The organism is Chromobacterium rhizoryzae (assembly GCF_020544465.1).
Taxonomy (GTDB): Bacteria; Pseudomonadota; Gammaproteobacteria; order Burkholderiales; family Chromobacteriaceae; genus Chromobacterium.
In genome coordinates this window covers 114,946-172,616 of sequence record NZ_CP066126.1, presented here as the reverse complement: position 1 = coordinate 172,616, position 57,671 = coordinate 114,946, and the positions used below count along the sequence as shown (strand labels likewise).

The window sequence follows — 57,671 nt, the reverse complement described above, 5'->3', positions numbered from 1 at the left end:
TGTGCGCCCGCGCGAAGAACAGGAAGAACAGCGGAAACGGCAGCAGCGAGGCGATGGCCATGCGCCAATCCATCGCAAACAGATACGCAATGGACGCCAGCACCGCGCCCGCGCTGCGCCCCAGCGTGGTGTAGAAATGGGCGGTCAGGCTGTGCAGGGTGCCGATATCGTCGTGCATCGCCTGCTTGACCTCGCCCGAGGCGCGGCTGGTGAACCAGCCCAGCGGCACCTTGGCCAGCCGGCGGGTGATGGCCAGACGCAGCAGGCCGGTGATGCGGTTGTCCGCCAGATGGGCCACCACGTCGCCGGCCAGGATCAGCGTCATGCCGGCGAACAGGCAAAGCAGGCTCAGGCCTACCACCCGCCACAAGACATCGCCGCCCAAGGCGGCCGCGCCCTGGCCCAGCGCCAGCTGCGCGATATGGGCGACGCCGGCCAGCGGCGCCAGGCTCAGCATGGACCCCAAACCCGCCAGCAAGCCGGCGGCGATCAGCCGGCCGCGTATCGGCGCCAGCACGCGGGCGATAGGCCCGGCCGCGGCCGCCTCTCCCAAAACCTCTTCCTCAACACTCATGACAACTCCTCTACGACACGAATTAATGAATGCGGCTTGCACGCACCCTGCCCCAGGCCAACCTCCACGCTGCGGCGGCAAGCCTGCAGGCCGAGCGCGACGTATTTCTCCACCGACGACACCGACACCTGCAGCTCCGCGGCGATATCGCCGTAGCTCATGCCGTTGAGCCGGGACAAGAGCAGGGCCTGGCGCACCTTGAACGATTTGCCCATCAGCGCCAGGTCCACGCCCTTGATCTCCTCCTTCACCAGCGCGCGCGCCTCTTCCGACTGCGCGCGCGGCTCCGGCTGCAAGGCCTGGCTTTCCAGATAACGGGCCTCCAGCCGGCGGCGGCGCAGCAGATCAATCACCTTGCCTTTGGCGATCTGCGCCAAATGGCAGCGCGATTCGTCCGCCGGCGGAAGCCGGCCTTTCTGGATGAGGTGCAGGTAAATGTCGTGAGCCAGCTCCGTCGCATCGTTCGGATTGCCCAACTTGCGCTGCAACAAGCCGCACAGCCAGCCGTGGTGATCCAGGTACAAGCTCCGCAATTGCGACTGAAAAGTGATCGGGCCATTGTCCACGCCCCTCTCCTTTTCACTTGTATTTGCAAATGATAATCATTTTTATTATTATCACCGACATTGTCAATACGTCATACAAGACGTAATCAACCAATGTCCTTTGCATGAATTATGCCGAAAAGCCAGTTTACGGCCGCCGGGCATGACGCATAAGCGCCCCCTCAGCCCGATGGGGCCATGACTGACACGGCCGGAATCCCGCGCCTGCCATGCCGTAGACATCTCATCGCAAGAACCCGCCGCACCCATTCCCAGGGCCGTCATCCCCCGACGACGCGTCCTGTTGACTGGCGACCGTCAAAGGCCTCCCGTCGCCGCCCGCAACGATTATTGGCTGTTGAATTTCAGAAGGAGACCACTCTTGTCGCACCCCCACCCCGACATCCCGTCGCAGCGCCTGCCCCTGAGCCTTCACGAAGAACAATGCTGGCTATTGCAGCAGCAACACCCGGAACGCCTGAACCGCCTTGTCGACGCCTGGCGGCTGGACGAGCAAACGGACCTCGCCCTGCTGACCCTGGCGCTGCAACAGCTGATCCAGGCCCGGCCGGAGCTGAACGCCCGTTACCAGTTCAGCGACGACGGCGATCTGCGCAAATCCCATGTGGACGGCTGGCACCCTTGCATCGCCTTCCCGCGCATGAGCGAAGCCCAGCTGGCCGAGCGCCTGCTCGCGCTGCGCGCGGCGCCCTGGGACGCGGAGACGCAGCCGCCGTTCCAGGCCCTGATCGTCCACACCGAACACAGCGCCGTGCTGGCGCTGAGCCTGCACCCCATCCTGGAGTCGGCCCAGCCCTTCAAGGCCTTGGCGGACGCGCTGGCCCGGGGCTATCGGCAACTGGACGCCGCCCGCCGCCCGCTGACGCTGACGCCGCTGCCCTTGCAGGCCGGCGAGACCGGCTACCGCCCGCCGGCGGCCGCCCAGCCCGCCGCCGACGGCCAGGACGCGATCGCCGCCGTCATCCTGAGCGAACTGCGCGCCGTGCTGGCCGAGCCCGGCATGACGCCGGACGACAACTTCTTCGATTTCGGCGGCCATTCGCTGCTGGCCACCCGCATCATCGGCACGCTGCAAAGCAAGCACGGCATCCAGATCCGCTTCAACGACTTCTTTGAAGCGCCCACCGCCGCCGCGCTGGCCGCGCGCGCCACCGTCAGCGAACAACGCCGTCAGGCCGCGCCGTCCGCCGAAGTGCGGCAAGCGCCGCTGGCGCTGGCGCAAGCCTCGCTGTGGCGCGCCTACGCCGCCTACGACTTCGGCACCATCTTCAACCTGCCCTTCGCGCTGGACTTCCTCGATCCGGTGGACGAAAACCTGTTCCGCCTGGCCTTCACGGACTTGCTGGAACGCCACGCCAGCCTGCGCGCCACCTTCCATCAAGAAGACGGTGCCGCGCTGCAGCGCATCGTGCCGCTGACGGAAATCGGCGGCTACAAGTGGTTCTGGAGCAGCGCGGAGAGCGAGGGGCTGACGCTGGCGGACGAAGCCGCCCACCGCTTCGACCTAAGCCGGGAACTGCCGCTGCGGATACGCTTCTTGCGCCACCCGGCCACCGGCCGCCAGACCCTGTCCTTCCTGGTGCATCACATGGCGATCGACGAATGGTCGCTCAATGTGATGATGGACGAGCTGGCGCTGGCCTACCGCGCCCGCGCCGCCGGCAAGGCGCCGCAATGGGCCGCCCCGGCGCCCTCCTTCCACGCCTTCGCGCTGGAGCAGCAGCGCCAGGGCGTCAACCCGCGCCACATGGACTACTGGACCGCCATGCTGCGCGGCGCCACGCCGGGCCTGCGCCTGCCGGACCCGGGCGCGCCGGCCGCCGCGCCCGACCAGGCCGCCGGCTTCAAGGCCAAATGGCTGGAGTTCAAGCCCGAGCCGGGCACGCAGGAAGCGATCACCGCCTTCGCCAAGCGTCATGACTCCTCGCTGTTCAGCGTGGTCTACACCGCCATCGCGCTGGCCCTGCATAAGCTGGGCGATCTGCCGGAAATCGTGATCGGCACCTCGTCCTCCGGCCGCACCGACGCGGCGTATTTCGACACCGTCGGCTACTTCACCACCATGGTGGCGCATCGGGTGCGCTTCGACCGCGGGCAATCGCTGGGCAGCCTGCTCAAGGACGTGACCCTGACCATCAACGACTCCATGGCCTATGCCGACATTCCGCTGGAACTGGTGCAAAACGCGCTGGGCATGACGCCGGCGGACGGCCTGCTGTTCGACGTCTACGTCCAGGTCCACGCCAACAACGCGCTCAACGGCGCGCTGCCGGCCCCGGACGGTGGCGAGATCCGCTACCGCCAGATCGACCCGGACAAGAGCGAATCCATGTTCGGCCTGCAGTTCGAGATCATGGAGGACGCGCACGACGGCTCGCTGCGCCTGGTCATCACCTACCGCGCGGAACGCTACTCCGCCGCCCAGCTAGAGGCCATCTGCGCCACGCTGCACCGCTTGTTCGCGCTCTTGAGCGCGGGCGATGCCAGCGAGCGGAGGCTGGAAGAGCTGCTGGGCTAAGGCCTATTCCATGCCCGCTGCGCGTCGGTGATACGGCGCGCAAAACCTTGACGCCCCCGCCCTCAAACGAGAGCGGGGGCGTCAATTCCATTAGGCTTCAGAGCCTATTCGCAATCTATTTCACCTTAGCTTGGCCCCAGGAAACCCCGCGTCCGATGCGCCCCGGCCCCGGTCCGCGTGGGTATCGCTACGCTCCACCCACCCTACAGCGACAAGCAGCCTTCGTAGGGTGGGTGGAGCCGCAGGCGATACCCACCAACAGCGCAGCCTGTTCACAATCTTTGTTCAGTGTTTTGAAATTCCGCTAGCACACAGGCAACCCCGCACCCGATGCGCCCCGGCCCCGATCCGCGTGGGTGGAGCCACAGGCGATACCCACCAACAGCTCAGTCTGTTCACAATTTTTGTTCAGTGTTTTGAAATTCCGCTAACCCACAGGCAACCGCGTACCCGACGCGCCCCAGGCCCAGTCCGCGTGGGTATCGCTGCGCTCCACCCACCCTACCGCGACAAGCAGCCTTCGTAGGGTGGGTGGAGCCGCAGGCGATACCCACCAACAGCGCAGCCTGTTCACAATCTTTGTTCCGTGTTTTGAAACGACTCTAGCGCTCAGGCAACCCCGTACCCGACGCGCCCCGGCCCCGATCCGCGTGGGTATCGCTGCGCCCCCCCCTACCGCGACAAGCAGCCTTCGTAGGGTGGGTGGAGCCGCAGGCGATACCCACCGGCCGGTTTAGAACCTAGCCCTGCGGCAGCCCATAATGCTGGAACGCCGAACGCTGCGGCAGGCGATAACGCGGCTGACCCAGCAACTGATTGATGATGGCCGCGTTGCGGATCGGGCCTATGCCCAGGTCCGGCGAGCCCACCCCGTGCTGGAAAATCTCCGCGTTCTGCACAAACACCCGGCCCGGCCCCTGATCGCGGCGGCGGGCGGTGAAATCCTCCTCCACGATGCAATCGCCCTGCGCGTCCACCTCCAGCACCGTCTCCTTCAAGCGCTCAAACCACTGCGGCCAGGCGTGGGCGTAACCGGTGGCCGCGACGATGGCGTCCGTCTCCAGCTGGCAACGCTGGCCCAGCTGCCGGTGATGGCAAGTCATGCGCAGCGCGCCGTCCGCGCCCTGCTCCTCCAGCGCCTCCACATCACAATTGGAATACAGCTTCAGGCCCGGCTCGCGGCCGCCTATCGAACGCTCGTAGAGCAGATCGAAGATATCGCCGATGGTGGAGAAGCTGATGCCCTTGTACAGCAAGCCCTGGCCGGCCACCACCTCGCGGCGCTTCTCGCGCGGGATGCTGTGGAAGTACTGCATATAAGCCGGGGTGAAACACTCCTGCCCCAGCTTGGAAAACTCCATCGGGTGGAAGCCCGGCGCGCGCGTGATCCACTGGATGGACGCCCCGGCCGCCACCTGCTCCGGGCTCAGCTCGCGGAACAGCGCCAGCACGCACTCCGCTGCGCTCTGGCCGGAGCCGATCACGGTGACGCGCCGGCATTGCGACAGCGCTTGTTGATTGGGGATGAACTGGGCGGAATGGATGACCCGCGGGTGACGGCTGGCGCGCGCCCACGCCGGCAGCCACGGCGAAGTGCCCACCCCCACCACCAGATCGCGGCCGGCGTAGCGGCGCATCCCGCCCGACGCGGACTCGCTGTCCACCACGAAACGCCCCGCGTCCGCGTCGTAAGCCACGTCCCGCACCTCCTCGCCAAAGCGGCAGGCCGGCAGCTGCTGCGCGGCCCAGCGGCAGTAATCGTCGTATTCGATGCGCGGCACCAGGGTGTTGTCGTAGTAGTAGAACTGGTAAAGGCGGTCATGCTGGTGCAGATAGTTCAGATAGCTGAGCGGATGCGTGGGGTCCGCCAGCGTGACCAGATCGGCCAGGAACGGCACTTGCAGCGTGGTGCCCGGCAACAGCAAACCCTCATGCCAGCGAAACGCCGGCTTGCGCTCCAGAAACACCCCTTTGATATCCGAGTGACGCGACAACAAAGCCGCCAAGCCCAGATTGAACGGCCCGATGCCGACGCCGGCAACATCTACGTTCGCCATTTCCATATGCGAAAAACTCCCAAGGTTCTATCAAAGGTTCTATCGATTGTCCCCAGGGCGGGATCGCCGCCCCGGGGTAAAAGTGTTTAGAACTTGTCCACGATCTTTTGCACTACCAAGTCCAACGGGACTCAGCTTGCTCGGCGCGAAGAAAACCACGTGCCCGACGCGCCCCAACTCCCTTCAAGCCTGCCGTCGGGTGGCAGGCCCGAGGTTTTAAGCGGCTGCTTGTTCGAGCACCGCGACGTTAGCGCGGTGCGAGTTCAGCCGCGCCTCGGGCCTGACGGGATCCGGCGGGAAGCCGCAGGCCAGGCTTGCAGGGCGGCCTTTGGGGTGAAGGGGAATTTGGCCGAGCAAATTCCCCTTCCTGCCCGCCGGGCAGCCCCGGCAATGCAAACCATCATCCGCGCAGCGGATTCAATGCCTTGGCATTGCCTGCCCTTAAAAAATCGTGAACAAGCCCTTAAGGCTGACCAGCCGCCAGCAAACGCTCCACATCCGCCACATTGCGGCAACGCAGCAGCTGCCCGGGCGACAGCTCGACGGCGAAGGTTTCCCGCATGCGCGCCGCGATGGCTTTCAGATGCTGGGGCAGCAAGCCCATGCTGCTGAAGTCCAGCAGCTCGTCGGCCAGCTCCTGATAGGAACGCCCCAGCACGCCCAGATAAATATCCAGCACCGGGCGCCGGTGCCGCGTCGCCGCGGCCGGCGCCTCGACAACGGCGGGCACCGCCACGCGCTCCGGGGCCGGGGCATGGGCCGGCGCCTGCAACAAGGCGCGCGCGCCGCGGCGGTCCGGCTTGCCGTTTTGCGACAAGGGCAGTTGCGCCACTTGTAAGAAACGCGTGGGCACATGGGATTGCGGCAGGACGCGGCGCGCATGCTCGCGCAGATCCGCCGCGCTCGCCTCCGCGCCGGGCTTGGCCACGTAGAGCGCGCCGATGCCCAACTCCCCCTGCCGCTCGTCTCCCACATCCACCACCAGCACATGGGCCAGCGCCGGATGCTTGATCAGCTCCATCTCGATGTCCGGCAGCGACACCCGCACCCCGCGCACCTTGACGTAGCCGTTGACGCGGCTGTCGAACATCATCACCCCGTCCGGCCGGTAACGGCCGCAGTCGCTGGTGCGGAAGGCGCGCGCCAGCTGGCCGGCCTCGTCGCGCACCGTGACGAAGTCGTGCTGGGTCAGCTCGCCGTTTTCCAGATAGCCCAGCGCCAGATTGACGCCGGCGGTGTGAATGCGTCCGGCCACGCCGGCCGGGCAATGCTCGCCGCGCTCGTTCAGCAGCCAATAGCGGTTGCCGGGCAGCGGCCGGCCATAGGGCACCTTGGCGCTGTCCTCCGCGACGATGTCGTGCCAGATGCTCCAGATCGTGGTTTCCGTCGGCCCGCCCAAGGACAGCAGCCGCGCCGCCGGCAGAACAGCGCGCAAATCCGCGATGATGGACGGCTTGATGTAATCCCCGCCCTGGGCCACCAGCCGCAGGCTTCGCAGCCCGCCGTCGCGCCGGCAAGACAGCAGCATCTCCAGCATCGCCGGCACCGTGCACCACAGCGTGACGCCGTGCTCGTCCACCAGCTGGTTCCAGCGCACCGCGTCCTTCTCCTCGCCCGCCTCCGGCAACACCAGGGTGGCACCGGCGCTCAGGCTGCCCAGCACGTCGAACACCGACATATCGTGGTGCAGCGGCGTCACCGACAGGCACACATCGCGCTGGCTCACCTGCCAATGCTCCAGCGTGGCCCCAATGACATTGGCCGTGGCCCGGTTGCACAGCACCACGCACTTGGGCTTGCCGGTGGTGCCCGAGGTGTACAGGTAATACGCCGGCGTCTCGCTCAGCGACAGCGCCTGCCAGCCGCCGCGCGCAGCCAGCGGCGCGGCCTCGGCCAGCAGTTGCTCCGGCGTGGCCCGCGCATGCTCCGTCGGCAGCGGCTGGGCCGCCACCACCAGGTCCGGCCGGCAGTTGTCCAGCAAATAACGCAGCCGCTCCTCCGGGGACGCCGCGTCTATCGGCACCCACACCACGCCGCTGAAGGCGCAAGCCAGGGTGACGATGGTGTGTTCCGGGCTGCGCGGCAGGCACACCGCCACCACCTGGCCGGCGCTGACGCCGCGTGCCTTCAGCGCCGCCATCGCCCGGGACACCGCCTCGCCCAACTCGCCGTAGCGTATCCGCCGCTGACCGCTGATCAGCGCCACCCGGGCGTTGTCCGGGTCGAAGATATGGGCGGCGATGCGGCCGAGGAAATTCTCGCGCCGCGCCTCGGCTTCCACGCTGTTCAGCCGGTAATGGCCGTAATCCAGCACCCGCCCGGCCGGGGCCTCGAACACGCCGCTGTCCGTCACCTGCTCGATGGCCCGCTCCAACGCGCTCAGCACCGCGCCCACCAGGGCCGGCTCCAGCGCGTCGCGGGCGTAATCGATGTCAAACACCAGCGCGCCGTCCGCCTGCGCGGAAAAACGCAGATCCATCGCCACCTGCGGCGTCTGGGTCAGCCCGCCGATCTGGCGCATTACGCCGTCCGCCGCCGTCGGCCACGACAAGCCATTGGTCACCACCACCGGCAGCGCCGGGCCGGGGCCATGGCTTTCAAACAACATCCGCGCCAAGTCCACGCCGGAGAAGGCCAGATGCTGCAAGCCCTCCATCACATCCGCCTGCAAGCGGCGGCCGCGCTCCGCCAGGCTGTCCAGCCCCGCCGGCCACGTGACCGCGATGAAACTGGAACGGTTGGAGAAACCGCCGGACGGCAGCGGTGCCACCGGCACCGCCACGCACAAGCCGCCCTCGTCCAGCCAGTGCGACAACACCTCCAACACCAGCGCCATCACCGTAGTGTTCTTGAAAAAGCGTTGGCCGTTGCCCAGCTTGCCCAGCCGCTCGAAACGCTCCGCGCTCACCGTCAGGCTTTGCCGCTCATAGCGCGCCACGCCCAATTGATCCAAGGGCTTGCGCCAAGGCAGCCGCGGCGCGGCGCCGCAATCGGCCAGCTTGTTTTTCCAATACAGCGCGTCCGCCTTGCGGGTTTCAGCGGACGCCTCGGCCGCCGCGGCGGCGGCCGGTCTGCTTGGCTCCGCCACGCCCTGGAACAGCTCCAGCATCAGCGCGGCGATGGAGCGGCCGTCAACAATCAAGGCATCGAAACGCGCAAACACCGTCAAGCTGTCGTCCGGCAGCAGGAACAGCGTCAGCTCCCAAGGCGCGTGCTCCAGATCAAACAGCGCGTGGGCGTAATCCTCGCGCGCCGCCGCCACCCGCTCCTGGGCCGCCGCCGGCGACAAGGCGCGCAAATCCACCTCCCGCAGATTCACCCGCGGCTGCGCACGGACCCGCTGCCGCAAGCGCGCAACGTCTATCACCGTGCGCAGGCAATCGTGACGCCGCACCATCTCGCCCAGCCGGGCGCGCAGCAGCGCCGGGTCCATCGTCCCGTGGTATTCGCGGAACTCCTGCATTGCCACCCCGCCCAGCGGCAGCTGCGCGGTGCGGCCCAACAGGTAAGCCTGCTGCAACACCGACAGCGGCGTTTCCGCCTCCGGCTGCGCCAGCGGGCGCTCCAGCGCAGCCGGGTCCGCCGCCACGGCGGTGGCCAGGGCCACGAAATCGTTGAACAGCTGCATGATCCAGTCTTGCGGCAAGGCGTCCAGGCGGATGTCCCAATTGATCAACACCCCGCCGTCCGCGCTGACAATCTGCGCGTCCAAGGCCACCTGCGGCCCCTGCGAAATCACCCAGTTCATCGCGCCGAAGGCGCGCCGCACCCGCTCCGAGAACAGCTCCCCGCCCGGCATGTCCAGCGCCGCGGTGAACACCACCGGGGCGATCTGCGGCGAACGGTGATGGCGGGACAGATCCCGCATCAGGTTCACGCCCGGATAAGCGCAATGGCCGGCGCGCTCCAGCAACTGCGCGGCCAAGTTTCGGCACAGCGCGCCCAAAGTCGGCGCCGCGTCCAAATCCACATCCAGCAACACCAGATTGGCGAACTCCCCGATGATGCGCTCCGCGCCCTCCAACAGCGGCGGCCGCCAGAACACCGGCACATTCAGCCGGAAGCGCCGGTCCCCGGTGGCCGCGCCCAAAGCCTGGGCGAACACGCCCAGCATCAGGCCGGACAGCGTCAGCCGTTGCGCCTTGGCCAGCCGCCGCAAAGCCTGGCGCTGCTCCGGCGCCAGCCAGGCGCACAAGCGCTGGCTGGATGCCGCGCCCGCCGGCCCCTCCCGGCGCGGCAAGGACGGCGCCGGCGCGATATCGGCCAACTGCGCGCGCCACCAATCGCGGTCCCGCTCCCGGGCCGCCTTGAGCCAGGGCTCGTCCCGCGCCCGGTCGCACCACTCAAAGAAGGAAGGCGTGGGCGGCGTCTCCGCGTCCGGGGATTCGTAGAACAGCGCCAAATCCTCCATCAGCACGCGGAAGCTGGACGGGTCCACGGCGATCATGTCCGCGTCCACATGCAGCCGGCTATCGCCCGCGCCAAACAGGCTGATGGAAAAACGAACGGCTTGACCGGTTGCCAGGTCAAGCCGCTGATGAGTCCACTGCTGGCGCTTGGCTTCCAGGCGCTGCGCCAGCGCCTCGCCCTCCAAGGCGGTGAAATCCTCCACCTCCAGATGGGGCGCTTTGTCCGCCGCCGCCAGCGCCTGCATGCCGTCCGCCGTTACGCAGGCGCGCAGCATGGCGTGCTCGCGGCCCAACCGGGCCAGCGCGGCCACCAAACGCGGCAGCTCAATGGCCTGGCCGTCGAACTCCGCATACAAATGCGCAGAGACGCCACCCAGATCGGAATGATCGCCCCGGCCCATCCAGCAGGCCGCCTGCATTGAAGTCAGCTCTCTCATTGCGCACCCATGAAAATTGACAAATGGATTTCTTGCATTTCTTCCATCTCCATATGGCATCTCTAAATGCGAATGATTATAATTTACATTTTTAGCGTGATGCAATGATCCAGGTGAAATCGTCATGACGAATGAAAAAGCAATCAGCACCACCCCGCCGCAAGCCGGCGGCGCGCCTCAAGCAACAGCCGCCAACCCGCGCCAATGGCTGCATGGCCGGCTGCGGCAGTTGCTGGCGGAAGACGGGGAACTGAACCCCACGGAAAACCTGATGTATTACGGCCTGGATTCCCTGCGCCTGATGACGCTGGCCGCGGAGCTCAACGCCCGCGGCATCCCCGTGCGCACGGAAGAATTGAGCCGCTCCCCCACCCTGGCGGGCTGGGAAGCGCTGCTGGACGCCCGGCAAGCGGACGCTTGAAGAATGGCCGAGGCCGGCGCGCAGAACCGGCCCTTGGAACCTGTTTACGACCTGCCGCGCGTCGTGAGACGCCCCACGGTGAGTACGGCTTCGAAATGCTCATGCGCCACAAGTGCATGCCGCTTCCTCAGCCGCAACGCCTTGTCTCGCGCTTGCTCGCCAGAGCGTAAACACGCACTAAAAACCACTAACAAAACCCTAAAACAGACAAAACCGGGCGCCAACCCACGCCCAGCCAACAAGGAAGAACACCAGCAATACCCACCCACCAAGAACCCATTCACGATCTTGCAAGCCGACAAGACAAGGCGAGAACAGCCGAGAAAGCGGAATGCGCGCAGAGTGCATGAGCATTTCGAAAGCGTTCTCAACGCCCTGTCTAAGCTATCCCGTCGCCGCGCGGCGGATCGTGAACAGGTTCTGAGAAACCACGGAGTCACCCATGTCGCTGTCCCAACTTGACCAAAACCGTATCGAATCTTTTTGGCAGTACTGCTTGCAACACCAATATTTCAATCTCGCTTATCCAGAGTCAGCCGACTTCGACTACGCCCCCTTGCACCGCTTCCTGCGCTTCTCCATCAACAACTGCGGCGACTGGAACGAAAGCAGCAACTACCTGCTGAATTCCTTCGACTTCGAACGCGAAGTCATGCACTTCTTCGCCGAACTGTTCCACATCCCCTTTGACCAAAGCTGGGGCTACGTGACCAACGGCGGCACCGAAGGCAATATGTTCGGCTGCTACCTCGCCCGCGAACTGTTCCCGGACGCCACGCTGTACTACTCCAAGGACAGCCACTACTCCGTGGCCAAGATCATCAAGCTGCTGCGCATCAAATCCCGCGCGGTGGATTCCCTGCCCAGCGGCGAAATCGACTACGACGACCTGGTGGCCAAAATCCAGCAAGACCAGGAACGCCACCCCATCGTCTTCGTCAACGTCGGCACCACCATGAAAGGCGCCGTGGACGACATCGGCGTCATCCAGGACAAGCTGGCTAAGGCCGGCATCCCGCGGCGGGATTACTACCTGCACGCGGACGCCGCACTCAGCGGCATGATCCTGCCCTTTGTCGACAGCCCGCAGCCTTACTCCTTCGCCGACGGCATCGACTCCATCAGCGTGTCCGGCCACAAGATGATAGGCTCGCCCATGCCGTGCGGCATCGTGCTGGCCAAACGCAGCAATGTGTCGCGCATCTCCGTGGAAATCGACTACATCTCCGCCAACGACCAAACCATCAGCGGCTCCCGCAACGGTCACACCCCCATGATGTTGTGGGCGGCCATCAAGAGCCGGCCGCTGGCGGAATGGCGCCGCAAAGTGCGCCATTGCCTGGACATGGCCCAATACGCGATAGACCGTTTCCAGTCCGCCGGCATCCAGGCTTGGCGCTGCAAGAACTCCATCACCGTGGTCTTTCCCAGCCCGTCTGAACCGGTATGCAACAAACACGGCCTGGCCAGATCCGGCGGCGCGGCCCACCTGATCACCACGCCCCACCACCACGACAGCCAGCGGCTGGACCGCCTGATTGACGACATCATCCAAGACCTGGGCGCCGTGACGGCCCCGGCCGGCGCCGCCATGAACGCGGCTTAGAGCCTATTGACGATCTGCTGCGCGTCGTGAGACGTGACACGGTGGCACCGCTCCGAAATGCTCATGTACCGGAGCTACATTCCGCTTTTTTAGCCGCAGCGCCCTGTCTCGCTCTAGCTCGCAAGATCGTAAACGCCTTCTTAGAACCAGCGTATGACCGCAGCGCCGCGGCGCTGCAACGCCAAAAGCCGCCCGTAAAGGGCGGCTTTCTGCTGTAATCCCCACCCCGGCCCGCCGCCGCCTTGACGCTGGGCCTTGCCCCCCTTACTCTGCCCATGCGCTGCGCCAAATAACGCAGCCATGGGCTGGGAGGCCCTTTCACACATTCGGACGAACCGCTTGGCCGTGGTTCGCCGTGTCCATGCGTTAGCCACAACCGGGCGGGCGCATGGCATTGAGCCCTCCGGGGCTGCCGCTAATGTGTCGGTCCTCCCACTTTGTCATGTGCCTGCCCACGCCTCCCATGCGTGCCGCGCAGGCTTCCTTAAGCAAATGTTTGTGGAGGCCATAGTGAACATATTGAATATCTCCCAACCAAACCCCGACCCCGACGCCTTGATGGAAACCCTCGCCGCCAGCGCCACCCCTGTCCTGCAACAGCTGCAAGACCTGCTGACAGCGCTGCGCGTCAACGCCCAGGGTTGCTCGGAACTGGAAACATTGAGCCAACAGCTGGACCGCCGCTATCTGGACGTGGACGAAAGCATCACCCGCGGCACCATGCACCTCCACTACGCCAGCCAAAACCTGCACGCGCTGCTGACCCTGCTGCAAAGCTGCCCGGAAGACAAAACGCTGAACTGTGACCAAATCGTGACCTTGCTGGAACCGGTGCGGCAGGAACTACAAACCAGCCACAGACTGATTGGCTCGGTGATGTAGATGTGAAAACGCCGCAGCGGGCGCTGCGGCGTTGCCGACTATGCTGTTACAGCCAAAACCATCAATCAAACAACGATTCTTGCCGCTGCGCCAGTTCCGGGCATGCCTGATCCAACAACTGGTCCAGAGTCAGTCCGGAAGGCTCGGCCAGCTTCTTCCTGGAAATCGTTTTACCTTTGACCGCGCTGAGCTCAACGCCGGCATGCTCGGCCAGCAATTGCCGATCCGCCAGATTGCCCGTCACGATGTAGTAATACCGAGCGGCAAACGACCACCACTCCTGCTCAATAATCTCCGGCTCCAGCCGGTATACCAAGCCGCTTGGCGACGCGACAATCGCCGCCAAACGGTCCGCGCTGACCGCCACCAAGGCCGTGATCTTGCTGCCGTCGGACTCGCCCTCCACCTCCCCGGCAACGCCATCCTGCAAGGGCAAACCCGCGCTCCGCATTCTCGCCAGCAAGCGAGCCGGGTCCGCAACAAGCTCTTTTGTCTCCCAGGTGACATCCTGATTATTCAAATCCACTCGTGCATTCATTTACTGTCTTTCGCATTTTTCGTATTAATACTGCGCCTACAAGCTAAGCCTAATGATCACCGCTACTCGCGCTGCCGATACCAGACAGTGTGCTGCCATAACTTGATCTAGGGAAGCCCGGCCTCGCCGCTCAAGCACCGGCCGGCGCGTGAGAGGGTGGGCTGAGCACCGGCGTCGCATCGTCAAAACGCGCATACCAGCTCACGGTTTCGGACTTATCGAACCCATTCTGTTGAGGCGGGTGGTAATGCAGGGAGCCTGGTTCCGTGGTGCGAATTGGTTTCACTACATGATTCACTGCCACATAGGAAATGGGGGCGCCGTCTTCCGGTGCGCCAAGGTCAGGGTACTCTCCGGCTTGGATAATCAAGCCACCAGGGTAGGTGCTCATAACGATATTCGGCCAGCTTGCTAGCTGAGCGCGGAGTGATGTTTCTCCTCCCAATTTCTGAACGAACTGACTCCCCAAAATGGTGAGCCAGTTGGCGCCTTTGATATGGTTTTGCAACTCGTGCGCACCGGCAGAAAACGACATGCTGTCCACATCCAGCCCAATGAAACGCTGCGCCAGTTCGTACTCATTGGGCAAGTAGCGGTCAAAGTCATAAGGTAGGACTGGCGATAGGCCGCCATAGCCATGAATGGGGGAGAGAGCATTACAAACAAACTGAACTAAATTCTGATAAATAGAGGTGCCGTTTTTCTCAAACAATAAGGTATGCGACAGAGTGAACTTCAAATAGGATTTATGCCCCCACGTTTCGTGTAGTTCCCGTCGTGTCAGACACTGCATCGCATAGGCGGGCGCCCACTCCGGAGTGGGCTCTGAACTTATCGTCCACTCTAGCGCATCGTGCGGATCGGTATTGGCAAGAGCGGTACTTCTATTGGCGGCATAGCCATCCTTGGCCATCTTGGTGTACTTGCCAGAGCCAATCTGTTTCCCTCTTAGATGAGAGCCGAACTTGTCGTAGAAAGCATCAAAGCACGCCACTATTTTTTTGCGTACCGCAATTGAACTGCCGCCTTCAAAGAAAAAAGTGGCAATCAGACCTGGGCGCACAACAATGGCATCATCCGTGCCCAGGGTCCAAACCAGCTCATCTTGGTATTGCTGTAGTCGCTGTAATTGTCGTGGAGTTTCTACTTGCTCCATTGCTCCATCCCTAACCCATCTGCATGCCTGCGGATGCTTAAGCGTTCCTCTTCAATGGCTCATCTGCTGCCGGAGACCGGTTCTCGATACCAGATCGTGCTGCCATACGTTGAGTGCGAGAAATCAGGCATAAGCTCACCTTGGGTGAAATATTGCCGAGAGTTCTCCATGGCGGGCGTCCACCAATGTCCGCTCTCAGGACAAGGCTTGCCGGCCTCGCACCTAGCTCCATGCTCCGATTGTGCTGGTAGCGACTCCCCCTTCGGCAACGGGGTAGCGTCGAAGCGCGCATACCAGCTTACGGTTTCGGACTTGTCGAACCCATTTTGTTGAGGCAGGTGGTAATGCAGGGAGCCTGGCTCGGTGGTACGTATCGATCTCACCAAGTGACTGACCACCACATAGGGCTCCGGAGGGCGGGCATTAGGCGCGCCCAAGTCAGGGTATGGGCCCGCCTGAATCATCAGTCCGCTTGTATATCGGCGTATGGAAATATCGTGCCAGGGCGCTAGCTTAGCGCGAATCACTTCTTCGCCATCCAACTGCTCTACGAACTCATTTCCCAGAATCGTGTACCAGTCTGCGCCCTTGATATGACTCTTCAACTCGAAGCCTCCGGCGCTGAAGGAGCGGGTATCGATATTCAAGCCGATAAACCGCTGCGCAAGCTCATACTCATTGGGCAAGTACCGATGATAGTCATATGGCAGGATGGGAGACAGGCCACCATAACCATGAACCGGTTGTAAGGCGTCACAGATGAAGGCTAGCAGCTGTTGGTACTGACCAAGGCTTGCTTCATCGAACACAGTGGCCGCGGGCAGCACGATTTTGAAAAATGACTTGTCGCCCCAGCCTTCGTGAATGCTTTGCTGCGTCAAGCAGGAAACCGAGTATTCCGGAGCCAAGTCCGGCACGGCTTCGCTACTGACAAACCACTCAATCCGCTCATGCGGATCAGTGATGGCCAAGATTTTGTCTTTGGACTTCTGATAATCGGATGCGCCCATTTTCCTGGTTTTGGCATCCATGTATTTCTGCCCTTTTAGCTTCGCGCCAAAGAGGGAGTAGAAGCTGTCGAAGCACTCGATGAGCTTTGCCCTGACCTCGACCGTGCTGCCCTTCTCAAAGAAAAAAGTGGCAATCAAGCCAGGACGGATGACGATGCCCTCATCGGGCTCCAAGCTCCAAGTCAGCTCGTCTTGGTATGTTTCAAGCCGTTGCAATTGCTGCGGTATTTCTACCTGTTCCATTTCTCAATTCCTAACTCATGCCATCAGAGGTCTGTCGTTACTTGAAACCGTGGCGCCTCCCAGTATGGCGACGCAGGCAATAAAGGCCGCGACCAACTCGGCAGGCAATGCCATCACCATCAAGGCAACGGCCGCCACCACCAACACGATGCCCACCACAACCTTGCCGACATTAAGCAGAATCTGCCCCCACTGAATCTGGCTAATCTCATTCCAGGCAATGTCGCAATAACGCTCAATTTTGGCCCACGCGGCTTTCAACTGCTCCTCGGTCCAGCGGACCAGCGCTTTCCCCTGCGCATTGACCCAAGTCCAAGTTTTTTCGGACTTATCCCGGACCCAGCGGCCTGACTCTAACAGCCAAGCAGCCTCTTTTTCCAGCCAGGCTTGAGTATCTTCAGCCAAGCCCTGCATGCCTTTCTTCGTATCCGACCATACTTCGGCAACTCCTCGCTGCAACTGCGTGCCCCAATCCTGGAGGTAACCTGGAGTCTTTACCGGAACCGGGCTGTAGATCGGTGCGGGTACTCGTTGGGTTTGCGATTTGGGCTTGGTTTTTGGCTGCGGACTGAAGACTGGTACTTTTTTAGGCTCGGGAACCCTCTTCTTCCTTTTGTCGATAACATCCAAGACGGTAAACCGGTCATCTCCACCGGCAATGCGCTTGTAGGCGTCCTCCTGACCTCGACTAAGCTCATCCCCCGGAAATTTTACCTCCACTACCCGAGCCAAATTATCCCCATGCGGTGCGCCGTCATGATCGGGGGCTGCGCGCCCCGGCCAACGAGTTTCCTTGTCCTTCACAATCACCAGGTCCGGCCGTCGTAAATAGCCCTTCGACAAACCTTTGGGGAAGGGGGTAATAGTGTGTCGCCGGTTTGGTCCGTCTTCTCGGCGACTTGGACTCAGAAAGGGCGTTGGGGGGTTGCGGGTCATATCGAAGTTGACTTCCGCCTTATAGAACCACTTGTAATCGTGGCTGTTTTCATCCAGACGAATCAGGATCGACATGGTGATTTGCCGCATATTGAGCTGGTAGGTGCGGCCGGTCTTTTTACTGGTCGCCCCTACGGACTTGGGCGACAGAATCGCCACGTCAGCCTTCTCGGTCAGGTAGGGCTTATTGCCCGGGTGAGGCAGCATTGCATACTCGGGGCGCTCTTCCACGATGGTCATCGTGCCGCCGGCGGGTTGATAGTTGGCCATCAAGCATTCTCTCCATTGTCGTCTTTCAATTGCAGCCCGCGTTCCGCCTGACCGGTGCCGTAGCCATACAAGGTGTACTCCTGCTCGACGGGAGGCTTGGGTGCCTCAAGCTTGACCGGCTGGGAACTTGGAGTGAAGGCAGTGCTGGTTCTGCCCTCCCAGTCGGTGTAACCCGGAATCACACGGCCATTCGGCAGCTTGAGCCGGTAAGCCTTGTCCACCAGCGGCTCGCCCGTCTTTTCATCCTGCAGGATATAGCTGCGTTGGTAGCCTTTTGGCATGGACGGCATGGGCATGGAGACGCTGGCCGGCCCGCTCAATACATGACTGCTGCCCTTGATGCTGACCGTGCCCGGGCAGTGCACTTCGATGTCCCCGCCTTTGAGGCGGATATAGCCGCCGCCGCTGGTCAGCAGAATCTCGTCCTTGGCCGCAATGGTGATGCGTTCCTTGCAGGAGGTGATGGTGACGTCCTTGTCCGCCGTCAGCTCAATGCTGTCGCTTTGCGCCTGTAGCTGAATCTTGCCCTTGGCGGCTATCCACTTCATCGCCACCTGATCCGCCACGCCGGCCACGAACAGGCTGATATGCTTGCCGACGTTATGAATCCAGCGCCGGCCGCTGCTCTGATTGGCGTCGCGCTGCGCCACCAGATTGAGATGGGTTTCCGCGGTCAGGGTCTGGCTTTGCCCGGACAGGCTGGCAATGCCGGCCGGCGCGGACAGCACCAGCAAGGCTTGCTGGCCAGCCTGTTCTTTGGCGGTTTTGCTGTCTGGATCGGTATTGCTGCCGGCCTCCCAGGCCTCCAGCGCCTGCAACTGGTGCAGCACATGGCCTTGTTCCCGTTTGCCGCTGCTGGCGTTGTCGTCGCCAATGCCGTCCGGCCCGGTTTCCATGGTGTCGGCCTGCTGCGTGGCGGCGGTTTCGGCCAGCGCCTGACTCAAGGCCACCGCCGCTTGTAGCTGGCTGTTGGCCTGCTCCCGCGCCAGTTGCTTGCCGGCGCCGCCGCCTTGCGCCTCCGTGGACAGCAGCAGGCCGTGGGCGGCGCGGATGGCGCCGTGCTGGTCCGTCCGCAGCTCAAAACCGTCGCCGCGCGGCTGGGCCTGGCCATTGCTGCGCGGGTGGGTGAGGAAGCCTTGGTTGAGCTGGGTCTTGCCCGCCTCGCTGGACAGCTTGGCGCGTACTTCGCCGGGGGTGTCGTCAAACAGCAGCTCGTTATAACCGCCGCCCTGATGCTCTTTGGATTTGATGCCGGACAGCGTCTTATTGGCCGGCAGGCTGCCGGCGCCGCTGAAGTCCGGCGCGGGATGGCTGCCGTTGTAGACCACGGCCTTGACCACCGGGCGATCGATATCGCCTTCGATAAAGTCCACCAGCACTTCCTGGCCGATGCGCGGCAGGAACTGATGACCCCAGCCAGCGCCGGCGGACGGCATCGCCACCCGCACCCAGCAGGAGGACTTGTCGTCCATGCCCGCGCCAATGCCGGGATGCTCTTCCGGACGCTGCCAATGGAACTGAATCTTGATGCGGCCGTGCTCGTCGGTATGCACTTCTCCGGGGCTCTCCGCCCCGGCATCGCCGCTGGCCGGCCCCACCACGGTGGCGGTTTGCACGCCCAGGCTGGTGGGCTTGGCGTGAGCGGTGCCGGCATAAGCCGGCGTCAGAGGAATGCCACGGCGCTGGGCCTGGATGGCGGCGCTGAACGGCGCGGCGTCAGCCTCCGCGCCCAGGTACTGCGCCAGATCCCGCGGCAGATTGTTGCGCGCCTGAAAGCGCTGGCCGGTAACAACAAACTGGCGTTTCTCCTCCGCGTCGTCCTCATGCGCGGGGTGATCGTCCAGACGGAACCACTCACCCGGCAGCAAGCCGCGCACCGCGCCGCTGCCGCTGAAGGTCTTGGCCTGCAAATCGTTAGCCTGCTGCCGCAGCACGGCATAGCGGCCCAGCTGCTGCTCGTCCCCGGCGTAATACAGGCCCGGCACATCGTAATGGCCCAGGCTGCTTTGCAAGGCCTGACCAAACTGGCCCTGCTCCACCCGGCTGGTTTCCCGGCCTTGCTGGGTGAGCACCGGCTTGTAATCGTAACTGGCCAGCGCGCTGGCGCCAGGGACAATCTGGCGCGCGGCCTCCCAGCCCGTCAGGCCATCCTCTTCCTCGGTGGCGTCGCTGCGGTGGAAGCGCACCCGCTGCAGCGGGGAGGCCGGCAAGGCGTGGGCATCGTCAAAGATGGAAAGCTCCACCCGCGGCCCGTCCGCCTCCAAGTGGCGGAAACGCCAGGCGTAACCCTCTTCATGCAAGAGGCGGACGATGAAATCGTAATCGCTCTCGCGGTATTGCAGCGCATAGCTGCGCGGCGTGGCCGGCTTGAGCTGCAAGGCCAGCGTTTGCACGCGGGCGAAGATGGGGTTGGCTTGCTGATGTTCACTGAGGATTTGTTTGACGATGTCCGGCACGGACAGGTCTTGGAATACCCGGGAAGTCCTGCTATGGCGCAGCAAGGCGAACGGCGCTTCCACGACCAGTTGATAGCGGGCAAAGCCGCCATCCGACCCCGCCAAACTGGCCTGGCTGACCACGCCGCAACGGATCGCCTCGCCCCCCTCCGCGCCCTGGATGCCTATGCGGGCCGGCTGGCCCAGCAAGGTCTTCAGCGGGATATTGCCGTCCGGGGACAAGCAGGTCAGCGTATAGCGATAAGGCTGGGAAATCCCCTCCTCGCCCTCTAGGCTGAGCGGCAGCAGCTGTTCTGCGGCGAACTGCCCCTCCCCAAGCTGCAAGGTCAACATCCGGTTGTCCTGGCCAAAGGCGGAAGCAAAGCTGGCCAACAGTGCATTCAGGTCCATCGGCATTCCAAACGAAAACACCGCCAAGCGGCGGTATGACATTGAAAATAAGCCTGAAATTTTATGAAGTTAGGAAGACAGTCACAAGCTGGCGTGGTCTGGGAATGCGTTCTCTTGGACTAAAGGACAGGTATAGGTGTTGGGGGAGTGCGAGGTGGCTTGGAGGGCTGGGGGTGGTTCGTAGTGGGGTGGCAAATAATGTGACGGGGAATACGCACTGGTCATGGGATGACTTGCGGGGTGATGTGAATGTATAAACGCCGCAGCGAGAGTTGCGGCGTTCCTTACAGACAGACAAAAAAGCTTAGTCCGTCTCTACCTGGACATTCTTTTTGAGGCCGCTCCATGCAACGAACAAGTCTGGTGTGCCGCTAAACTTGGATGAATACCTAATTCACTGCTCACCCACTAGGCGTGGGACGGGCCAAATAGAATCAATACGAAAGCATCTAGGATCCGAACTCTTTACCGGGACTGCTCTGAGACAAATTTTTGCAAAATTGCAGCCGACGGATAGCTGGACATGGACGCAATACCATCTGCTAATGCTACCGGGTAGAGAGCCCCTTCGTAACTGTGACTAACAATACCCGGGATGGTAGCAAGGATACGTTGCAGGCCGATTAGATTTATATCTAACGGCTTGTTGATGTCCTCCTGATACTCTCCTACTGGGACGTTAAGAACCATATACAGACCCGGGTCCACCTTTACATACAGCTTTTCGCCCCAGTTTGTACGCAGACCATAAGGGGTGTTGAGCTCCGGCGCCCGGTTAACTTCGCGCCTAACATAAGCATGACTCAGAGCGGCGAATGTCATGGGCTCACCACGCTCTTGCGGAGGAGCAAAGCGCACAATAGATGACAAGTGATCCCTGAACTTGCCGCTTTTTTCCAGACCAATCACATGCACTGGCCGCTGCTGTTGCTTCACGTATTCAAAGAAATCCCGGATATTGGGTACCATTTTGGAATACTGGCTGCGCAATGTAAGTGGACCATCCTTGATAAACAGGGTGTCGCTTACTAGCTGCTTGTCAGTGTGATGCCACATCAACCGAATGGCAGTGAACAGCATTAGGTGCTCCATCACCAGCATATATCCAGAGGCAACAGAATCGGGTGCGCTATCCTCATCCATTTCCAGGTGAAAACCCCAAACGTCAGACAAGAACACCTTGCCCTCACAGAATGGACAAGACATTTCATCAGCATCGTATGGCAAGCCTTCTTTGATCTCTTCGCCACAACACGGACAAGCAAATCCAGGGGATGGACTATACCAGGCAGGATCCCATTTTCGGTATGCCAACCATTTGAGGGTTTCGTAGAAAGCTCCGTTTTGATCAACCTTTATAGAATCACGTACGATATGCCGTATAGTCAACAAGTTACTGCCCTTGCTTGTACGCACGTTTCTAAGAGGAAAAACGGTGGCATGTTGGATGCCGCTACCGGTAAGAATTTCTCGTAGTAACAAGGGGTGCGGATGCTCTTTATCAATAGATTCCAACCTGGTTTGATCCAACATCAGCAAAGCTGTTTTAACAAACGCAACCTCTTTAGGTGGCTTTTGTTCGGTGGTTACAGCAACAAAAGAGCCATCTGTAGCCCAGATATTGCGCAGGGGCTTTATCCCATCCGAGTTGAACGTTTCCCAAAGCGTGCCAGCTGGATCAGCTATCATTTTTTCAGGGCTCTCGAAATCCTCCACAAGAGCTTTGACCCAATCGCTTTCGATGACTGACAAATGGCCCAGCTTGGATGCAGCCTGTCCCGGCAGGCGCAAACCTTTTTCAAATGACATGGCTAGTCTCGCTATTCTTATTGGTTTGCTACAGCCACAGCATCTGCAGCAAATCGATCGGCCTGGACTGGAATAACAAACCTATGCGACATAGTCAGCATTCGCATGTACCCCGGGGTTTTGGCACGCAGAATGTCTTCCTCAATCCCCGAAAACGCAATCTGGACACGGGAGAGCGACTTGGTCTCATCCTGACTTGAAAGATGACCAACAAAGAAGTTTTCTGTTTGCGCCAGCAATTCTTTATTAATAGTTGAAGGAGACTGCGTCGAATACACCATACCGATGTGAAACTTTGCTCCTTCTTTAGCAAAGCGTGCATAAACACCCGTCAGATCCTTGCTCTCTGGTGGGAACAGGTTGTGTGCTTCCTCGAAGTAGAGCTGAACAAACCTATTGCCCAGTTCGTTGTTAACGAACTTCGTCTCTTGCGCACGGAATACCGCATTGGACAACATGTTGGAAAAATACTTCCGAATGGTGTCATTTGCATTACCGAGATCTAGGATGACCGTCTGGCCTTCGGCCAAAAGTCGAAGAATCTCTCCCTGAAAGTCACTTGCGTTTGACGCGTGATAGCTTCGATAAGCACGGATAACCGTCGGGCCAGAGCCTGTAGCTGGATTCAAGAACTCAAGTAATGCCACTGCGTCTGGGTCGAATGACGGGCGTCCATCACGCCCAAGTAAGCAGGGTTCATTGGGTGCCTCGCGCCTGAACTGCGCAATCACTTCCAACTCTGACAGCAATTGGTCCAAATTGGTTGGATTATCTGGAATAGACTGGTTTGGTCGCACCAATCCATATGCGGCCGTACGTAGATTCTGATTAAAGTGACAATCAAAATGTTGAACGTACCGAGTAGCGATCAGGTTCATCCGGCGTAGCCGTGCCTCATCGGAAGCAAATCCAGCCTTGTGCAGAATTGCCCAGTACATCTGGATCTTACGAACTGATCTCGACTTGTCTGACTCGTTCATGTTTGGCAGTTCTGCCAAATCTGGCAACTTCACCTCTGCGAAGCTACGGATGTAGTTGGACATCTTGTTGTCCTGGGCCAACATGGCCCCCAAGACATCCAAACATGAGGCTGGCTGCTCATAGAAATTCAGCCTGAGAGGTCGAGATGGTGTCCCATCACGAGCAGTCAATGCGTAAACCTGGCAACGAGCCTCGTTAGCAGAACGGAGGGACCGGTTACCATCTTGTGGATTGTCGTTCGCATACTCACCGTTGATGTCAAAAATCAGCTGACCGACCGACTGATCTTCATCAGTCGCATCCAATATACCCTGAGCCAGCAGCTTGACCACATTGGACTTACCCAGACGTGTCTTACCGAACATGGCGGTTCGGCAACCCTTGAAGTCATTCATGGAAATACGTACTGGGATATCGAAGCTCTTACCGGTACTAGTAAAGCAACACTCCATCGTGCGTAACTTGCCGAGTTTGACTTGCTGCTCAGACTTGACCATACCATTTACTATCAGCTTGAGTAGAGCCTCGTCCGGCGAGTAGACTTTATAGCGGTGAGCACTCACCACATTATTGACGTCACCAGAGAATGCAAGCTTTTGCATATTCTCTGGATCTGCGTAGAACATCCCTAGCACATCACAATCTAGCGCGCCCCACTGAAGTTCGCTCTGAGTCCACACGTCCAGCTCAGGCATGGCTTTCTTATGAAGCTCAAAGTAGGTTTGCTGCACCTGATTGGTAAGTGGCGTCGGCGATACGCCTGTTACTCGCAACAATGTGAAATGGGGAGGTGCCTTTTGTGCATTCTCGGGGGTCATGATTAGGAATGAGCCGCGAGGAATTCCTCCTACTGCCAGTTTGTACGGGTCACTGGTTATGATTCTTGCAGTGTCATAGCCCAATTCAAGCACATAGCCCACAAAGCGCATCTTGTCGATCTGCTTGCCACTTTCTAAAGTTTCCTCATTCTGTAGAAAGGCACGCAAGGCCTCAATTGGGTTACCTTTTGTGGCGGATGCATGGACCATCTGATCAAGATTCATAACCTACCCTTTTTAAATATTTGCTAGCACGATCAGTTCTTCAAAATTCTTACGACTGGCACTCTTGGCGGAAATACTGGAGTTGCGTGCAACTTGGATAAGCTGAAACTCCATGCCGCAGTAGAGCTCTCGCACTGATTCGTGATTTGCATTCGTGCAAATCAATTTGACGCCGCGCTGCGCCGCCCTTGTCAAGGTAGCAGCCAAGCGTTGCTGATCCTCCCACGAGAAGAGAATTTCGTTGTATTTGATGAATCCGTTGTAGTTATGACGCACGGTGTATGGTGGATCCGCAAAAACGAAATCTCCTTCTACTGCCTCATCGATTAAAGCTTCAAAATCAGATACCCGCAGCTCAGCATTTTGAAGAAGACTTGATATTTCTTTAAAGCTATCCGTCTCCAACACAACTTTGGATTTAGAGCCACGCGGCACATTGAACTTACCCTGGCGGTTTACCCGGTAAATGCCGTTAAAGCATGTGCGATTGAGATATATAAAGCGCGAAGCACGTTGTACCGTATTGCGAGGCATGCGCTCCCGGGTACGATAGAAGTAATCGGGATCATCTTTATGCGCGCGTTGCCGGTACTTAAGACTGCGCTCAAGAGCTCCCCAATCAAACTGAATCCCGCGATAAGCACAGATCAACTCTTCATTAAGGTCACCAAGAATTGCCTCTTGTGGCTGTAGGTGAAAGTAGACCGAACCGGCGCCTAAAAATGGTTCGATATAACGGTTAAACTGTGTAGGTAATAGGTGTGCGTACTTGCTTACAAACCATCTCTTCCCCCCTGCCCACGCCAAAAAAGGGATTAAACGGCTGCGCTGACGGACTTTGAACTCATTCTGCGCATGCTGTTCATTAGTCATTATGCATTCACCTCGCACTGTTGACTTTATATGAATTTTTATTTATATGACAATAGTATTTTTAACTTACATTTTAAATCTTAATAGCTCATTCAATTCACTCGATGATGGAATAAGTCTCAATAACCGAGTGTGTACAGACGGCCATAAACCACCCTTTTCGTATTGCCTTACTAGCCGACGGCTTTGACCAACATGTGGTCCTGCTTCCACTCGGACTTCAACACCCATCAGTTACCACCATTAAGACAAAAAATGGCCTCCATTTTTGGAGGCCATCTATTAATCTGGTTGCCGGGCACAAAATCCCAAAAATCCAGAAAAGTGGGAGATATCTAAATATCCGCGGGCTCCTACACCCTCTGTAGGATCCCATCTTCCTCTAGATGAGCCCCACGACAGATCAACGGGGTTCTAGACGAAAGTGGGACGGAGGCGGTACGGGCGTCCCATCTTCCTGGAAGATCCTCTCCCAGGCCTTTCGCCGCCGCTGCACCGTGTCCCGCCACTTGATCGGATCCCCCACCTGATATCTCTCGATAAATCGGGTAAGCGTATCGGTGCGAGTATATACCAGTTGGCGGCAAGCTTCGATGCTGGTGCCGCGCAGCGGGTAGATGGCTAAGTGCTTGAGCATGTTCATCACTTTCCTGGGCGAGCGGCCGGTCAGGTCTGCGATCTCGGTACCGAAGATGTACTGCCGCAGGAAGCGGTCGACATCTGCTTTGCGCACTCTGGAGCCTTGGTGCTTCTGGTTGCCCAGCTTGTGCGAGCGGATGTAATCGTTCTGCGTCAGCCAGTACGCCACCTGCTGCTTCACCCCCAGCACTTCGGCCAACTCCGGAATGGTGACCCAGTTGGCCCGATCCGTGGGAAGGCTGGCTCGCCACAGCTGCAAGGCCTTGCGCTTGAACACCCAGCGCGTGATCCCGGTCTTGCCGATGAGGGTGGCGCAGACGGCCAGCTTGCCTGCCTGGATCTCCTCAACCAACGACACGACTTCGTCGGCATTCCACTGCCAATAGTGCAGCACGTCGGCCAGCGAAGTTTCGTCTTCATCGAGAGAATAGACCCGCGGCAGCGCCTCGCCGAACTCGGCCAACTGATAGACCTCCGAGCTGGAAATGCACCATGGCAGCAAAGGCTGGTCGTTGACTCGGCGGGCGGAGGGGAACAGCAGCTTCAGGATCCGTCGCATCCGCACCTTGCCCAGACCCAGCACCTCCATGGCCTTGGTCATGGTGATTTCCCCCGCAAGTTGTTCCTCCACCTGGATCAGCCGGTCTTTGCGCACCATCAGGAAGCGGCGGCCTTTGCTGCTGATGGTTTCTTGCCCTTCCAGTTGCCCGGAACGGATCAGGTAGCGCAGCCGCGCCATGGAGATACCGAGTCGGTCGGCCGCCGCCTTGCCAGGAATCCACTGGATGTTCTCCAGGACCTCGATGGTGAACCGGCGATTCCGTCTGGCCACACCGCCTTTCCAGCGCTGCGTCACCCATTGCTCGAAAGCCTCGCGCACCGGGAGGTAGACCCCATCGCGAAGTCCTCCCAGATAAAGGTAGCGGTAGGCCTCCTCAAAAACGGTATTCAGGCTGATCTGTGGATCCCCACTGGACGTCTGCAGTGTGTCGAGCGCCTCATGGAATTTCTCGGGCCAGAAGACCAGCACTTCCGCCGCTAATGAGGTGATGGGCCAGGAGACTTCCAGTAAGCCCGCATTAGCGATTTTGAGAGGTCTGAGCGTCGCGACCGGATTCATATAGGTGCCCAGATAACGGATCAGTCGCAGGGTTTGCTCCAGGCTGAGTCTTTGGAAGGGATAGCCATGCGCTTGTGGAACGGATTGCTGCAACAGCATTTGTTCCAGCGTTTCCGCCAGCAAAATGGCGGCCGCAGGCGCTTCTTCCGGGATCTCCCGACGCAGATCGGCGCCGCAGTTGCAGCGGAGCAGGCTGTCCCGGTGCCAGGTAAGCGACTCGCCGCAACTGGAACAATGGTCCACCAGCCAGGTGCCGTGCTTGGGGCAGGTGTCGAAATACAGCAGCTCCCAGCCGATCCGCCACCGGGCTTCTTCCGCCAGGCAGTACGGGCAGTAGCGGGCGAAGCGTCGGTTCCAGATGCTGGGTTGATGCTGCTCCAACTGGGCCACGTGGCGAATATGGCTGTTCAGCTCCGGATAAAGCGAATCGGGAGGCAGCAGCTGTTGCTGTCGCAAGGCCTCCGGGGAGAAGGCGATGCCGAGCTGCTCCAGGTCTCGCAGGCTCATAAAGTTGGCCTCGGCCAGTCGGAACAGATAGCCGATTGGCCCCTCGGTTCGCGATGGGTGAGGCCGGATCAGCAAGCTGGGGGCATCTTGCTGGGGGATGGTGCTGTCACGCATGGGTCACGCCTCCTTTACTTGGATGCAGGCCCAGCTTGATGGCCACCGGCGAGCCGACTGGGTCTTTACGGGTATGCGGGTAGAACACCTCGCCAGGGCGAGTGAGGGGGCGTAGCGGCGACTCAGGGTGGAAGGGATTCAGCGTGTCGGGCACGTCCTTCCAGATCCGCTCGCGGAAGCCGGCGCCCAGCACATCCAGCGACAGCGTGTTGAGACCGGCCAGGTTGGCCGCGCAGACCGCGCCCTCCAGCAGCTTGATGGTGTAGTCGAGCAGCCCGAAGCTGGCGGTGTGGATGCGCCGCGCCAGGTTGGCCTCATGCAAGGGAATCTCGCAGCCCAGCGGCAGGCAGGGGGCGATGCCCTTGAGTAGCCCCCGGTACTCCAGAAAGTCCGCCTCATCGTCGAGCTGGAACGGATCCATGGGAATGCACTGCGAGAAGCGGCGCGACAACTGCTCGTTGCTGCGGATCACCAGCTCGGCCGCCGGCAGCCCGCACGCCACCATGCCCACGCAGGTACTCTCCAGCAGGTTCTTCAGCCAATCGGTGACATCCCGGAAAGCTGTCGCGCTGAGGGTATAGAACAGATGCTGGAACTCATCGATCAGCAGCAACTCCACGCCGCATTGCGGGAAGAAGTCGACCAGCCGGGTGGTTTTCTCGGGGGCAGTGCCGCGGTGCGACTTCCGGTCCCCCATGGCCTCCAGGATGGCGCCGGCGAGACTGCGTACCGTCGGCGACGACGGCACTCGCACAATCAGGACCGGAATCCGAGTGCGCTGCGTCTCAAAACTGCGTGGTGACTGGGCCTCATACGCCCGAAGCACGGTGCTTTTGCCGGCGCCGGAGGGGCCGATCAACAGCACGCCGCCGCCCACGCCATGCGCGCGGCGACGGTGATGCAGTTCGGCGATCTGGAACAGCGCGTGGCGAAAGCGTTGGTGGTAGATGGGTTCCAACTGCAGCTTGTAGCCCAGCACCTTGTCGGACGTGTAGCCGGCGTTCGGGGCGAACTGCCGCATCAAGTCGAGCGGATCCATCACGCGCCTCCCTTCTTGGCTGACACCGACAGCTCCGGCAGCTCATCCTGCAGTCCGTCAGGCAAGGCGTCTGGAACGGGGACTTTGCGGGTTTTAACGGGTTTTCTGGCGGTGACCAGCGGATCCTGTTTTTCCAGCACCGCCTCGCTGTTGAGGTTGAACTGGCGCGCGCCGGACTTTCGGTAACCCATCTTCTTGTGCTGCAGCGCCGCCTGAGCCAGTTTCTGGATCTCGCGTTTCGCCTCCAGCAGCTCCGGGGTGTTGCACAGCTCGCCGAAGCGTTTGCGGGCATGGGCGCGGATGGTGCGGTGCATTTCCCGGGGCAGCCCCTCGGCGTACTCCTGATCGCGGGCGGGGACGCGCAGATACACCCGGTTGTCCGGATCCAGCACATGAATGTGGCCGACATCATCCTCGTAGCTCTTGATCTCCACGGGAACGTTTTTGCCGAAGCGCCGGCGGATCAACTGCACGTGGTGGTCGTTGTAATGCAGGCCCTCGAACTCGATGCCGTAGTGGAACAGCGTCCGGCTCGCCGGAATGCCGGCGATCAGCTCCAACTGTTGCGGGTCGGTGGGCAGCGCAATCGGGGCCCGGTTGGCGGACTCTTGCCAACGATCCAATGGCCGGCCTTTGATGCCGCGGTGAGGCGTGACGTTGTAGACATCGACAATCCAGCGCACCAGTAAATGCGTCAGCGTGGCCATGTCCAGGCAGGCCTTCTTTTCTGCCGGGTAGTCGCCGCGCTCCTGCGGATTGGAAAACGTGGTGCCCGGCAGGGTGTGGATGAGGTCCACGCTCATCGTTCGGATAAACCGTTCGATTGCGCCTTTTTGCCATGACACCTTGGATCCGCAGAATTGCAGCGTGATACCCATACCCAAGCAGGCCTGCTCAAAGCCGGTGCTATGCAGATCAGGGCCATTGTCGACAGCGACCAACTGCGGGATGCCGTAGGCTGGCCAAGGGTTATTGATATCAGCCCACTGACTGAGCAGATCCTCCTTGGGCAGGATGGCCCGCCGTAGGCACTGCAGCAGCGAGTTGGCGGAGGGCGCGCCAATGCTGATATAGAAGCCGACGATCATCCGGGAGTACTGGTCAATCGCCACGGTAATCCACGGTCTGCCCAATGCCAGTCCTGTCACCAGATCAATGATGATGAGGTCTAGCGGCGTGTGGTCGATCTCGATCCGTTCCAGGATGGCCTGGGTCTCCACACGGCCGATCGCGACGCGGTATTTCATGCGCACGGCCTCGGCGCCCTCGCGGGCTAGATCGACCAAGTCCTGCTGCAAATTCTCCAGCCAGCGATATACCGTGGTGCGGCCGGGGCATTTCATCTGCTCCTGCGCGTACAGCGATTGATTGATGGCCTCGGTACGTGCCTTCATCCGCTGGTAGACCGCCAGCTTCGGCAGCTTGTTGTCGGTGAGATAGACCTCGGCGATGACCTGCTCGAACAGCTGATAGCCCGGTTTAGTCTGGTGGTTGGACTCTGGCCGACCCCAGGGGATCAGTTTCAGAATGGAGCGGGTGGTCCGGTAACGCCGCCACCAGTCCGATACGGTCGACGCGCAAGGCGGGTACTTGTCATCGATCTCGCCGGCTAGTTGACTGATGCGCGCCTCCCAAGCCGACCTGTTGTACGGTGTGTGGTCGGGGTCGATGCCCTGCAGATAATGCAGGCGGCGCCTGGCAATGGCCTGAAGTTTGAGTGGATAGGTCGACAGGTCGCGCGGCGTGACGAGATAGATCGCCTCACCGAGGTTGGCCAATGACTCCTCGTCGATGATCCACTCCTGGGACTGCCAGCGTTGCAGAATGTCTGAGTTGGTCAGCGTCAAAACCTCGCCTTCATCTGAGAGCAGTTGCAGCTTGCCGCTGGCCAGCCGGCGGTCCAGCTGCCAGCGAGTCTGTCCCTGAAGGAAGCCCAGGCCGCGTTTAAAAGTAAATCGTTGCATGGTGCTCTCCTACAGGTAGTTGAACGAGGGAGGCCGGCGCGAGGGGCTGAGTCAGGTCGACGTAGAGTCGAGCTTGCGCGATCAGGGTGTCGGTGACGTCTGAACCGAACCGCTCCAGGCATTGCGCCAAGGGGATGGATTCGGTCTGAGAGAAGGCCACAGCCAGCTGGCTGCGGGTTGGTAGGGGGCTCGCGGGATGGTTGTAGTGGTACAGCAGCTGTTTCAGATTACTGAACTGCGGCTCCTGCAGGATTTCCTTATCGGTCAAAAGCCGATAATCCAGACCTTGTGCTAACAGCTGTTCGGCAATCTGGTGGTATTTCGCTTTGACCTGGGGGCGGGCCAGTTCGGATGCTGGCTTGAGCTCGACGAACAGTACGTGCTCGTCGTACAGACGTACCCTCAGATCTGGGACGTGGACGCGCATGGCGGTCCCGTCCCAATACGGCAACTTCTCAGGTTGCGCTTTAAAAGCAACGACACCTGGTGATAGCTCCAGCAATAGCAGGGCATCGCGTTCCTGCAGCGATTCCCATGGCACCATCCGTTTCATTTTCTTGGAGGGGAAATAACCTCGGATGTGCCGCCCCCTACGGGTAACGACTCGTCGCACTCCTTGCATCGTCTTCTCCCGGCTGCGCCGGCAAGACCTCTCCCTGCGCAGCCACGCATCTGTTGGAAAGTTGGCCAAAAAAGGAACGTGAAAATCCGCCGTTCAGTTCGAAACTGAACGTTTTTGGCCGAATACAGGGGGGAATGGCTTGACCGCTAAGATGCGCGAGACGATACTTTGATTGCTGAAGTCAAAAGACTCGTCTTTTGCATCAAAGGGGTAGCCGTCAGGTTACCCTTTTACATTTCTGACCCTCCTTCATGATGAGGTTCCGGTGCCCAGCAGGGCATTTGTCTAATGGCGGCTCTTTCTCAGCATGCTTCGTGCGGGCTCGGGGCTGTCGAACGCACGTCCCAGAGCCAAGCTGCAACATCGCACGTCAGCGCATATCTCCCCCTTCTTCCTGGCAAAGTGAAGATACGGACCTCTAGTTTTCCTTGACGTATTGCCCTGTCAAAACCTGCCCAGGTCTTGAAGCCCAAGGCTTGCCATAGCACTGCATCGCCCATCAAGGGCCCATAGGCATCCAGCAAGTTGCGCTGCAATTCGTCTAGGGAGGCAGAGGTAGTCATGGTCAGGTGGAATCAGATTGGACTAGGTATAAAGGAGTGATACCAAACTCTGTGGTAACGTGAAAGCGGCCATGAAAAGGGGAGTTTCATGATACCAAGTGATGCAAAGCGGACAGGGCGCCCCCGCCAGTCGCCGGTAGATAGGTTGCGCGCCAAACTGTGGTACTACGCGGTTAAGTCGAGAACCTCGCTTAGTGACTACCAGCTTGACCTATTATTTCTGGAGAAACTGGGGCGTCGGCCGAAAGACCCCCAGATGCGTAGTAGGATTTTCGAAACGATACGCTTGCATGGCACGCTTCCTTCTAATGGCAACCACCCCAAACGAGATTTCGATCTGATTCAACTGGTAGAGGAAGAGGCAACTTTTTCTGGTACGGCGGAGCTTTTCTACTCGCCTTATTGGCAGCTATTGACGCGAAACGACTTAGAAATTGTCGTTTATCACGATATTGCGCAGGCTGCAATGAGTCGATTGGGGTTTACACGAGCGGATTATTACGGAGAAAAAGCATTCCGAAGTGTTTTCCATCAGAGCTATGAGAAGTCGATGCCGATTTTTCCAATGCCCAGCGATTACATCCGCAAAGCGTATGGGCAAATGCTGCAGGATATAATGAAAAGTAGCCCGCCGACATTGGATCACCTGGTCCTGCTAGGGGCTCTGTTTCGTGAGGCCTACTTGGCTTGTGCTTTAGAGGTCGCCATTCAGATCAAGGAATGCTATTCCGATATAATCGTCGAATATATGTGCCAGGACTGGCTTTATCCGATTGCGCATACATTACAGGAGATAGGTGAGGGGTATTTGGTTTTTTCACATACTTATGATTATATTTATGGGCTGGAGTTGAAGCCACCCTATGATGACTGCCCTTTTGCTGTTGTTGAACGTCCGATATTCTACGTTAACAGTGTGGTTGAGATGAATCGTCTGGGGAAGCATTTAGAAGAGTTAGAGCGGGAACAGTTATTGAAGGCCGGGTCTGATTAAACTCATAGGGGTGCAAACGCTATGTTCAAAGCACTTGCATTGCAATTAATTCAAGGATGTTTGCATTCATATGGGAATGGCTAAGAAATAGGCTTGATTCAGCATTGCTTGCACAAGGCCTCCTCTATGCCTTTTCATTAATATTATTAGCTGTGGCATATCCTATTGTTTGTGATAAAACAGTTCACTAACTTGCGTAGGGAGCTAAGTTCTGATTGGTAGTGGCTGGGAGCATTTAAAGCATACAGGGAGTAAGCCTGCGATGTCTGGTCTGTCCCGAGCTCGGTGGACGGTTGGTTAAGCTCTGAGCAGCGCCTGGCGCTGCTCAAATTCTATCGGGCTCAGATAGCCTAGCGTTGAGTGGCGGCGCTGGTGGTTGTAGAACCGAATGTAGTCAAATATATCCCACCGGGCTTCGTCGTAGCTCCGATAACGAGTCAGGTAAACCCACTCCGCTTTCAGTGAACGAAAGAAGCTCTCCATTGCCGCATTGTCCCAGCAGTTTCCTGCACGGGAATGGCTCGGCAAAATGCCGTGCCGTTTGAGCAGGACCTGATAGTCGTACGCGCAATACTGACTACCCCGATCGGAATGCAGCAGTACTTCCCCTTTCGGCTGACGTCGAGCTACGGCCATCGTTAAGGCAGCATGGACCAGCTCTTGCTGCACACGGTGATGCATCGCCCAACCCACCACTGCACGCGAGTGCAAATCCAGCACGATGGCCAGGTATAGCCATCCTTGCTCGGTCCGAATGTAGGTCATATCCGACACCCAGCGTTGATTCATCCCGGGGGCCGCAAACTGGCGCTCCAGTCGGTTCGGTGCCACCGGCAGCACATGTTTGCTACCAAGAACAGGCCGCCAGCGTTTACGTGAGCGCACCTGCAAGCCACTTTCCCGCATCAGACGAGCGATCCGATGCCGTCCGCAGTTCATCCCCTGTGCGAGCAGTTCGGCATGAATCCGCCGATGCCCATAAATGCCGCTCACCTCGGCAAACACCAAACGGATTTCCCGTAACAAGCGACGATTGGCCATCTCTCGCGCTGAAGCGCGGACGCTGCCGCCATGCATAGTAGCCACTGCGAGAGACACGCAACAGCCGGCACATCAGCGCCACCGGATACCGTTCGGCTAGCGCTTCAATGACCTGAAACCTTACTTCGTGGGGTGCGAGAAGATGGCGAGCGCCTTTTTTAACACGTCGCGCTCCATGGTGACGCGTGCGAGTTCGTCGCGTAGCCGTTTGAGTTCAGCGGCTTCTCCGAGCTGTTTACCGTTGCCAGGGAAGGCCTGTTCGCCGGCCGTTAGATACTGGCGCTTCCATTTGCCCAGTAATGCCTCAGTGATGTCGAGCGCCTGGGCCACGTGACGTAGCGAGCTGCCGGCCAGCACTTGCTCGACGGCTTCGCGTTTGAAAGATTCGGGAAAGCTTCTACGGGTTTGGGTCATGAACACTCCTTGGTGGAGATTATCCACCTTAAGTTAGTGTCCACTGAGCCCGGGACAGACCAAATTGGCTGTCATCGTGCAAACATTCTGCGCGAGGCAAAGTGTTTTGTAGCAAGTTTACATAAGTTTATCCTTTCTTGATAAACCACGCATACATCGCTAAATATTCTATATATTGCCTCAAAATTGGGTACTTAGGCTGGCTTCGAGCACTCTGACCTGCCCCCCTAAACAGGGCCACCCGAAACTTAGTAAAGTTCGTTTTACACAGGGGGAACGAACTTGAAGAAGGGTTTCACGGAAGAGCAAATCATTGGATTTTTGAAGCAGGCCGAGGCTGGCGTTCCGGTGAAGGAATTGTGCCGCCAGCATGGCTTTAGTGATGCCTCGTTCTACAACTGGCGAGCCAAGTTCGGTGGCATCGATGTCTCTGACACCAAGCGGTTGAAGGAGCTCGAGACTGAGAACGCCAGACTGAAGCGCTTACTGGCCGAGGCGATTTTTGATGCCGAAGCACTCAAAGTGGCCCTCGGCGTAAAGCGTTAACCCCGCAGCAGAAGCGTGAGGCGGTGCAGCGAATGCGCGAGATGACCTCTATCTCGGAGCGACGGGCCTGCCGGCTGGTGGGGGTGTCACGCAGCGTCCATGCCTATCAGGCAAAGACGTCGGACCACATTACGCTCTTGAAGGACCGGCTGATTGAGTTGGCCCACGAGAGACGCCGCTTTGGGTATCGCCGCCTGCACATTCTCCTGCGCCGAGATGGTGTCAGAGTTAACCACAAGCGGGTCTACAGGCTATATCGTGAAGCCGGTTTGATGGTGAAACACAGGAGGCGGCGCCATGGTGTAGCCGTTGAGCGAGAGCCGCTGGAGCGCCCTGGGAAACCGAATGCGGTATGGTCGATGGACTTTGTCTCCGATGTGCTAGCCAACGGGCGTCGCATCAAAGTGCTCACCATCGTGGATGATTTCAGCAAGGAATGTATCGACCTGGTTGCTGATTACGGAATCTCCGGACATTACGTCGTGCGGGTGTTGGAACAGGCCGCTCGATTTCGGGGCTATCCAGCGGCAATCCGCACCGACCAGGGACCGGAATTCACCGGCAACGCGCTGGATCAATGGGCCAGTGTCAGAGGAATCACGCTGAAGCTGACCCCGCCGGGCAAACCCACACAGAATGCGTATATCGAAAGTTTCAACGGGCGCTTACGCGATGAATGCCTGAATGAGCACTGGTTCATGAGTCTCTCGCATGTTCGGGCCGAGCTTGCCGTGTGGCGGAAGGATTACAACGAAGCACGACCACACAGCTCGCTGAACTATCAAACGCCTGCCGCATTTGCGGCGGGCTTCCGCACGGGGGAGCAAGCGGAGCTGGAGCAAAAGCAGGAATTTTTAATCGACTTTACTAAGTAAGCCTTGGCCCTAATCCGGGGGGCAGGTCAGACCGCAAGACCTTGCGCGGCAGCCTCGACCAGGCTGCGCAAACACCGGCCCTGCAATGGCTGTCTGCCTTCCGCCATCTCGATCACCTGGTGTTGTGGCAGATCAATTGGTGCGATGGCGACAAGAACAACGAAATCGCGGCGGCAGTGACCTCCTCCCGCAACGCTCAGGAAACGATTGCCAAACATCATGGAACAGCCTAGCTTTATCCAAGGCAGTTCTCTGGCAGGTCTTTACCGCCAGGCGGGTTGAATCACTTGTGAACACGAAAACAAGGAAGCAGCGTGTCGCTCCCCCCCCCTTCCCGTATCAAACGTATGCGCCTCGTACTCAGCGCCTCGTCGGTCTTGATCCACGCCTTACCGCCCCGCGTTAGCCGCTTGGTGCGCTATCAGCTGATGCACGACTTGGATGCGCTGTTGTCCAGTTACCCTGTACCTCTAAGCTTACGGTTGTCCGTCGTAACGCTGGACATCGGCACGCTAACCGCAGGGAAATGGGAGACGGAGTTGTTGCACCGAGTGCTGGCTGCCTTACGCCGAGAACTGGATGCTCATGCGTGTGAGACCATGCAAACAGACGACAGTCGGTTGTCTGCCGCGATGCTGACAGACCTGGCCGCTTACCTTGCTGGCGCTGCGCTGGCGCCGCACTTGAGTGCAGCCTTGGCTCAAAATCCCGAACACTGGCTATGCCGTTGCTGGGCGGAGGCGGGCGACGACAGTCGGATGGAGCTGGAACGGCTAGCCAACCATGCTCCCGCCGTAGCGCGTCTCAGGGCGGTGTTAAACGAGCCGGCCCGGCAAGCGCTGGCGGCGCGCTCGCCCGAGTGGCGCCAGGCGCTGAACGAAACCAGCCGGTTGTCTGCCGCGATGCTGACAGACCTGGCCGCTTACCTTGCTGGCGCTGCGCTGGCGCCGCACTTGAGTGCAGCCTTGGCTCAAAATCCCGAACACTGGCTATGCCGTTGCTGGGCGGAGGCGAGCGACGACAGTCGGATGGAGCTGGAACGGCTAGCCAACCATGCTCCCGCCGTAGCGCGTCTCAGGGCGGTGTTAAACGAGCCGGCCCGGCAAGCGCTGGCGGCGCGCTCGCCCGAGTGGCGCCAGGCGCTGAACGAAACCAGCCGGTTGTCTGCCGCGATGCTGACAGACCTGGCCGCTTACCTTGCTGGCGCTGCGCTGGCGCCGCACTTGAGTGCAGCCTTGGCTCAAAATCCCGAACACTGGCTATGCCGTTGCTGGGCGGAGGCGAGCGACGACAGTCGGATGGAGCTGGAACGGCTAGCCAACCATGCTCCCGCCGTAGCGCGTCTCAGGACGGTGCTAAACGAGCTGGCCCGGCAAGCGCTGGCGGCGCGCTCGCCCGAGTGGCGCCAGGCGCTGAACGAAACCAGCCGGTTGTCTGCCGCGATGCTGACAGACCTGGCCGCTTACCTTGCTGGCGCTGCGCTGGCGCCGCACTTGAGTGCAGCCTTGGCTCAAAATCCCGAACACTGGCTATGCCGTTGCTGGGCGGAGGCGGGCGACGACAGTCGGATGGAGCTGGAACGGCTAGCCAACCATGCTCCCGCCGTAGCGCGTCTCAGGGCGGTGTTAAACGAGCCGGCCCGGCAAGCGCTGGCGGCGCGCTCGCCCGAGTGGCGCCAGGCGCTGAACGAAACCAGCCAGTTGTCTGTCCTCTCCCCCCGACCATCAACGGTATCAAGCAAAACGTCTCTACCAGTAGAAAATATTGGTTTGATCCTGCTTTGGCCCTTGCTGCCGAGTAGGTTTCAGCAATGGGGGGTGCTGGAAGGCAAGCGGTTTGTCGGTCCAGACGCACGGAGAAAAGCCGTCTGCTGGCTGGATTGCTGGCTGTGGCAGGACGAAGGAGGCCTTGATGTACGCACACTCTTCACTAAATGGCTGTGTGACTGGCCAATTGACTACTTGCTTTATCCTCAGGAAATCCTGCCCGCCGACGTTGCTGCGACTCTGGACGATATGCTCGCCAGCTTGCTGCGGCAAACTCCCAGCCTGCATCGCTGCAGTCCACAAGATGTTCGCGCTTGGTTTTTACTGCGGTCTGGCGAGTTATGGCAAGAGGATGACATATGGCATCTGCGGGTTGTCCCGGAGCCATGTGATCTGCTGTTGCGGGATCTACCTTGGCCGATCACCTCAATCCCTCTGCCCTGGCTGAAGACCCCACTACAAGTAGAGTGGCTATGATAAAGGTATTTAAGAACGTGTGCACGCCCCCCTGAGTAGCATTTCCATAAATGTCAAACGAATGGATGGTGGGCTTGAATTTGCCAGAAATCTCTACTTTTCGCCGCTACGTTTTTGCGGAAGGAGTGAATCTGCTCTTCTTCATGTCCGTCATTCTCCTTCAGTGACGGACTTCTCTCAACTTATGATTGGTAAGGCCTAAGGGGAGCAGATCATTACCGGCACCTGCCATCAATCACCTTGTGGCAGGGGGCGTACATTAGGGATGGTGAACTTTGTCCCCACCTCAAGTTTTTGGTTTTCAGCATCGGTTACGTTCTTTGGTATATTACCTTTATTGAATTGATAAAATTGTCTAATATTATCACTTGTGCGGTGGGGGAATTTTTCCAAGAACAATCCATAAACATCATAATAAGATTGGTTCCCATTAGTCAAATAATCACCACCGGCCACCATCACTGAAGAGTCATTATTGTTTTCTATTGCCTGCTTTGTTTCTTCCATTTTCTGGTTCTGATTCGACCCCTCCCCCTCCTTTTCAACCTCTACGGGAACTTCAACATACGAATCGAAGCGTTTAGTCTCCGGACTCCTTCTAAAGACCAAATATACCGGATCCATAGACTCACCGCCTTGACCACCGCTAGGATCAATTGATTTTGAATCGCTAGTATGATTTCCAGAATAACCGTTAGGAGATGATGGGGGACGAGCAAAAAGCGGACCTTCAACCGTAGAATAAGTTGGCGATCGCCTGCCATATGGGGATCGGCATGCCAAAATAACAATTTTATCATACTGTTGAAGTCTTGGATTTGTAGATAATTGATCTAAAAGCCTTCCTAACGGTACAGTAGATCCAGGATTGATCGTTATAACATCCCCTGCCGACCCCGGCGTTTTACTATCTAAATAATGGAGTCTATCAACGCCGTTAACAAGAATGCCCTGATGCTCCTGCTCACTAGTTCCATTCTTTTTAAAATGGGTATAATCGTAGTTTCGTAATTCTCCGGGCTTTGCTGTCCCCTTAGATGCTTTCTCAGGGTTGTTCGATACCATGTGAGCTACCTGCTGGCTCGCATCAGTGTTACTTGGATTTCTAATAGGGTGTAGCGTGTAGCGCTCAGCATCAACCGAAGTAAAAGGCTTATAATTTCGAGCATTCAATAAGTCTTGATCAGGACGCCCCGCTCCCATTTTATATCCATGCGGTACTTTAAAAGAAACAGTCTTCCCTTGAGGGACTGGAACTGTTCCCGACGGAGGAACTTTATGAAACCCGTTACGATCAAAGTAATAAAATGGAATTGTTGCGTTAGGTTCATAAGCACCGTGCGCATCAAGGTAAAGTGTCTTTGCTTGCGAACCTTCTGCAGAGATGAGACTAATATCATCATTAATTCTTTCAATACCAATATTTTTCCTACTCGTAGAAGCAGAAGATTTGAATATAATGCCATTCTCTATAGGACTGTTGTTAGAAGAACTGTTATCACCAGCCCTTCGCCCCCCCCATTTTTTACCGCGAGCATCACTGCCTAACACATTCGCTACTCTATTTAATTTACCATTTGCCTTATTTACATTTTTTAGCAGCGTATTAGCATCAGAAATATCCCCTGGCAAAGACAGCATTGCCCCTGTCGCAGCCCATTTAAGCTTCTCATCCTTTGCATTAGGATCATCTTCCTGAACTGCGTCCATCACATCCAAAAATACCGAGGCACCGCTAGCCCCCAGCCCAGCAAGCGCTCTCATTCCTGCCGAGGGAATACCCATTGATAAAGAATTAACGCCTTGCAATACAATTTGTCCAATTTTCGCCCCTGCCTGAACATAGTACTCTCCACTCGAATAGACATACGCATCCACATTGGAATAATGTGTACTGCGCTGAGTTTTCTCCAAATGACCGGCCAATACACTCAGGGACTTACCGTCCGATACAATTGGCTCAAACTGATAGGGCTCAACCCATGTTTTCTCTACCGTCCAACGCATGGTCGGCCCTGGAGCAGGACCTATCCGCGGCATTGTCTCGCCAACCAGTCTCTCTTTCTTTTGGAAAGCGGACAGATCACTTTCATTTTTCCAATGATGCAGCAGCGCTTTTTTCGGGAAGGTTGGCTTTAAAAAATCAAATACTTCTTTCGCTTTTTCGGGATGAACAAGCTGACTCTTATCTACAATAAGATACTGCGCCCCCTCGCTTGGATTCGATTTTATCAATATTATTTTTTCAGGGTCATTCAATGGAATGGCAAACACACCATCTAGAGTATAATCTTTAAATTTTACAGATAATGCTTTAACCTCACCTTTAAGAAATCGATCTACCGCAACATATGCCTCTGAACCAGGCCCTTCTTTCTCCGCAACCTTTGACAAAGCCTGCGCCACATTCTGAGAGATAATTTTCTCACGCGCACCTATTGATTTATCATCATTAAGTTTTTCTTTATCCCTCTCAAGCTCAGATTCTATTTTTTTAGTCACAACATAAGGATAAGCCGTCAGCGCCCCTTGTGGCCTATCAAAAAGAGTAGCTATTCTATCATCAGGCCAAATGAAAACGAATGCACAATTTGGGTTCTCACGCAAATGCAACCCAACAGCAAGTTGACGAATAGTGTAATGTTTAGTGGTCGTTACAGTTTGACCAGTGCCAAGATGCACAGTTATGCGGACTTCAATTTTTTTGTCTGGCTTTACTCCATGTTCACTAACTGACTTCCCTCCCATTGCTTGATCAATATCCTTCTGAATCACTTCATCAATTCTGTTAGAAACATTCACCTGATTCGGATAGCCAACTTTATACAATTCTTGCTGCGCAGTAAAAGCTTTTTCCGCATCTGCCACATCCTTTACTTCCCTTTCCATTTTTAGTGAATTCTCAAATAAAAATTTATTGATATCATCTTTCAATGGCAAAAATTCGCTAGGATATTCAACCTCATCCAGAGGATCATAATAAGCAATAAGCTGTGACCCTTTAACAGTATATCGTTTTTCCACTGGTGGTTCGCTATCATTTCCTTCAGTAGTTCGCACAATTACAAAACTTGCTGTGGCCATATTCAAACCAAGCCTCGCTGCTTTCATTTTTATATCTCTACTAAATGTTGCCGTACGCGAATTTTTTTCTCTCACGCCGTATTTATCATTTAGATCTTCTATTTTTCCATCACTCCCTGCCACCCCCTCCTCCCTGCGCGGACTCCGTCTGTAAACTCTCTTCACCAACGCATTGGGTGTAACATGTTCCTCACTATTACTTTTAATACTTTGGCCATACTTCCTTATGCCCTTGTAAGGCACCATAAACATCGCGTCTAGTGGCACATCAAAAAACATACTCGTCTTTGAGTCCATTTTTATTACTCTACTCTTTGCACCCTTCACCAATCTATCATATATGGCATCGACCGTATTTTCGCTCGATATTACATACCTGTTATATGCCGTCGCCCCCACCATCAAGCCTCCACCCACGGCATATTTCATCACCCCAGGCACAGGGGTAGTAATCAACTTCAAACCCAGCTGACTTAATTTTTTCACCAGCAGGTTACGAATGGCTTTATATGGCTTATCCTGCCCAGGCAGGATATAATTACTTGCCTTGTTGACTTTGTAGGGAATCATTATTGATGCTTTCAGAACTTTATAAGGCATTCTAATAACGTTAGACAGACTGAACATGGCCGTATCTATCGCTTGTTCAAAACCTAACTCCACAACTAGGCGTGTCGTGCCTCGCGTTGTCCTTCTTTGCCCCCAGCGCACAATAAACTCAACCAGACTCTTTTCCAATGCGGCATACTCATCAGCACTCATCGGCAGCTTCAATTCATCATTATGCGCGTTCTCAACCTCTCCCGCGAGTCGAGTAGCCAATAAATACCCCTTAGGATCTCCCGATGAGACGGTACCCTTAAGCAAGCCATGCTCTCTCAGTCCTGCCAACATTATTCCCGCGTCGGGCATTGGCCAACTTTTGCTCCCCCTTTCTTGGGCAAGACTTGCCCAGTACTTGGCAAGCCGGGCACCCCGTGAGTTGTCATCTAATGGCTTACCAGTCAGTGAGGCGGACTGGGTTGATATCTTTTCTTTTACTTTCGTCGAAGACAACGACGCCCGCTTAGCCCAACATTTGATATCGGAAAAATCTGGCGGCTGCCGTTCAGCTGATATAATGACATTATTTAACTCCACCACAGACTGTGCAAGCCCATCGGTAATTTCAGGCAGAAATTTACTCATCTCCAACCCTATATACTCAGAATGGCCTGAGGCATCAAACTGCTCATTAATCATTTTCTTTATAGCATTAGAAAATTGGTGATTAATTTCATCTTTAATATTTTGTGCAGCATCGCCCACACTATTTTGATTGCGACTAAACCGCCTCACTATCTTACGCGCACTAGCAATATCACTATCAAACAACTGGCCAAGTACGACTAGTTTCGCTGATGTTTTATTTTCAGGCCTCTCTTGCTCGTTGTATGCTTGCACCCACCCTATTACCTGAGCATCAAGGTCTGCGTCATTCTGATGATCACTCGCTATCGCCTCATGATTAGTGCCATGCACATCCAATATTCCCGCTATTTTTTTTAGCTCTTTAGCTTTCAATAAAATCGCCTCGCTGGCTGACTGAATTTTTATTGCCGGCTGCTGACATTGCCACAAAATACTTCTTATGATGCTATCAACCATGACAGCTTCGGGTGTCTTGCTTCGCCGTTCTCCCCGGTCAAGCTGCCTTAAAGCCATAGTCTTTATGATGGCTGCGCGCGACGTTCCCTCTTCAAATTTCTTCCCAACCCATTTCCTAAGGGTGCCTTTTTCACTCTTTCCCTCCCCTACCTGTTTCGTTTTCGGAACAGCGGATGAATCTAACACTCCCTCCTTACTTGATTTTGACACCTTCCCATTCAACTTCGATAGCACGTCAGAGAAAGACTGAAGATACGCAGCTACCTTACTAAAAAAGGTCTGCGCGCTACCCGACAGCTCACGAGCATTCTTGTTTGCTTTTGCTGCCGCACGACGGGTAGCCGTTATCAGTGTCTCGAAGAATACCGCTTTGTCTGCCTCCTTAGATGCCACTCTGCCGCTCACTAGCTCTGACCAGGGGGAGTTGCCATCGATATCCGCCTTCATCCTCTCTAAAGCCTGCGCCACTGCCTGTTCATCGTTTGAAGCTATCGCGTTGGTAGCCTCTGTAGACAGTTCTTCTTCCACCGCCCTCTTTAAGTTTTCTGCTGTGCTATAGTCGACAACCGCACCCAACGCCTTGGCAGTGCGAAGCAACGCTTGCAGTGTTAACTCTAGCCGTCTCACCTGTGACTGGGCCGTAGCCCTGCCCTCCAGTTTGTCAGCCCTGCCTTCTCGCGAGTGGATACACATGCTGTTGGTCACCCAATCCTGAAGCGTCCCTCCCGAAAGCACTGAGATAAACCTTTCGAGTTGTTCAATTTGCGTCAGCAGCCACAGCTGATCTTCCCTTTTGGCATAAATATATATACGGGATTTGATAGTTGCTACGACGTCTTCTAACTCTGGTAATAAATCAGGGTCAACTTCCGGTATCTGGCTATTATGGCCCTTTTCTCTAAATTCTTGGGCCTCTTTCAAATGCTCTTGGGCGATAAACGAGAAGAACGTCTCTACCTGCCGCCACGAGGGCGTACCACTCACCTCACCCTGATACCAATCCTCATCGCCATTCTCTATCTCATCTTCTTGGGTAGTTTCTTGTTGGGTAGTTTCTTGAAGGTGGTCATGACCAGGCATAAGAATTATCTCCAGCAATAGGCGAAGAAGCTGTGAATAAAACAAATACAAGAAATATCAGATAGCATCTACTGAACTGCCCATAAAGAAGGAATTTCTATAGGAGCGGGCTCAGCCCAACAATGGCTCAAGAGCATCTAAAGAGGCTGGGACGATTCATTGCTCCTTCGGGGCCACCATCAACTCATTGCTTTGGATAGGAGCATAGGTCTCTTGAGCATCCCTCAAAGTCACCGCGACCGTTGCCGAGAAATTTAAACATAGCCTTGGCTTATTGCCCAATGCTTGCCAAAAATTGCTTAATTCGTTTAGTTTATTCGGCGTAATCACACGAATGTAGGCACCAGGCATGCCATTTAACTCGCGATTATTGATCAAAGCATTTAGCACCCAATTCAAGGCTGTCATCGCTGTGCTGGCAGCCCTAGCCTGTGGGCCTTCGCATTTATCGCCAATGGACTGCTCCCAATAAGTCACCAAATATTCGCACTTAATATTAATATAGCCTGGCGACATCGCCATGCCCATGAACTGGCGAGCGATGCCTGTACGCAGCTCCAGATCTTCCTGAATGGCATACATAAACACACTCACTGTCGGAGTTGCCGGCGGCGTCTCCGGGTCAGGAATATCAAAACAGACCTCGACCCCATCTGGCAAGTAGGCTTGTATCGCAGCTTCCACGCACTTATTTAACTCCAACAAGGTTTCATCACTGGAATACATGGGCCAAGATAGAGTGGTATTCATTTTTTTTCCTGATTAACGGGCAAGTTGGCCAGTTTTCGCAAGCTCACGCTTGAGCGCATGCTGAATATGTGACATGCCAATTCGTGGCGCACCTTCACTCACAGCCAGCCAAGCTGCGGCCAGCGCGATGTTACTGATATTCGCACCGGTAAGCTCCGCCATTGAGGCAAGTTGCTCAACATTAATATTGTCGTCCAACGAAGCCTGTGCAGGCCAAATGGCCTGCCATAAGCGAACACGAGTAGCATGGTCCGGATAGTCAAACTTAAGGATAAAAGTGAAGCGGCGGCTAAAGGCTTGATCCAGATGCGAACGATTATTGGTGGACAAGATTACCAAGCCAGTGTGTGCTTCCATGCGCTGCAATAAGTAAGCCACTTCGATATTGGCATGCCTATCCTTGGCCTCCTTGACTTCACTACGTTTACCAAATAATGCGTCAGCCTCATCAAAAAACAGCACACCGCTGTCGAGAGCTGCCATATCAAAAATACGAGCCAGATTTTTTTCTGTTTCGCCGATGTATTTGTTGACTGCTGTCGAGAGGTCTACTTTGATCAAATCCACCCTCAGCGCATCAGCCAGAACTTCAGCTGCCATGGTTTTACCCGTGCCAGATGCACCATAAAACAGTGCACTGATGCCCACACCATAGTGCCGCTTGTCGCCAAACCCCAAAGCCAACACGTGTTCACGATGCAAAATAGCCGCGCGTAACTCAGCCAAATGCTGCTGCAATGCCGCCGACACAATCAAATCATCAAAACTCCTCTTGGGTTCGATCCGCAGCGCCAAATCACCGAAGTTTTGCTGACTACGCCAACGAAAGGCTTGGTGCAAATCAGCCTGACTAAGGGCACCGACCGGATAGCGCTGCCTACGATACAGCTCGGCCTCTTGCAAAATAGGTTCTATCTTGGAGACTACCGCAGGAAAGCGCTGAGCCAATGAGGTCAAATCCACATCATCGTCCAAAGGAATATCCGCCAAGCATTGGGCCAGTAATGCTCTGTCCTGATATAGATCACGAGCCGGCAACTGGAGCACCCTATGCGGTATATCACCCAGCCAATACATCGGTGATGACAGACCCTGTAATATGATCACAGGTTGCGCATAATTATCTGCCTGTAGGCTTAGCAAAACGCTTAATTCTGGCCGTTTCTCCGCCTGCTCTGGTAAGTGTTTTAAAATCAGGCAACCCGCGTACAACTGCACCTCACAAAAAATCGCGGTCACCAAGGATGGAGGGACTCTATCGTTCCCCATCAACTTAGCCAGGTCCCACTCCAACACTGGCATACCCAACACTTGCGCCGCAGCAGCCACCAACACAGCACGCCCACTATCAGGCAAGCCCTTCAACACCAAACATGCGCCAGGAACAAGGTTCTTTTTCAGCTGTGCCAAACTAGAAGCCATCGTAGTCGCAAGATGATGTGATGCCGTGACCCAGCGGCAACTTTGCCTTAAAAGGATCGGTAAATAGTCATGGCCAATCAGATAATGATAAATTCGCTTATCGGCCCTAATCATGGTATTGGAATTAACTTGCGATGAATTGTTACTGCCATGTGATAGCTGTAGCAACCCTTGCCGTACCAACGCACCATCCGGCAATAGCGATGCCATATGTTGGACTTGCTCCAAACGTGACGGGCAGAGGACATCCAAGACGAGTTGTACAGTAGGATGGTTCATATTGCTATTACCCTGCGCTTGAGCAAACCAATCTAGGTAACTCATATTCACATGTGGCAACAATGCCAATAGCAATACATCCCGCTCCAGTGAAGTCAGGCCAAAACGTTGCACCAACTGCCCTAAACGGCCATGGGCTACCTCTTCATCCAACAACGCTGGCGGCGGGGGTGCCAGTCTGGATTGCAGTTCTTCAGGAGGCGTGTCTTTTTGATTGCAAGCCCACTCATCCTGTGCTGAATCGGATTCTTGCTGTAACTGCCGTATGCGGGTTTGCAGCTGCGTGTCGATGCGCTGCAGCTGTGCCATCAGGCAAACATAGTTATGCTCGACGTGACGATCCAAGGCATAGAATTCGGGTAGGAGGTTGCTCATTAGGAGAATACTCATAGAGAACGAGAAAGGTCATGAACCTATGGCATACGCCCCAACTCAATGGCATTGACCACGTTTATTATTAGTTCAGGAATTACAAAAATAAAATAGGAACTTACGGGGAAGGGAGCGGGTCAGGAGCATCCAACATGAAAATCTGAACTTGCCTTTGTAAAACTATAATCTATAGTGCAGCGAATTAGGTATGCATAATTATTATGAAACCCGCATCCAACCACTGTTTGACATGCGTTATTTTTACTTCCATAAAGTATCGATCCCTCTCAACTAGGTAAAGGTTAAAAGCAATGGCAACCAGCACCGAGCAGATCGCAACCGCCTACCCCACTCCCACACACCGTTACCATATCAGCATAGGTAACGACGAGATGGCCTTCACCGCCGTATCCGGTATGGAAATCTCCCACGAAACCATCACTTACAAGGATGGCTTGAGCGGATTATTCTACATGCCAGATCAGATCGCACCCGTTAACATTTCCCTCCTGACGAGGCGTGATCAAGGGGAAAAGTTAACTCGACGACTGAATTCACTCCACCTCTCTCAACCAAGTGGAGAAATAAAGATATCCTCATCAGCCTCACCAACGAAGCTGGCAACGAACTGTTGATTACCTGGAACGTCGCCAATGCCTTTCCCACCAAGCTGACCGCCCCCAGCCTAGACGCCAGCAGCAACGAAGTAGCCATTGAAGAGCTGGCACTCATGGCCGACGCCGTCACCATTCAGTTCCACTAACCCCACTCTCTACAGATACTGAAAGTGAACCGCCATGACCACTGTCACCAGCTATCCCGGTGTATATATCGAAGAGCTGCCCAGCCAATCCCTGTCCATCGCCAACAGCTCCACCGCCGTGCCGGTTTTTCCCGTGGCACGTGCGCATGACAAAGATAACCATAATGCGGAAGAAAACCCCAACGCCGCGGCCAATATCGCGAATGGGGTACCTCGCCTGCTCTTCCCCAAGACCACCCGTATCAACTCCTGGTTGGACTTTACCAAAGCGTTAGCTTATCAGCCCAAGGTGGCGGCCTCCCTCCAAAAGACAAAACAAAATAAGGCGGTTAAAACCATCGACAAGCCGACAGAGGCTACCCTGTACGACCCCAGTAATCCACTTCACCAATCTGTGAAAAGCTATTTTCTCAATGGGGGTGGTTATTGTTATCTGGTTCCAATAAGGAGCACACTCAGCGATAGCGTGGAAGGGGCCGTTATGGTTGAGTTGGAAGACGGGGACTTTACCTCGCGTGTTCAAAGACTGGAAGACGTGACCTTACTGGTAGAAGCTGGCGTGGGGATGCCATGGCCAGCAGCAAATGCCAATTCCCCTATCGGTCCTGGCGGGAACTACCTGGCTCAAGACAAAACCATTTTTGAAACGGCTGTAAATTTGCTGTGCATCCCCGGCAACAGCCTGTTCGCCATTTTGGACGGTCCACAAAAAGAACTGACGCCTAATACCACCCTGGATAGCAGGACTGCCTTTACCGCATGCTACTACCCCTATCTGCGGGCCGATTGGGCCACGTTTCAAACCACCTTGTGCGATATCCCGCCCAGCGGTGCCGTGGCGGGGGCATATTGCCGAAACGACCGAGAGCGCGGTGTATGGAAGGCACCAGCCAATGTGGCGCTAAACGGCGGCCTAGTTCCTCTGTTCAAAACCAGTGATGATTTAAACGGCCAATTCAACCCAGAAGGGCTGAATTTCATCCGCGAATTCACAGGCCGTGGCACGTTGATCTGGGGTGCCCGCACCCTCACAAACAATACCGACACTGAGTGGCGCTACATTCCCGTACGCCGATTGTTCAACAGCGCCGAAAAAGACATCAAAACCACTATGCGGTCCATGGTGTTCGAACCCAACAACCATGCCACCTGGGAGCGGGTCCGCTGCGCCATCGATAACTACCTGCGCTCGCTGTGGCGCCAGGGCGCCTTGCCCGGCAAGAGTGAGAAGGAAGCCTACTTCGTACTGGTGGGTAAGGACATCACCATGACCGATGACGACATAGCTCAAGGCAAACTAATCGTCAAAATCGGCATGGCCGCAGTGCGCCCGGCGGAATTCATCATTCTGCAATTCACCCAGGATGTGAACCAAGGCTAAGCCGACGCGACGACGGCGACGTCCTCAATAGGAAAGGCAAGAGCAATGGCAACCAGCACCGAGCAAATCGCAAATACCTACCCCATTCCCACATACCGTTACCGGGTCACTGTGGGCAACGAAGAAATGGCATTCACCGCCGCATCCGGCATGGAAATCTCCCACGAAACCATCACCTACAAGGATGGCCTGGGTGGCTTATTCTACATGCCAGGCCAGATCGCACCCGTCAACATCTCCCTCCGACGCGGCGTGATCAAGGGGAAAAGTCAACTTTACGACTGGATTCACTCCATCTCTCTCAACCAAGTGGAGAAAAAAGATATCCTCATCAGCCTCACCAACGAAGCTGGCAACGAACTGTTGATTACCTGGAACGTCGCCAATGCCTTTCCCACCAGGCTGACCGCCCCCAGCCTAGACGCCAGCAGCAACGAAGTAGCCATTGAAGAGCTGGCACTCATGGCCGACGCCGTCACCATTCAGTTCCACTAACCCCGACTCTCTACAGATACTGAAAGTGAACCGCCATGACCACTGTCACCAGCTATCCCGGTGTATATATCGAAGAGCTGCCCAGCCAATCCCTGTCCATCGCCAACAGTTCCACCGCCGTACCTGCGATTGCCTCTAGCGACGCAATGATCTCCGTGCCTACCAGAATAGCCTCGTGGCTGGAGTTCATGAACATAGTGTCAGCATTCGACCCTACCAAAAACCTCCATTTATCCGTAAAAACCTATTTCGAAAATGGCGGCGGCTACTGTTATGTCATCCCCACCGGTCAGCTAGAGCAAGAGGTACCCAAGCTGGACGATGTCACACTGCTGGTCGCCGCCGGAGAGGATATCAAGACGGCAGCCACCACGCTGTGCGTGGATGGTAAAAGCTTGTTCGCAATTCTCGACGGCCCCAAAGTTTTGCAGAGCCCAGCAACCGACATGAGCTCCTATCCTGTTAGCGAACATGCAGCAGCCTACTCCCCATGGCTGGATGCCGACTGGACTGAGGCTTCCATCCCCCCCAGCGGCGCAGTCGCCGGAGCCTACTGCAGGGTGGACCGTGAACGCGGCGCATGGAAAGCACCGGCCAATGTCGCGCTCAATGGTGGACTCAGGCCTCAATTCAAAGTCAGCGATGCCACCCAGGGCGAATACAACGCGGGAAAAGCGCTGAACATGATCCGAGAGTTTCAGAACAACGGTACGTTGATCTGGGGTGCCCGCACCCTCACAAGCAATACCGACACTGAGTGGCGCTACATTCCCGTACGCCGGTTGTTCAACAGCGCCGAAAAAGACATCAAAACCACTATGCGGTCCATGGTGTTCGAACCCAACAACCATGCCACCTGGGAGCGAGTCCGCTGCGCCATCGATAACTACCTGCGCTCGCTGTGGCGCCAGGGCGCCTTGCCCGGCAAGAGTGAGAAGGAAGCCTACTTCGTACTGGTGGGCAAGGACATCACCATGACCGATGACGACATAGCTCAGGGCAAACTAATCGTCAAAATCGGCATGGCCGCAGTGCGCCCGGCGGAATTCATCATTCTGCAATTCACCCAGGATGTGAACCAAGGCTAAGCCGACGCGACGACGGCGACGTCCTCAATAGGAAAGGCAAGAGCAATGGCAACCAGCACCGAGCAAATCGCAAATACCTACCCCATTCCCACATACCGTTACCGGGTCACTGTGGGCAACGAAGAAATGGCATTCACCGCCGCATCCGGCATGGAAATCTCCCACGAAACCATCACCTACAAGGATGGCCTGGGTGGCTTATTCTACATGCCCGGCCAGATCGCACCCGTCAACATCTCCCTCCGACGCGGCGTGATCAAGGGGAAAAGTCAACTTTACGACTGGATTCACTCCATCTCTCTCAACCAAGTGGAGAAAAAAGATATCCTCATCAGCCTCACCAACGAAGCTGGCAACGAACTGTTGATTACCTGGAACGTCGCCAATGCCTTTCCCACCAAGCTGACCGCCCCCAGCCTAGACGCCAGCAGCAACGAAGTAGCCATTGAAGAGCTGGCACTCATGGCCGACGCCGTCACCATTCAGTTCCACTAACCCCAACTCTCTACAGATACTGAGAGGGGCCCGCCATGACCACTGTCACCAGCTATCCCGGCGTATATATCGAAGAGCTACCCAGCCAATCCCTGTCCATCGCCAACAGTTCCACCGCCGTACCTGCGATTGCCTCTAGCGACGCAATGATCTCCGTGCCTACCAGAATAGCCTCGTGGCTGGAGTTCATGAACATAGTGTCAGCATTCGACCCTACCAAAAACCTCCATTTATCCGTAAAAACCTATTTCGAAAATGGCGGCGGCTACTGTTATGTCATCCCCACCGGTCAGCTAGAGCAAGAGGTACCCAAGCTGGACGATGTCACACTGCTGGTCGCCGCCGGAGAGGATATCAAGACGGCAGCCACCACGCTGTGCGTGGATGGTAAAAGCTTGTTCGCAATTCTCGACGGCCCCAAAGTTTTGCAGAGCCCAGCAACCGACATGAGCTCCTATCCTGTTAGCGAACATGCAGCAGCCTACTCCCCATGGCTGGATGCCGACTGGACTGAGGCTTCCATCCCCCCCAGCGGCGCAGTCGCCGGAGCCTACTGCAGGGTGGACCGTGAACGCGGCGCATGGAAAGCACCGGCCAATGTCGCGCTCAATGGTGGACTCAGGCCTCAATTCAAAGTCAGCGATGCCACCCAGGGCGAATACAACGCGGGAAAAGCGCTGAACATGATCCGAGAGTTTCAGAACAACGGTACGTTGATCTGGGGTGCCCGCACCCTCACAAGCAATACCGACACTGAGTGGCGCTACATTCCCGTACGCCGGTTGTTCAACAGCGCCGAAAAAGACATCAAAAATATCATGCGCTCCATGGCATCCGAGCCCAACAACCAAGCTAGCTGGGTCAAAGCCCATGGTGCCATTGACAACTATCTACGCGCGTTGTGGCGCCAGGGTGCTTTGCGAGGCCAGACCGCAGAAGAGGCTTATTACGTTAAGGTAGGCGAAGAGACCATGACGCCAGATGACATCGACAACGGCAAGTTGATCATAAAAGTCGGCATGGCCGCGGTGCACCCGACGGAATTCATCATTCTGCAATTTATTCAAGGGGGGACATCCACCTGAAAGGCACGAGGCCACAATTGCTTGGTGCCACCCTACCATACACAAACCTAGCCAGCCCAACAGTCCCGGAATCCTATAGTTCGACACATAAGGAATGTACGATGTCTCAAACCATGCCAGGCGTGAACATTTCAAACGAAGTGGTGACACTGGCGGCACAGCAGGATGCCAGCGCCGTGCCTGTATTCATCGGCTACACCCAAACGGGTGAACCCTTGCAAATGGTCTCGGTGTCATCTTGGGAGGAGTTTCAATCCACCTTTTTCCCGTCGGCCAATATTGCACAGCGGGCAGAACAAGAGTCGTCGGCGCTTTACCAGTCTTTACGTTTGTATTTTGACAATAACGGCGGAGAATGCTACGTGCTACCCGCAGCCCAGATCACTCAACTTGAAACAGATGCCGACAGCGTCGCGCAGCAACTGATCGCCGCGCTCGAGAGCTCCGCCTTAGCAGACCATGAAGCGCCCACTCTGCTGTGCGTGCCGGATATCGTAGAATTAGTCGGAGATATATTTCCAGCCGGTCCGTGGCTGCAGGTATGGCAAGCAATGTTGAACATCTGTCGCGCTCGCCTAGGCTGTTTCGCCATATTGGACTTGCCAGATAGTTCGACCAAGGCGGCACTGGTGTTGAACAGCACGGAACTGGATAATGCGGCGTACGGCGCGACCTACTGGCCACATCTTGAATGCACTTACCTGCTATCAGACCAAACGCGAGCTCTGGTGCCGCCATCCGGCATCATCGCAGCCCAGATACAGCATACTGATCGCACACGTGGCGTCTGGAAGGCACCTGCGAACAATGCCTTGTTACAGGTGGTAAAACCACAGTCCCCCCCCACCCTGAGTGCCTCAATGCGCAATCCGGCCATGCCATTCAACTGGATTCGCTCCTTCCCTGGCCGTGGCGTGCGGGTTTGGGGTTGCCAAACCCTGACCACAAACCCTAACTCAGCATTCCGCTACGTGCAGGTGCGGCGGCTACTCGGTTATGTCGAATCTCGGCTTTACACCATGGCTCACTTTTGCATATTCGAGCCAAATAACGAAATCACTTGGCTCAAAATAAAAAGCCTGTTCCGCTCCTGGCTGCGCTCCTTATGGCTGAAGGGTGCCTTGTTCGGCACCAGCGAGGACGAGGCATTTCGACTATACGTGGGCCTGGCAGAAAGTATGACAACGGACGATCTGCTAGCAGGCCAATTAATCGTCCGCGTGGAGTTGTCAGCGTTATACCCTGCTGAGTACATCAATTTGAGCCTACGGTTCATGATGATGGAAACACAAATGAGCAAGGAACTAATATGAGCACGCTGGAAAAACTGTTCGAACCGGAAGTTTCCCACCGTTTCCTGGCCACTTTTTTCTTCAAGAACGTGCCCAGCCCTTTGGATATTCGCTTTCAACGTGTCTCTGGCCTAGGCAAAGGAGAACTAGGTGTGAGCGCACAGTATCAGGGCGGCATCAATGCAACGGATCACTACCTGCCAGAACGCGTCAGCCACCCGCCGCTTACGTTGGAACGGGGCGTGGTCGTACCCACTCCGCTGTCCTTGGCATTTGACTACGTTTTGAGTGGCTTTGACACCGCCTATGTCGATGCGGTGATCATGCTGCTAAACCATCAATCGCTCCCCGTCTGCACCTGGACTGTCACCGATGCCCTGCCAGTGAAATGGCAAACCGGCGATCTGGATGCTAACAGCAACACCCCGCTAATCAACCATATTGAACTGGTTTACCGCGACATCCAGTGGCTAGGAGCCAAAGCATGATCGAAATTCATGAGCTGATTATTCAAGTTCGGGTGGATGACACCATACCCGTGGGAGTGGCGTCCAAGCCTCAATGGATGGATCATCAGGCCGAGCAAAGCGCCCTGATCGAACTGATAACTGAACAAGTACTAGCACGTCTTCGCGAAAAACAGGAGGACTGGGCATGAAAGGCTTGCTGGAATTGGGTCTATCCAAACTAAAAATCCAAGCTTATCAAGAGCTCAAGGATGGCAAACCTAATGGTTCGCCATTAGGCGAGATGCAGGTGATGTACAACCCCGAATCGCTGAATTTGAGCTATGGCATTGAATACGACGCCGACAACTATCTCAACGGCTCCATCAGCATCAACCACTTCAAACAAGCACGGCCAGGCGCTTTAACGCTGGAGTTGCTGTTCGACTCCAGTTTGCCAGGTAGCCAACAATCAGTGGAAATGCAATTAACTGCGATTCAGGCCTTATGTTGCGAAACGCGATCCGGCTCTCGGGAGACACCCTATCTCAAAATAGAATGGGGCAAGATGCACTGGCACGGACAGGATTTTTTCCTAGGTCGCGCCGCCTCATTGGAGATTCGCTATACCCGTTTTGATCGCAAAGCCGAGCCACAGCGCGCCACAGCCACGCTAACCCTGAACGCGGTCAGCAGTCCTTTTTCACAAACAAAAGAGATTTTCGACCGAATCAAAAAGCAAGCCAGCCTTTCGTTGCCTGACCAATACTGGTTGCCGATGGCGGCAGCCACGCTGGCCACCATTGCCGGCATGGCGGAAGCTTACAGTTATCTGGACGTGGCCATCGCTAACGATCTTGACAGTCTGGACGCTGCCAGACCAGGAGATACCTTGGTACCCCCAACTGAAATGGCAAACGAAGAGGGAACCGCATGATGACACCGCGCATTGAGCAATCGCTCCCACCAGAGATCAGCATCCAGTTTGGCATGCCCCCACAATCGCTCACCACGCTGCTGCCCATTCGGCTGAATACCCGGCTTGCAGCCAACCAAATCCCGAATGCCACTTTGGTGTTGAAACAGCCGGGTGGAGATAGAAAGGAAGTCGAAAAATTTTCGGCGGATGCCCAACGCTGCCTGCCTGGCACAACGGTGAGAATAGAACTTAAGGACAACAATAAGAGTACAGTTTTGTTTACCGGCATCGTAGCCGAACAACATAACCACTGGACGCTGGACGGCAACGAACTGACTCTGCGCCTTTGCCACCTTTTGCAGGGAGCCCTGTCTAGCCATGGTAGTCAGGTTTTCTCCAACATGACAGATGAGGAAGCACTGCGACAGTTGTTGCGCCTTTATAAAGTCGACCTTGGTCCTTCCCGTGGAATGATGTCCATACGACATCCACAATTGGTCCAATATGAATGCTCTGACTGGCAATTCATCAAAGCGCGACTGCATGCCAATGGCGTCTGGCTGTGGCCCGATGTCAGTGGTGGCGTTTCCATCGCACCACCTGCACTCTCCTCGGCCAAACACATGTTGGCGCAAGATGCCAAAGTATTGACAGGTGAATCTAGCCACACACCCCTAATAGAAATAGCGGATTGGATTTTCAGCAGTCGTGAATTGACAAGCGAAGTCCACACCATTACCTGGAACACTAAAAACCAAAAAGCGGAAACACGTCAATCTCAACCCAAGCAGCTAGGCAGTAATGCGCTTGATCCCAAAATGCTAGTCCAGCTGGGGCCTAAGAGCCAAACATTCCATGCTGCGAGAAACCTGCAAGATGAGGAGCTGGACGCTTGGGCCAATAGCCGCTTACTGGCCATGCAGGCCGCCAGTGTACGCGGCACTTTTACCGTAATCGGCAGCTCCGCCTACCAATTAGGTGAAACATTGGAGCTTAAAGGCTTTGGCAAGACACTTGATGGTCAGGGAGTCATCAGTGGCATTGAACATCACATGACGCCTGGACGCTGGCGCACCGATGTGACGCTGGGACAAGACACAATCAACGTGTCATTGGTTCCTGCCACGCCGGGCCTGCAAATCGGCGTAGTCTCCCACTACCAATCAGACCCCGACAATCTGGACCGTTTGCAAGTCGAAGTGCCAATATTTGGCAATGCAAAGCTATGGGCACGTTTTGCCAAGCCCTTTGCCAGCAAGGATAGCGGCGCATGCTTTTACCCCGAACCCGGCGATGAAGTCGTGCTGGGTTTTTTTGAGGCCGACCCCCGATTCCCAGTGATACTGGGCGCCATGCACAACCCAAAGCAACCCTCGCCCATCGACCCCGTGAAGCACCTTCAACAGCGTGGACTGATTCTAAAGCAAGGCGATAAACAACAACAGTTGTTGTTCGATGGAGAAGCGCAAACGGTTCAGTTGCAAGCTGCGGATAAAGAACACCTGATGCTTGGAGCAAAAACCGGCTTCGCGGCACAGAGCCAGCAAGACGTACAAATCAAAGGCAAGAACTTGACACTGCAAGCCGACACCGCTCTGGAAGCCCGCGGTCAGCAAGTCAAAGTAAAAGGCAACAAGGTGGACGTGGGAGCATGAAGCCGTTGGAGAACGCGATCCAGCTGCAGAGCGCGGCGAGAGCACAAGCGGCACAGCAAGCTGCCCATTTCAGAGAACAGGGAAAACCGAGAACGTTCATGCACTCACAAACGAGAGTACCATTATGACTACCAATACCACGGGACGTCTTGGTCGAGGCTGGGCCTTTCCTCCAAGCTTTACTCTGGCAAATGGCCCCAACATGGTCGAAGACCAGCTTGACATTCGTCAAAGCCTGCAAATTCTGTTCAGCACTCTGCCAGGTGAACGCATTATGCGCCCTGACTATGGCTGCGACCTGAATGCCTATATATTTGAAAATATCAGCGAGGACCTGCTGGCTGACATTCGCCGTACCATCCGAGACAACATACAACGTCACGAACAGCGGGTGGAGCCGCTCGACATCATCATCAAGCAAAACAAACTCCAACCTACCCAACTGGACATTACGCTCCATTACCGCATTCGCGGTACAGACGATAGTGGGCGGGTCCGCGGCGAATTAAAAATCGTCGCCTCAGAAGGAGGGCTCCTCCTATGATGGACATCGTCATTGTCGATGGCACCGCCCTAGTGTTTGAACCCATGTTCGGCAACCGCATCGTCACCCCTTGCGGCCCAGCGCAACTCCGCGGCAGCGGCCATCCCACGATGCAGGGACGCAAAGTCTGCGTGGCCGGGGATGAGAAACAGGTGCAGGTCAACGCCATCTACACCACGGCCACTCACACCATTCCCGGCAACGGCGTCATCACCATCAGCCTCACCGCCAACCAACAGGCGACACACGTAAAAAGCGGCGCATCCTGGGTGCTCAAGGGCCAACAATTCATCGCCCAATTCCGGCCCACCACCCCGGCGCAACAGCCCGGCACGCCGCCGGTACCAGACGTGACCACGCCCAGTCTGGGCAAAGGCCAATTCATGCCCACCCAGTCGGTGGTGCGGGGCAGCTAAAACCCTAAAACGGAAGCACAACACCATGTCTAGCCAGAACCCTATTCCCCATGTAGAGGCCTTCGCGCTGGACCCGCGCGGCATTGAGGAAACACTGCGCGACATCAAAGACTACACGGCCCTGATTCCCTTTGATGAAACTGCCCAAGGGGATGGCGACAATAACTGGGGCCGCATCTTCTTCCCCGGCGGCGACACGGACATCACCCACCTTGCCGAGCGCTACCGCGCACCAGATCTGAGCGACGGCGAACTGCCGCCGCATCAGGCGTTTCTGCTCGCCTTTCTGCGGCAACTGGAAACCGCTAAAACCCTGCTTAACAGCCTGCCGGCACGACATCGCCAATTGTATTACCGCGACCTGCTGGGCTTGGCGCCAAGAGGCGCCCAGGCGGATCAAGTCGTCGCCTCCTTCAACCTCATGCCGGGCGCAAACGAGCAACTGCTGCTCGCCGGCGTCGCGCTCAACGGGGGGCAGGACAGCCTAGGACAAGCCTTGCGCTACCTGTTGGACGCACCGTTGCAAATCAACTCCGGACGACTGAGCGACGTGTACTGGACGCGCCCGTCGAAAAACGGCACCTGGTGCCATGTCGTGCAAT

General features: G+C 56.7%; 44 protein-coding genes (2 of these 44 only partly in view). 23 read left to right on the top strand and 21 right to left on the bottom strand.

Annotation, left to right across the window (positions count from 1 at the left end; translation table 11 throughout):
- Window positions 1–574, bottom strand: the 5' end (the start) of a protein-coding gene (locus JC616_RS00710) for an ABC transporter ATP-binding protein (RefSeq protein WP_227106179.1). 1,226 nt of this gene lie to the left of the window's left edge; 574 of the gene's 1,800 nt are visible here — the first part of the coding sequence; it begins with the start codon at window positions 572–574; its stop codon lies beyond the left edge, outside the window.
- The gene (locus JC616_RS00705; protein WP_227106177.1) at window positions 571–1,140 is read right to left on the bottom strand and encodes a sigma factor-like helix-turn-helix DNA-binding protein; all 570 of its coding nucleotides are present in this window, start codon (window positions 1,138–1,140) and stop codon (window positions 571–573) included. The genes JC616_RS00710 and JC616_RS00705 overlap by 4 nt, the downstream gene beginning before the upstream one ends.
- 361 nt (window positions 1,141–1,501) lie before the next feature.
- Between JC616_RS00705 and JC616_RS00700 the strand changes: the two genes are divergently transcribed.
- Window positions 1,502–3,658: a condensation domain-containing protein gene (locus tag JC616_RS00700; RefSeq protein WP_227106175.1), complete on the top strand. Its 2,157-nt coding sequence runs from the start codon at window positions 1,502–1,504 to the stop codon at window positions 3,656–3,658.
- A gap of 740 nt (window positions 3,659–4,398) precedes the next feature.
- Here JC616_RS00700 and basC read toward each other — a convergent pair.
- Together basC and JC616_RS00690 are read right to left on the bottom strand one after the other, a co-directional pair.
- Window positions 4,399–5,715 (bottom strand): putative histamine N-monooxygenase, encoded by a 1,317-nt coding sequence (gene basC / locus JC616_RS00695; protein ID WP_227106173.1) that lies wholly within the window; start codon window positions 5,713–5,715, stop codon window positions 4,399–4,401.
- Between the two features lie 463 nt (window positions 5,716–6,178).
- Entirely contained in the window at window positions 6,179–10,561 is a 4,383-nt protein-coding gene (locus tag JC616_RS00690) for an amino acid adenylation domain-containing protein (RefSeq protein WP_227106165.1), read from the bottom strand.
- A gap of 124 nt (window positions 10,562–10,685) precedes the next feature.
- Here JC616_RS00690 and JC616_RS00685 point away from each other — a divergent pair, with 124 nt between their 5' ends.
- The 3 genes from JC616_RS00685 (at window position 10,686) to JC616_RS00675 (ending at window position 13,470) form a co-directional block, all read left to right on the top strand.
- Complete coding sequence (locus JC616_RS00685) at window positions 10,686–10,982, top strand: phosphopantetheine-binding protein (protein ID WP_227106164.1); 297 nt, start codon at window positions 10,686–10,688, stop codon at window positions 10,980–10,982.
- Window positions 10,983–11,424: 442 nt separating this feature from the next.
- Window positions 11,425–12,588, top strand: a complete 1,164-nt coding sequence (locus JC616_RS00680) for a histidine decarboxylase (protein WP_227106163.1) — start codon at window positions 11,425–11,427, stop codon at window positions 12,586–12,588.
- Window positions 12,589–13,098: 510 nt separating this feature from the next.
- Complete coding sequence (locus tag JC616_RS00675; RefSeq protein ID WP_227106162.1) at window positions 13,099–13,470, top strand: hypothetical protein; 372 nt, start codon at window positions 13,099–13,101, stop codon at window positions 13,468–13,470.
- Between the two features lie 61 nt (window positions 13,471–13,531).
- Here JC616_RS00675 and JC616_RS00670 read toward each other — a convergent pair whose 3' ends face one another.
- The 12 genes from JC616_RS00670 to JC616_RS00615 form a co-directional block, all read right to left on the bottom strand.
- Window positions 13,532–14,008 carry a hypothetical protein gene (locus JC616_RS00670; protein WP_146176754.1) on the bottom strand — a complete coding sequence of 159 codons (477 nt, stop codon included), beginning with the start codon at window positions 14,006–14,008 and terminating at the stop codon, window positions 13,532–13,534.
- 130 nt (window positions 14,009–14,138) lie between these two features.
- Entirely contained in the window at window positions 14,139–15,164 is a 1,026-nt protein-coding gene (locus tag JC616_RS00665) for a type VI immunity family protein (protein WP_227106161.1), read from the bottom strand.
- Window positions 15,165–15,223: 59 nt separating this feature from the next.
- The gene (locus JC616_RS00660) at window positions 15,224–16,417 is read right to left on the bottom strand and encodes a type VI immunity family protein (protein WP_227106160.1); all 1,194 of its coding nucleotides are present in this window, start codon (window positions 16,415–16,417) and stop codon (window positions 15,224–15,226) included.
- Between the two features lie 15 nt (window positions 16,418–16,432).
- Window positions 16,433–17,623, bottom strand: a complete 1,191-nt coding sequence (locus JC616_RS00655) for a VRR-NUC domain-containing protein (RefSeq protein ID WP_227106159.1) — start codon at window positions 17,621–17,623, stop codon at window positions 16,433–16,435.
- A complete protein-coding gene (locus tag JC616_RS00650; RefSeq protein ID WP_227106157.1) occupies window positions 17,623–20,469 on the bottom strand; it encodes a type VI secretion system Vgr family protein in 2,847 nt (948 codons plus the stop codon). The genes JC616_RS00655 and JC616_RS00650 overlap by 1 nt, the downstream gene beginning before the upstream one ends.
- Before the next feature lie 465 nt (window positions 20,470–20,934).
- On the bottom strand, window positions 20,935–22,278 hold the full coding sequence (locus JC616_RS00645; protein WP_227106155.1) for a hypothetical protein: 1,344 nt from the start codon (window positions 22,276–22,278) through the stop codon (window positions 20,935–20,937).
- 17 nt (window positions 22,279–22,295) lie between these two features.
- Complete coding sequence (locus JC616_RS00640; protein ID WP_227106153.1) at window positions 22,296–24,302, bottom strand: ATP-binding protein; 2,007 nt, start codon at window positions 24,300–24,302, stop codon at window positions 22,296–22,298.
- Window positions 24,303–24,314: 12 nt separating this feature from the next.
- On the bottom strand, window positions 24,315–25,175 hold the full coding sequence (locus JC616_RS00635) for a DNA adenine methylase (RefSeq protein ID WP_227106151.1): 861 nt from the start codon (window positions 25,173–25,175) through the stop codon (window positions 24,315–24,317).
- A gap of 403 nt (window positions 25,176–25,578) precedes the next feature.
- On the bottom strand, window positions 25,579–27,555 hold the full coding sequence (locus tag JC616_RS00630) for a helix-turn-helix domain-containing protein (RefSeq protein WP_227106149.1): 1,977 nt from the start codon (window positions 27,553–27,555) through the stop codon (window positions 25,579–25,581).
- Window positions 27,548–28,594, bottom strand: coding sequence for a TniB family NTP-binding protein (locus JC616_RS00625; protein ID WP_227106147.1), 1,047 nt, complete (start codon window positions 28,592–28,594; stop codon window positions 27,548–27,550). Before JC616_RS00625 ends, JC616_RS00630 begins: the two co-directional genes overlap by 8 nt.
- Window positions 28,594–30,558, bottom strand: coding sequence for a hypothetical protein (locus tag JC616_RS00620; protein ID WP_227106145.1), 1,965 nt, complete (start codon window positions 30,556–30,558; stop codon window positions 28,594–28,596). The genes JC616_RS00625 and JC616_RS00620 overlap by 1 nt, the downstream gene beginning before the upstream one ends.
- A complete protein-coding gene (locus JC616_RS00615; RefSeq protein WP_227106142.1) occupies window positions 30,539–31,102 on the bottom strand; it encodes a TnsA endonuclease N-terminal domain-containing protein in 564 nt (187 codons plus the stop codon). Before JC616_RS00615 ends, JC616_RS00620 begins: the two co-directional genes overlap by 20 nt.
- A gap of 729 nt (window positions 31,103–31,831) precedes the next feature.
- On the opposite strand from JC616_RS00615, the gene JC616_RS00610 reads away from it, so the two are divergent.
- Window positions 31,832–32,737 carry a hypothetical protein gene (locus JC616_RS00610; RefSeq protein ID WP_227106140.1) on the top strand — a complete coding sequence of 302 codons (906 nt, stop codon included), beginning with the start codon at window positions 31,832–31,834 and terminating at the stop codon, window positions 32,735–32,737.
- Between the two features lie 297 nt (window positions 32,738–33,034).
- Here the strand turns inward: JC616_RS00610 and JC616_RS00605 are convergent, their stop codons facing one another.
- Both JC616_RS00605 and JC616_RS00600 read right to left on the bottom strand, forming a co-directional pair.
- On the bottom strand, window positions 33,035–33,814 hold the full coding sequence (locus tag JC616_RS00605) for an IS3 family transposase (RefSeq protein WP_227106138.1): 780 nt from the start codon (window positions 33,812–33,814) through the stop codon (window positions 33,035–33,037).
- Between the two features lie 84 nt (window positions 33,815–33,898).
- Entirely contained in the window at window positions 33,899–34,192 is a 294-nt protein-coding gene (locus JC616_RS00600; protein WP_227106099.1) for a transposase, read from the bottom strand.
- 282 nt (window positions 34,193–34,474) lie between these two features.
- Between JC616_RS00600 and JC616_RS00595 the strand changes: the two genes are divergently transcribed.
- From JC616_RS00595 to JC616_RS00585, 3 genes are all read left to right on the top strand, one after another.
- Window positions 34,475–35,613, top strand: a protein-coding gene (locus JC616_RS00595; protein WP_227106136.1) for an IS3 family transposase whose coding sequence is annotated in 2 segments (ribosomal slippage) — window positions 34,475–34,721 and window positions 34,721–35,613 — 1,140 coding nt in all. Because the reading frame shifts where the segments join, the coding sequence is not laid out codon by codon here.
- 41 nt (window positions 35,614–35,654) lie between these two features.
- Complete coding sequence (locus JC616_RS00590; protein ID WP_227106135.1) at window positions 35,655–35,846, top strand: hypothetical protein; 192 nt, start codon at window positions 35,655–35,657, stop codon at window positions 35,844–35,846.
- Window positions 35,847–35,960: 114 nt separating this feature from the next.
- A complete protein-coding gene (locus JC616_RS00585) occupies window positions 35,961–37,856 on the top strand; it encodes a contractile injection system tape measure protein (RefSeq protein ID WP_227106134.1) in 1,896 nt (631 codons plus the stop codon).
- Window positions 37,857–38,087: 231 nt separating this feature from the next.
- Here JC616_RS00585 and JC616_RS00580 read toward each other — a convergent pair whose 3' ends face one another.
- From JC616_RS00580 to JC616_RS00570, 3 genes are all read right to left on the bottom strand, one after another.
- A complete protein-coding gene (locus JC616_RS00580; protein ID WP_227106133.1) occupies window positions 38,088–43,667 on the bottom strand; it encodes a putative adhesin in 5,580 nt (1,859 codons plus the stop codon).
- 156 nt (window positions 43,668–43,823) lie between these two features.
- Window positions 43,824–44,417: a Pvc16 family protein gene (locus tag JC616_RS00575; RefSeq protein ID WP_227106132.1), complete on the bottom strand. Its 594-nt coding sequence runs from the start codon at window positions 44,415–44,417 to the stop codon at window positions 43,824–43,826.
- A 12-nt stretch (window positions 44,418–44,429) separates the two neighbouring features.
- Window positions 44,430–46,493, bottom strand: a complete 2,064-nt coding sequence (locus tag JC616_RS00570) for an ATP-binding protein (RefSeq protein WP_227106131.1) — start codon at window positions 46,491–46,493, stop codon at window positions 44,430–44,432.
- 308 nt (window positions 46,494–46,801) lie between these two features.
- Here JC616_RS00570 and JC616_RS00565 point away from each other — a divergent pair, with 308 nt between their 5' ends.
- The 15 genes from JC616_RS00565 to JC616_RS00495 all read left to right on the top strand — a co-directional run.
- A complete protein-coding gene (locus tag JC616_RS00565; protein ID WP_227106130.1) occupies window positions 46,802–47,125 on the top strand; it encodes a phage tail protein in 324 nt (107 codons plus the stop codon).
- Window positions 47,122–47,253: a phage tail protein gene (locus JC616_RS00560; RefSeq protein ID WP_227106129.1), complete on the top strand. Its 132-nt coding sequence runs from the start codon at window positions 47,122–47,124 to the stop codon at window positions 47,251–47,253. The genes JC616_RS00565 and JC616_RS00560 overlap by 4 nt, the downstream gene beginning before the upstream one ends.
- Window positions 47,254–47,287: 34 nt before the next feature.
- Complete coding sequence (locus JC616_RS00555; protein ID WP_227106128.1) at window positions 47,288–48,634, top strand: phage tail sheath family protein; 1,347 nt, start codon at window positions 47,288–47,290, stop codon at window positions 48,632–48,634.
- Between the two features lie 45 nt (window positions 48,635–48,679).
- Window positions 48,680–49,129: a phage tail protein gene (locus JC616_RS00550; RefSeq protein WP_227106127.1), complete on the top strand. Its 450-nt coding sequence runs from the start codon at window positions 48,680–48,682 to the stop codon at window positions 49,127–49,129.
- Window positions 49,130–49,164: 35 nt separating this feature from the next.
- Entirely contained in the window at window positions 49,165–50,217 is a 1,053-nt protein-coding gene (locus JC616_RS00545; RefSeq protein WP_227106126.1) for a phage tail sheath family protein, read from the top strand.
- Window positions 50,218–50,262: 45 nt separating this feature from the next.
- Window positions 50,263–50,712 carry a phage tail protein gene (locus JC616_RS00540; RefSeq protein WP_227106124.1) on the top strand — a complete coding sequence of 150 codons (450 nt, stop codon included), beginning with the start codon at window positions 50,263–50,265 and terminating at the stop codon, window positions 50,710–50,712.
- Between the two features lie 35 nt (window positions 50,713–50,747).
- Window positions 50,748–51,797: a phage tail sheath family protein gene (locus JC616_RS00535; protein ID WP_227106122.1), complete on the top strand. Its 1,050-nt coding sequence runs from the start codon at window positions 50,748–50,750 to the stop codon at window positions 51,795–51,797.
- A 101-nt stretch (window positions 51,798–51,898) separates the two neighbouring features.
- Window positions 51,899–53,110, top strand: a complete 1,212-nt coding sequence (locus JC616_RS00530) for a phage tail sheath family protein (protein ID WP_227106120.1) — start codon at window positions 51,899–51,901, stop codon at window positions 53,108–53,110.
- Window positions 53,107–53,577, top strand: a complete 471-nt coding sequence (locus tag JC616_RS00525; RefSeq protein ID WP_227106118.1) for a phage tail protein — start codon at window positions 53,107–53,109, stop codon at window positions 53,575–53,577. Before JC616_RS00530 ends, JC616_RS00525 begins: the two co-directional genes overlap by 4 nt.
- Window positions 53,574–53,747 (top strand): DUF5908 family protein, encoded by a 174-nt coding sequence (locus tag JC616_RS00520; protein WP_227106117.1) that lies wholly within the window; start codon window positions 53,574–53,576, stop codon window positions 53,745–53,747. Before JC616_RS00525 ends, JC616_RS00520 begins: the two co-directional genes overlap by 4 nt.
- Complete coding sequence (locus JC616_RS00515) at window positions 53,744–54,472, top strand: CIS tube protein (RefSeq protein ID WP_227106115.1); 729 nt, start codon at window positions 53,744–53,746, stop codon at window positions 54,470–54,472. Before JC616_RS00520 ends, JC616_RS00515 begins: the two co-directional genes overlap by 4 nt.
- Window positions 54,469–56,109, top strand: coding sequence for a phage baseplate assembly protein V (locus JC616_RS00510; RefSeq protein WP_227106113.1), 1,641 nt, complete (start codon window positions 54,469–54,471; stop codon window positions 56,107–56,109). The genes JC616_RS00515 and JC616_RS00510 overlap by 4 nt, the downstream gene beginning before the upstream one ends.
- Window positions 56,110–56,233: 124 nt before the next feature.
- Window positions 56,234–56,653: a GPW/gp25 family protein gene (locus tag JC616_RS00505; RefSeq protein ID WP_227106111.1), complete on the top strand. Its 420-nt coding sequence runs from the start codon at window positions 56,234–56,236 to the stop codon at window positions 56,651–56,653.
- Window positions 56,650–57,069 carry a hypothetical protein gene (locus JC616_RS00500; RefSeq protein ID WP_227106109.1) on the top strand — a complete coding sequence of 140 codons (420 nt, stop codon included), beginning with the start codon at window positions 56,650–56,652 and terminating at the stop codon, window positions 57,067–57,069. Before JC616_RS00505 ends, JC616_RS00500 begins: the two co-directional genes overlap by 4 nt.
- 25 nt (window positions 57,070–57,094) lie before the next feature.
- Window positions 57,095–57,671, top strand: the beginning of a protein-coding gene (locus tag JC616_RS00495) for a baseplate J/gp47 family protein (RefSeq protein ID WP_227106107.1). The gene runs 2,144 nt beyond the window's last position; 577 of the gene's 2,721 nt are visible here — the first part of the coding sequence; the start codon lies at window positions 57,095–57,097; its stop codon lies off the right edge, out of view.

What these genes read in the sequence shown, in the direction of transcription:
- JC616_RS00570 (WP_227106131.1), bottom strand. Translation starts at nt 46,493, where the DNA reads ATGAGCAACCTCCTACCCGAATTCTATGCCTTGGATCGTCACGTCGAG.
- JC616_RS00535 (WP_227106122.1), top strand. Translation starts at nt 50,748, where the DNA reads ATGACCACTGTCACCAGCTATCCCGGCGTATATATCGAAGAGCTACCC.
- JC616_RS00605 (WP_227106138.1), bottom strand. Translation starts at nt 33,814, where the DNA reads ATGCATGGCGGCAGCGTCCGCGCTTCAGCGCGAGAGATGGCCAATCGT.
- JC616_RS00625 (WP_227106147.1), bottom strand. Translation starts at nt 28,594, where the DNA reads ATGGATCCGCTCGACTTGATGCGGCAGTTCGCCCCGAACGCCGGCTAC.
- JC616_RS00655 (WP_227106159.1), bottom strand. Translation starts at nt 17,623, where the DNA reads ATGGCCAACTATCAACCCGCCGGCGGCACGATGACCATCGTGGAAGAG.
- JC616_RS00510 (WP_227106113.1), top strand. Translation starts at nt 54,469, where the DNA reads ATGATGACACCGCGCATTGAGCAATCGCTCCCACCAGAGATCAGCATC.
- JC616_RS00575 (WP_227106132.1), bottom strand. Translation starts at nt 44,417, where the DNA reads ATGAATACCACTCTATCTTGGCCCATGTATTCCAGTGATGAAACCTTG.
- JC616_RS00555 (WP_227106128.1), top strand. Translation starts at nt 47,288, where the DNA reads ATGACCACTGTCACCAGCTATCCCGGTGTATATATCGAAGAGCTGCCC.
- JC616_RS00530 (WP_227106120.1), top strand. Translation starts at nt 51,899, where the DNA reads ATGTCTCAAACCATGCCAGGCGTGAACATTTCAAACGAAGTGGTGACA.
- JC616_RS00635 (WP_227106151.1), bottom strand. Translation starts at nt 25,175, where the DNA reads ATGACTAATGAACAGCATGCGCAGAATGAGTTCAAAGTCCGTCAGCGC.
- JC616_RS00630 (WP_227106149.1), bottom strand. Translation starts at nt 27,555, where the DNA reads ATGCGTGACAGCACCATCCCCCAGCAAGATGCCCCCAGCTTGCTGATC.
- JC616_RS00685 (WP_227106164.1), top strand. Translation starts at nt 10,686, where the DNA reads ATGACGAATGAAAAAGCAATCAGCACCACCCCGCCGCAAGCCGGCGGC.
- JC616_RS00670 (WP_146176754.1), bottom strand. Translation starts at nt 14,008, where the DNA reads ATGAATGCACGAGTGGATTTGAATAATCAGGATGTCACCTGGGAGACA.
- JC616_RS00545 (WP_227106126.1), top strand. Translation starts at nt 49,165, where the DNA reads ATGACCACTGTCACCAGCTATCCCGGTGTATATATCGAAGAGCTGCCC.
- JC616_RS00580 (WP_227106133.1), bottom strand. Translation starts at nt 43,667, where the DNA reads ATGCCTGGTCATGACCACCTTCAAGAAACTACCCAACAAGAAACTACC.
- JC616_RS00690 (WP_227106165.1), bottom strand. Translation starts at nt 10,561, where the DNA reads ATGAGAGAGCTGACTTCAATGCAGGCGGCCTGCTGGATGGGCCGGGGC.
- JC616_RS00665 (WP_227106161.1), bottom strand. Translation starts at nt 15,164, where the DNA reads ATGGAGCAAGTAGAAACTCCACGACAATTACAGCGACTACAGCAATAC.
- JC616_RS00615 (WP_227106142.1), bottom strand. Translation starts at nt 31,102, where the DNA reads ATGGTGCCATGGGAATCGCTGCAGGAACGCGATGCCCTGCTATTGCTG.
- JC616_RS00515 (WP_227106115.1), top strand. Translation starts at nt 53,744, where the DNA reads ATGAAAGGCTTGCTGGAATTGGGTCTATCCAAACTAAAAATCCAAGCT.
- JC616_RS00650 (WP_227106157.1), bottom strand. Translation starts at nt 20,469, where the DNA reads ATGGACCTGAATGCACTGTTGGCCAGCTTTGCTTCCGCCTTTGGCCAG.
- basC (WP_227106173.1), bottom strand. Translation starts at nt 5,715, where the DNA reads ATGGCGAACGTAGATGTTGCCGGCGTCGGCATCGGGCCGTTCAATCTG.
- JC616_RS00520 (WP_227106117.1), top strand. Translation starts at nt 53,574, where the DNA reads ATGATCGAAATTCATGAGCTGATTATTCAAGTTCGGGTGGATGACACC.
- JC616_RS00540 (WP_227106124.1), top strand. Translation starts at nt 50,263, where the DNA reads ATGGCAACCAGCACCGAGCAAATCGCAAATACCTACCCCATTCCCACA.
- JC616_RS00505 (WP_227106111.1), top strand. Translation starts at nt 56,234, where the DNA reads ATGACTACCAATACCACGGGACGTCTTGGTCGAGGCTGGGCCTTTCCT.
- JC616_RS00550 (WP_227106127.1), top strand. Translation starts at nt 48,680, where the DNA reads ATGGCAACCAGCACCGAGCAAATCGCAAATACCTACCCCATTCCCACA.
- JC616_RS00565 (WP_227106130.1), top strand. Translation starts at nt 46,802, where the DNA reads ATGGCAACCAGCACCGAGCAGATCGCAACCGCCTACCCCACTCCCACA.
- JC616_RS00585 (WP_227106134.1), top strand. Translation starts at nt 35,961, where the DNA reads ATGCGCCTCGTACTCAGCGCCTCGTCGGTCTTGATCCACGCCTTACCG.
- JC616_RS00645 (WP_227106155.1), bottom strand. Translation starts at nt 22,278, where the DNA reads ATGTCATTTGAAAAAGGTTTGCGCCTGCCGGGACAGGCTGCATCCAAG.
- JC616_RS00620 (WP_227106145.1), bottom strand. Translation starts at nt 30,558, where the DNA reads ATGCAACGATTTACTTTTAAACGCGGCCTGGGCTTCCTTCAGGGACAG.
- JC616_RS00525 (WP_227106118.1), top strand. Translation starts at nt 53,107, where the DNA reads ATGAGCACGCTGGAAAAACTGTTCGAACCGGAAGTTTCCCACCGTTTC.
- JC616_RS00610 (WP_227106140.1), top strand. Translation starts at nt 31,832, where the DNA reads ATGATACCAAGTGATGCAAAGCGGACAGGGCGCCCCCGCCAGTCGCCG.
- JC616_RS00660 (WP_227106160.1), bottom strand. Translation starts at nt 16,417, where the DNA reads ATGGAACAGGTAGAAATACCGCAGCAATTGCAACGGCTTGAAACATAC.
- JC616_RS00600 (WP_227106099.1), bottom strand. Translation starts at nt 34,192, where the DNA reads ATGACCCAAACCCGTAGAAGCTTTCCCGAATCTTTCAAACGCGAAGCC.
- JC616_RS00500 (WP_227106109.1), top strand. Translation starts at nt 56,650, where the DNA reads ATGATGGACATCGTCATTGTCGATGGCACCGCCCTAGTGTTTGAACCC.
- JC616_RS00640 (WP_227106153.1), bottom strand. Translation starts at nt 24,302, where the DNA reads ATGAATCTTGATCAGATGGTCCATGCATCCGCCACAAAAGGTAACCCA.
- JC616_RS00680 (WP_227106163.1), top strand. Translation starts at nt 11,425, where the DNA reads ATGTCGCTGTCCCAACTTGACCAAAACCGTATCGAATCTTTTTGGCAG.